General features: G+C 73.5%; 48 protein-coding genes and 1 pseudogene (1 of these 49 running past the window's edge). 30 read left to right on the forward strand and 19 right to left on the reverse strand.

Features of this window, described 5'->3' with window-relative positions:
* Nucleotides 1-153: 153 nt before the first annotated feature.
* The 5 genes from ACFY4B_RS24360 to ACFY4B_RS24380 form a co-directional block, all read right to left on the reverse strand.
* Nucleotides 154-1167, reverse strand: a complete 1014-nt coding sequence (locus ACFY4B_RS24360) for a hypothetical protein (RefSeq protein WP_387970925.1) — start codon at nt 1165-1167, stop codon at nt 154-156.
* Nucleotides 1168-1199: 32 nt separating this feature from the next.
* The gene (locus ACFY4B_RS24365; RefSeq protein WP_387970928.1) at nt 1200-1871 is read right to left on the reverse strand and encodes a hypothetical protein; all 672 of its coding nucleotides are present in this window, start codon (nt 1869-1871) and stop codon (nt 1200-1202) included.
* Between the two features lie 108 nt (nt 1872-1979).
* The gene (locus ACFY4B_RS24370) at nt 1980-3302 is read right to left on the reverse strand and encodes an MFS transporter (RefSeq protein WP_387970931.1); all 1323 of its coding nucleotides are present in this window, start codon (nt 3300-3302) and stop codon (nt 1980-1982) included.
* A 171-nt stretch (nt 3303-3473) separates the two neighbouring features.
* Nucleotides 3474-4556, reverse strand: coding sequence for an inositol-3-phosphate synthase (locus ACFY4B_RS24375; RefSeq protein WP_049651119.1), 1083 nt, complete (start codon nt 4554-4556; stop codon nt 3474-3476).
* A 126-nt stretch (nt 4557-4682) separates the two neighbouring features.
* Nucleotides 4683-5381 carry a PadR family transcriptional regulator gene (locus ACFY4B_RS24380; RefSeq protein ID WP_049651118.1) on the reverse strand — a complete coding sequence of 233 codons (699 nt, stop codon included), beginning with the start codon at nt 5379-5381 and terminating at the stop codon, nt 4683-4685.
* 518 nt (nt 5382-5899) lie between these two features.
* On the opposite strand from ACFY4B_RS24380, the gene ACFY4B_RS24385 reads away from it, so the two are divergent.
* A complete protein-coding gene (locus ACFY4B_RS24385; RefSeq protein WP_387970934.1) occupies nt 5900-8383 on the forward strand; it encodes a transglycosylase domain-containing protein in 2484 nt (827 codons plus the stop codon).
* A 172-nt stretch (nt 8384-8555) separates the two neighbouring features.
* The gene (locus tag ACFY4B_RS24390) at nt 8556-10133 is read left to right on the forward strand and encodes a glycosyltransferase family 87 protein (RefSeq protein WP_387970936.1); all 1578 of its coding nucleotides are present in this window, start codon (nt 8556-8558) and stop codon (nt 10131-10133) included.
* Between the two features lie 22 nt (nt 10134-10155).
* On the opposite strand, the gene ACFY4B_RS24395 is transcribed toward ACFY4B_RS24390, so the two are convergent.
* The 3 genes from ACFY4B_RS24395 to ACFY4B_RS24405 form a co-directional block, all read right to left on the reverse strand.
* Entirely contained in the window at nt 10156-11190 is a 1035-nt protein-coding gene (locus ACFY4B_RS24395; RefSeq protein WP_387970939.1) for an alanine racemase, read from the reverse strand.
* A gap of 13 nt (nt 11191-11203) precedes the next feature.
* Nucleotides 11204-12322 (reverse strand): peptidoglycan bridge formation glycyltransferase FemA/FemB family protein, encoded by a 1119-nt coding sequence (locus ACFY4B_RS24400; protein WP_074001890.1) that lies wholly within the window; start codon nt 12320-12322, stop codon nt 11204-11206.
* Nucleotides 12323-12546: 224 nt separating this feature from the next.
* A complete protein-coding gene (locus ACFY4B_RS24405; RefSeq protein ID WP_074001889.1) occupies nt 12547-12846 on the reverse strand; it encodes a hypothetical protein in 300 nt (99 codons plus the stop codon).
* A gap of 321 nt (nt 12847-13167) precedes the next feature.
* Here ACFY4B_RS24405 and rpsF point away from each other — a divergent pair, with 321 nt between their 5' ends.
* From rpsF to rplI, 4 genes are all read left to right on the forward strand, one after another.
* Nucleotides 13168-13458, forward strand: a complete 291-nt coding sequence (gene rpsF, locus ACFY4B_RS24410; RefSeq protein WP_049651111.1) for a 30S ribosomal protein S6 — start codon at nt 13168-13170, stop codon at nt 13456-13458.
* Between the two features lie 96 nt (nt 13459-13554).
* Nucleotides 13555-14172, forward strand: coding sequence for a single-stranded DNA-binding protein (locus ACFY4B_RS24415; protein WP_049651110.1), 618 nt, complete (start codon nt 13555-13557; stop codon nt 14170-14172).
* A 79-nt stretch (nt 14173-14251) separates the two neighbouring features.
* Nucleotides 14252-14488: a 30S ribosomal protein S18 gene (gene rpsR, locus ACFY4B_RS24420; protein ID WP_030059640.1), complete on the forward strand. Its 237-nt coding sequence runs from the start codon at nt 14252-14254 to the stop codon at nt 14486-14488.
* Between the two features lie 17 nt (nt 14489-14505).
* Nucleotides 14506-14952, forward strand: a complete 447-nt coding sequence (gene rplI / locus ACFY4B_RS24425) for a 50S ribosomal protein L9 (RefSeq protein ID WP_049651109.1) — start codon at nt 14506-14508, stop codon at nt 14950-14952.
* A gap of 88 nt (nt 14953-15040) precedes the next feature.
* On the opposite strand, the gene ACFY4B_RS24430 is transcribed toward rplI, so the two are convergent.
* The gene (locus ACFY4B_RS24430) at nt 15041-16387 is read right to left on the reverse strand and encodes an MATE family efflux transporter (protein ID WP_049651108.1); all 1347 of its coding nucleotides are present in this window, start codon (nt 16385-16387) and stop codon (nt 15041-15043) included.
* A gap of 451 nt (nt 16388-16838) precedes the next feature.
* On the opposite strand from ACFY4B_RS24430, the gene dnaB reads away from it, so the two are divergent.
* A complete protein-coding gene (gene dnaB, locus ACFY4B_RS24435) occupies nt 16839-18443 on the forward strand; it encodes a replicative DNA helicase (RefSeq protein ID WP_079271991.1) in 1605 nt (534 codons plus the stop codon).
* A 22-nt stretch (nt 18444-18465) separates the two neighbouring features.
* Here the strand turns inward: dnaB and manA are convergent, their stop codons facing one another.
* The gene (manA, locus tag ACFY4B_RS24440; protein WP_387970943.1) at nt 18466-19644 is read right to left on the reverse strand and encodes a mannose-6-phosphate isomerase, class I; all 1179 of its coding nucleotides are present in this window, start codon (nt 19642-19644) and stop codon (nt 18466-18468) included.
* 336 nt (nt 19645-19980) lie between these two features.
* Between manA and ACFY4B_RS24445 the strand changes: the two genes are divergently transcribed.
* The gene (locus ACFY4B_RS24445) at nt 19981-20748 is read left to right on the forward strand and encodes a polyprenol monophosphomannose synthase (RefSeq protein WP_074001887.1); all 768 of its coding nucleotides are present in this window, start codon (nt 19981-19983) and stop codon (nt 20746-20748) included.
* Between the two features lie 96 nt (nt 20749-20844).
* On the opposite strand, the gene ACFY4B_RS24450 is transcribed toward ACFY4B_RS24445, so the two are convergent.
* Nucleotides 20845-21252, reverse strand: coding sequence for a helix-turn-helix domain-containing protein (locus ACFY4B_RS24450; RefSeq protein ID WP_117488718.1), 408 nt, complete (start codon nt 21250-21252; stop codon nt 20845-20847).
* 107 nt (nt 21253-21359) lie between these two features.
* Between ACFY4B_RS24450 and ACFY4B_RS24455 the strand changes: the two genes are divergently transcribed.
* The 10 genes and pseudogenes from ACFY4B_RS24455 (at nt 21360) to ACFY4B_RS24500 (ending at nt 32873) form a co-directional block, all read left to right on the forward strand.
* Nucleotides 21360-22007: an FMN-dependent NADH-azoreductase gene (locus ACFY4B_RS24455; RefSeq protein WP_387970946.1), complete on the forward strand. Its 648-nt coding sequence runs from the start codon at nt 21360-21362 to the stop codon at nt 22005-22007.
* 109 nt (nt 22008-22116) lie between these two features.
* Entirely contained in the window at nt 22117-23091 is a 975-nt protein-coding gene (locus tag ACFY4B_RS24460; protein WP_387970949.1) for an MBL fold metallo-hydrolase, read from the forward strand.
* A 16-nt stretch (nt 23092-23107) separates the two neighbouring features.
* Nucleotides 23108-24049: pseudogene (locus ACFY4B_RS24465) on the forward strand (NTP transferase domain-containing protein).
* The gene (locus tag ACFY4B_RS24470) at nt 24046-25254 is read left to right on the forward strand and encodes a molybdopterin molybdotransferase MoeA (RefSeq protein WP_387970952.1); all 1209 of its coding nucleotides are present in this window, start codon (nt 24046-24048) and stop codon (nt 25252-25254) included. Before ACFY4B_RS24465 ends, ACFY4B_RS24470 begins: the two are co-directional and overlap by 4 nt.
* Before the next feature lie 55 nt (nt 25255-25309).
* Nucleotides 25310-26371, forward strand: coding sequence for a TrkA family potassium uptake protein (locus tag ACFY4B_RS24475; protein WP_117488713.1), 1062 nt, complete (start codon nt 25310-25312; stop codon nt 26369-26371).
* A 100-nt stretch (nt 26372-26471) separates the two neighbouring features.
* On the forward strand, nt 26472-27449 hold the full coding sequence (locus ACFY4B_RS24480; RefSeq protein ID WP_387970955.1) for an NAD(P)H-quinone oxidoreductase: 978 nt from the start codon (nt 26472-26474) through the stop codon (nt 27447-27449).
* A 149-nt stretch (nt 27450-27598) separates the two neighbouring features.
* Nucleotides 27599-28387: a hypothetical protein gene (locus tag ACFY4B_RS24485; RefSeq protein ID WP_387970958.1), complete on the forward strand. Its 789-nt coding sequence runs from the start codon at nt 27599-27601 to the stop codon at nt 28385-28387.
* A gap of 292 nt (nt 28388-28679) precedes the next feature.
* Nucleotides 28680-29294: a bacterial proteasome activator family protein gene (locus ACFY4B_RS24490; RefSeq protein ID WP_198959330.1), complete on the forward strand. Its 615-nt coding sequence runs from the start codon at nt 28680-28682 to the stop codon at nt 29292-29294.
* Between the two features lie 302 nt (nt 29295-29596).
* Nucleotides 29597-31042 (forward strand): protein kinase, encoded by a 1446-nt coding sequence (locus tag ACFY4B_RS24495; protein ID WP_074001882.1) that lies wholly within the window; start codon nt 29597-29599, stop codon nt 31040-31042.
* A gap of 112 nt (nt 31043-31154) precedes the next feature.
* Nucleotides 31155-32873 carry a protein kinase gene (locus tag ACFY4B_RS24500; protein ID WP_387970961.1) on the forward strand — a complete coding sequence of 573 codons (1719 nt, stop codon included), beginning with the start codon at nt 31155-31157 and terminating at the stop codon, nt 32871-32873.
* A gap of 16 nt (nt 32874-32889) precedes the next feature.
* Here the strand turns inward: ACFY4B_RS24500 and ACFY4B_RS24505 are convergent, their stop codons facing one another.
* Together ACFY4B_RS24505 and ACFY4B_RS24510 are read right to left on the reverse strand one after the other, a co-directional pair.
* On the reverse strand, nt 32890-33990 hold the full coding sequence (locus ACFY4B_RS24505) for a phosphotransferase (protein ID WP_234348650.1): 1101 nt from the start codon (nt 33988-33990) through the stop codon (nt 32890-32892).
* A 64-nt stretch (nt 33991-34054) separates the two neighbouring features.
* Nucleotides 34055-34714 (reverse strand): response regulator transcription factor, encoded by a 660-nt coding sequence (locus ACFY4B_RS24510; protein ID WP_074001879.1) that lies wholly within the window; start codon nt 34712-34714, stop codon nt 34055-34057.
* A gap of 426 nt (nt 34715-35140) precedes the next feature.
* Between ACFY4B_RS24510 and pdhA the strand changes: the two genes are divergently transcribed.
* The 3 genes from pdhA to ACFY4B_RS24525 are packed head-to-tail and all read left to right on the forward strand — an operon-like array spanning nt 35141 to nt 38712.
* Nucleotides 35141-36295 (forward strand): pyruvate dehydrogenase (acetyl-transferring) E1 component subunit alpha, encoded by a 1155-nt coding sequence (gene pdhA, locus ACFY4B_RS24515; RefSeq protein WP_049658931.1) that lies wholly within the window; start codon nt 35141-35143, stop codon nt 36293-36295.
* Nucleotides 36295-37269 carry an alpha-ketoacid dehydrogenase subunit beta gene (locus tag ACFY4B_RS24520; RefSeq protein ID WP_049658928.1) on the forward strand — a complete coding sequence of 325 codons (975 nt, stop codon included), beginning with the start codon at nt 36295-36297 and terminating at the stop codon, nt 37267-37269. The genes pdhA and ACFY4B_RS24520 overlap by 1 nt, the downstream gene beginning before the upstream one ends.
* A 15-nt stretch (nt 37270-37284) precedes the next feature.
* Nucleotides 37285-38712: a dihydrolipoamide acetyltransferase family protein gene (locus ACFY4B_RS24525; RefSeq protein ID WP_387970964.1), complete on the forward strand. Its 1428-nt coding sequence runs from the start codon at nt 37285-37287 to the stop codon at nt 38710-38712.
* Between the two features lie 81 nt (nt 38713-38793).
* Here the strand turns inward: ACFY4B_RS24525 and ACFY4B_RS24530 are convergent, their stop codons facing one another.
* Complete coding sequence (locus ACFY4B_RS24530; protein WP_387970966.1) at nt 38794-39747, reverse strand: LAETG motif-containing sortase-dependent surface protein; 954 nt, start codon at nt 39745-39747, stop codon at nt 38794-38796.
* A gap of 213 nt (nt 39748-39960) precedes the next feature.
* Nucleotides 39961-40881: an LAETG motif-containing sortase-dependent surface protein gene (locus tag ACFY4B_RS24535; RefSeq protein ID WP_387970969.1), complete on the reverse strand. Its 921-nt coding sequence runs from the start codon at nt 40879-40881 to the stop codon at nt 39961-39963.
* A 365-nt stretch (nt 40882-41246) separates the two neighbouring features.
* Between ACFY4B_RS24535 and ACFY4B_RS24540 the strand changes: the two genes are divergently transcribed.
* Both ACFY4B_RS24540 and ACFY4B_RS24545 read left to right on the forward strand, forming a co-directional pair.
* On the forward strand, nt 41247-42479 hold the full coding sequence (locus ACFY4B_RS24540; protein WP_387829754.1) for a M64 family metallopeptidase: 1233 nt from the start codon (nt 41247-41249) through the stop codon (nt 42477-42479).
* A gap of 60 nt (nt 42480-42539) precedes the next feature.
* Entirely contained in the window at nt 42540-43958 is a 1419-nt protein-coding gene (locus ACFY4B_RS24545) for a nitrate/nitrite transporter (RefSeq protein ID WP_387970972.1), read from the forward strand.
* Between the two features lie 39 nt (nt 43959-43997).
* Here ACFY4B_RS24545 and ACFY4B_RS24550 read toward each other — a convergent pair whose 3' ends face one another.
* On the reverse strand, nt 43998-44819 hold the full coding sequence (locus ACFY4B_RS24550) for a maleylpyruvate isomerase family mycothiol-dependent enzyme (protein WP_375875054.1): 822 nt from the start codon (nt 44817-44819) through the stop codon (nt 43998-44000).
* A gap of 174 nt (nt 44820-44993) precedes the next feature.
* On the opposite strand from ACFY4B_RS24550, the gene ACFY4B_RS24555 reads away from it, so the two are divergent.
* The 3 genes from ACFY4B_RS24555 (at nt 44994) to ACFY4B_RS24565 (ending at nt 47782) form a co-directional block, all read left to right on the forward strand.
* Nucleotides 44994-45791 (forward strand): carbon-nitrogen family hydrolase, encoded by a 798-nt coding sequence (locus ACFY4B_RS24555; RefSeq protein WP_049656341.1) that lies wholly within the window; start codon nt 44994-44996, stop codon nt 45789-45791.
* 209 nt (nt 45792-46000) lie between these two features.
* The gene (locus tag ACFY4B_RS24560) at nt 46001-47017 is read left to right on the forward strand and encodes a GntR family transcriptional regulator (RefSeq protein WP_074001873.1); all 1017 of its coding nucleotides are present in this window, start codon (nt 46001-46003) and stop codon (nt 47015-47017) included.
* A gap of 117 nt (nt 47018-47134) precedes the next feature.
* Entirely contained in the window at nt 47135-47782 is a 648-nt protein-coding gene (locus tag ACFY4B_RS24565) for a hypothetical protein (RefSeq protein ID WP_049659440.1), read from the forward strand.
* A gap of 70 nt (nt 47783-47852) precedes the next feature.
* Here the strand turns inward: ACFY4B_RS24565 and ACFY4B_RS24570 are convergent, their stop codons facing one another.
* Complete coding sequence (locus ACFY4B_RS24570; RefSeq protein WP_082346216.1) at nt 47853-48638, reverse strand: SLATT domain-containing protein; 786 nt, start codon at nt 48636-48638, stop codon at nt 47853-47855.
* A 367-nt stretch (nt 48639-49005) separates the two neighbouring features.
* Between ACFY4B_RS24570 and purD the strand changes: the two genes are divergently transcribed.
* The 4 genes from purD to ACFY4B_RS24590 all read left to right on the forward strand — a co-directional run bounded on the left by purD (nt 49006) and on the right by ACFY4B_RS24590 (nt 55309).
* Nucleotides 49006-50253, forward strand: coding sequence for a phosphoribosylamine--glycine ligase (gene purD, locus ACFY4B_RS24575; protein ID WP_049659445.1), 1248 nt, complete (start codon nt 49006-49008; stop codon nt 50251-50253).
* A 681-nt stretch (nt 50254-50934) separates the two neighbouring features.
* Complete coding sequence (locus ACFY4B_RS24580; protein WP_387970977.1) at nt 50935-52518, forward strand: hypothetical protein; 1584 nt, start codon at nt 50935-50937, stop codon at nt 52516-52518.
* Between the two features lie 227 nt (nt 52519-52745).
* A complete protein-coding gene (locus ACFY4B_RS24585; RefSeq protein WP_049654022.1) occupies nt 52746-54284 on the forward strand; it encodes a N,N-dimethylformamidase beta subunit family domain-containing protein in 1539 nt (512 codons plus the stop codon).
* Nucleotides 54285-54409: 125 nt separating this feature from the next.
* Entirely contained in the window at nt 54410-55309 is a 900-nt protein-coding gene (locus tag ACFY4B_RS24590; RefSeq protein WP_049654021.1) for a phosphoribosylaminoimidazolesuccinocarboxamide synthase, read from the forward strand.
* A gap of 33 nt (nt 55310-55342) precedes the next feature.
* Here ACFY4B_RS24590 and ACFY4B_RS24595 read toward each other — a convergent pair whose 3' ends face one another.
* Nucleotides 55343-55966 (reverse strand): response regulator transcription factor, encoded by a 624-nt coding sequence (locus ACFY4B_RS24595; RefSeq protein WP_049654019.1) that lies wholly within the window; start codon nt 55964-55966, stop codon nt 55343-55345.
* A gap of 17 nt (nt 55967-55983) precedes the next feature.
* A protein-coding gene (locus ACFY4B_RS24600) for a sensor histidine kinase (protein WP_387970981.1) crosses the window boundary here: on the reverse strand, nt 55984-57142 show its 3' portion. 71 nt of this gene lie beyond the right edge of the window; only the last 1159 of its 1230 coding nucleotides appear in the window; its start codon lies beyond the right edge, outside the window; the stop codon is at nt 55984-55986.

Genomic DNA, 57142 nt, shown 5'->3' on the forward strand with positions numbered 1-57142 from the left:
GGGGGGGGGGGGGGGGGGGGGGGGGGGGGGGGCGGGCCCGGCCGGGGGGCCCCCCCGGGGCCCGGGGGGGGCCGCCGCCCCCGGGGCGGGCGGGCGCCGCCGGGGGGGGGGCCCCCCCCCCCCGCCCGCCCCCCACCCCTCCTCCGTACCGGGCTACTTGATCTGCTTCATGCAGAGCACGTAGTCCAGGGCCGGGAAGCTCGGGTGCTTGCTGGTGTACCAGCTGTCCGACTTCGGCTGCTTCTCGCAGGACTTCTCGTCGGAGGTGGCGAGGTACTTGTAGACGACCTTGTACTGCGCCTTGGCGTCGGTGCAGGGCACCACGGTGATCTTCGGGTGGGTGTCGTTGGTCTGGTTGGTGCCGTTCGCGTTGTACAGGCAGTCGCCGACCCCGGCCGCGTCCACCTTGCTGTCCGAGTCGGTCGGGGTGCTGACCGGCGGGAGGGTGAGCGTCGGCGCCGGCAGCGTGTAGGTCGGCGAGGGGATGACCGGCGGCGGCGTGGGCGAGAGGGTCAGCCGGGTGGGGGTCGGCGTCGGGTCGGCGGCCGGGTCGGTCTTCCCGGGGCCGAGCACGCCGGTGGCGGCCAGGGTCACCGCGGCCACCAGCGAGACCGGCACCAGCAGCATCGCGATGTGCGGCCGGCTGGTCAGCGGGACGCCCGGGTTCAGCTGCGGGCCGTGGCTGCCCGGGACGGGCGGCTGCAGCCGCTTGAACTTGTTGTGCGGGCCGAGGTTCAGCAGCAGCGTGATCGGGGTCAGCAGCCAGGACACCAGGCTCCACCAGCCCTGGACCAGCGTCCGGGCCGACATGTCGCGCACCGTCGCCGTTCCGCAGGTGCGGCAGAACGGGCCGGTCATCCGCAGCATCCGGTAGGCGATGATCAGGCCCTGGTGGCCGCGGACGGTGGCGTTGACCGCGGGGTAGCCGCCGCAGAACCGGCAGGTGGTCCCGTCCATCGGGGGCGGCGGCGGGTACCCGTAGCCGTAGCCGCCGGGCGGGGGCTGGACGCCGTACGGCTGCTCGGGCGGCGGCGCGCTCGGGTAGCCGTACCCGGGCGGCGGCGGCGGGGGCGGCGGCGGGGCGCCGTAGGAACCGCCGGAGGCGTACGGGTTGCCGTCGCCCGGTGGCGGGCCGTACGGCATCTGGGGCGGAGGCGGAACGGACAAGGGGTCCCCCGGGAAAGGAAGGGCGGAAGAGTTCAGGACTTCTTCACCGGCGGGACGCCGGTGGTGGCGGGCGCCAGCGGGCCGAGGCAGAGCACGTACCGCTTCTTGTTCCAGCGGCGGCCGCTCTTGCCCGAGACGGCGGTCGTGGTCTGCGGCGTCTGCTGGCAGCGGGTCACGTCCGTGGTGCCTTCGAACTTCGACAGCACCCGGTAATTCGCTTTGGTGTCAGTGCACTTGACGATCTCGACGTCTCGGGAGCCGCTGGCGTGCACACAGTCGCCGGCCTTGGCGCTGCTGACGCTCGGCCCGGCCACGAAGTAGCCCACCGCCAGCGCCAGGCAGCCGCCGACCACCCCGACGATCCGCAGCTTGGAGCGGATGCCGCGCTTGGCGGCCGGCGCGGGCTGCACCGGCGGCGCGGGCTGCGGGTAGCCGTACGGCCCGGGGGGCGGCTGCTGCCCGTACGGCCCGGGGGCCGGCTGCCCGTACGGCTGCTGCCCGTACGGCGGTTGGCCGTTCGGCTGCTGTCCGTAGGCGGGCGGCGGGCCGAAGCCGGGCGGGGGCGGCGGCGTGGGCTGTCCGTAGGCCGGCGGCGGCCCGTACGGCGCGGCCGGCGGGGGGACGGGTGCCCCGTACGGCGGTGCTGCGGGCCGGCCCACCGGGGCCGACGAGGGCGGCCCGTACGGATTGGGCGGTGTGCTCATCAGTTCGTCCCCCGAGACAGAGTTCTGTCGCTACGACAGGTTCGAGTACCTTAGCGAGTCGGTCGGACGCCGTCGGCCCCGAGCCCCGCGGGTTTCCAGGAGGCCTGGTCAGCGGGGGAGGGGACTCCGGCGGGCGGAGCGCAGGTAGAGGACCGCCGTCAGCGCGTATACCCCGGCGACCCCGAGCACCACCGCGACCGAGCGGCCGGACAGCGGCAGCACCACCGCGGTGACCAGGGCGGCAGCCACGAAGGCGACGTTGAACAGCACGTCGTAGATGGCGAAGACCCGGCCGCGGTACTCGTCCTCGACCGACTCCTGGACCGCCGTGTCGGCGCAGATCTTGGTGCCCTGGGTGACCACCCCGAGCAGCAGGGCGGCGAGCAGGCAGGGCACCAGGGTGAAGCTCAGGCCCAGCGCCGGGACGAAGACCACCGGGGCGACCAGGCAGGCCGTCATCCACCCGGCCAGGCCCAGCCGGCGGGTGCACCAGGGGCTGACCAGCGCGGCGACGAAGAACCCGGCGGCGGACAGGCCGACCGCCTGGCCGAGGGTGACCAGCCCGGCCGCGCTGTCGGTCGGGTCGTTGAAGGTGTACCGGGCGAGCATCACCACCACCACGATCAGCACGCCGTAGCAGAACCGGGCCGCGGTGACGGCGGCCAGCGCGTGCACGGCGGGCCGGCAGTCCCGGACCAGGTGGCGCACCGCGGCGCCGAGTTCGACGGCGGCCCGGACCAGTGCCTGGCCGAGCCCCGGGCGGTCCCGGTGCTGCTCCGGGCCGAGCAGGTCGCGGTCCATCCGCCGGGCGGCCAGCGCGGCCGACAGGTAGAGCAGCGCGGCCACCGTGACCAGGGCGGCGTCGGCCCTCGGCCCGGGGGCCATCAGCTGGTGCAGCGCGAAGCCGATGCCCCCGCCGGAGGCGGCGGCGACCGTCCCGAGGGTGGGGGAGAGGGCGTTGGCGGTGACCAGCTGGTCCTGCTCCACCACCCGGGGCAGGGCGGCGGACAGGCCGGCCAGGATGAACCGGTTGAGCGCGGTGACCAGCAGGGCCGAGGCGAAGAACAGCCAGGTCGGGGCCTGTGCCAGCAGCAGCGCGCCGGTGCCCAGGCCCAGTCCGAAGCGGGCCAGGTTGCCGAAGTAGAGCACCTGGCGGCGGCGCCAGCGGTCCAGCAGCACACCGGCGAACGGGCCGATCACCGAGAACGGCAGCAGCATCACGGCCAGCACCGAGGCGATGTCGGCCGGGGAGGACTGCTTCTCGGGGGAGAAGACCACGTACGCGGCGAGCGAGACCTGGAAGACGCCGTCCGAGAGCTGGGAGAGCACCCGGGCGGTCAGCAGCCGCCGGAAGTCGCGGCCCTTCATCAGGTCGAGGAGCGTGGCGCGGTGCGCGGACTGGTGGGTGCTGCCGTTCTCGGTGATCGCCACCCGCCCAGAGTGCCATGGAACCGGCCGCTGTTTCACGTGAAACATTGGCCGCGAGAACGTGAAGGGCCCGCGATCCGGAGACCACGGGCCCTTCCTGCGAGCTGGCGGCGCTCAGAGCTCAGAGCCCAAGGCTCAGCGCTCGGCGTCCGACAGTCGCGAACCTCGCTGCGCTCAGCGCTCGACCTCGCCGCGGATGAACTTCTCGACGTTCTCGCGGGCCTCGTCGTCGAAGTACTGCACCGGCGGGGACTTCATGAAGTACGAGGAGGCCGACAGGATCGGGCCGCCGATGCCGCGGTCCTTGGCGATCTTCGCGGCGCGCACGGCGTCGATGATGACACCGGCGGAGTTCGGGGAGTCCCAGACCTCGAGCTTGTACTCCAGGTTCAGCGGGACGTCGCCGAACGCGCGACCCTCGAGGCGGACGTACGCCCACTTGCGGTCGTCCAGCCAGGCCACGTAGTCCGAGGGACCGATGTGGACGTTCTTGGCGCCCAGCTCGCGGTCGCGGATCTGCGAGGTGACGGCCTGGGTCTTGGAGATCTTCTTGGACTCCAGGCGCTCGCGCTCGAGCATGTTCTTGAAGTCCATGTTGCCGCCGACGTTCAGCTGCATGGTGCGCTCGAGGATGACACCGCGGTCCTCGAACAGCTTGGCCATCACGCGGTGCGTGATGGTCGCGCCGACCTGGGACTTGATGTCGTCACCGACGATCGGCACGCCGGCCTCGGTGAACTTGTCCGCCCACTCCTTGGTGCCCGCGATGAACACCGGCAGGGCGTTCACGAAGGCGACCTTGGCGTCGATGGCGCACTGGGCGTAGAACTTGGCCGCGTCCTCGGAACCGACGGGCAGGTAGCAGACGAGGACGTCGACCTGCTGGTCCTTGAGGACCTGGACGACGTCGACCGGCGCCTCGTCCGACTCCTCGATGGTCTCCAGGTAGTACTTGCCCAGGCCGTCGAGGGTGTGGCCGCGCTGGACGGTCACGCCGGTCGGCGGCACGTCGCAGATCTTGATGGTGTTGTTCTCGCTGTTGCCGATGGCGTCGGCCAGGTCGAAGCCGACCTTCTTGGCGTCGACGTCGAAGGCGGCGACGAACTCCACGTCGCGGACGTGGTACTCACCGAACTGGACGTGCATCAGCCCGGGGACCTTGCCGGCCGGGTCGGCGTCCTTGTAGTACTCGACACCCTGCACCAGCGACGCGGCGCAGTTGCCCACGCCCACGATGGCTACGCGAACCGAACCCATTCCGGTTGCTCCCTGTGATCTCATGAGGCCCGCCGGGGTAGGCGGAACTCGTCCTGCTTCTTCGATGACTGCGTGCACGGGCGCGAGGCGCCCATTCCTGCCGCGCGGCACAGGGCTGGCGCGGTGTCAGCGCTCCTGGGCGGAGCGCCCCGGGCGGTCGTACGGTGGCCCGGACGGGTCCGGGGACCCGGTCTCCTGGCCACGGCCGTCCGAAGTCTTGCGGGGTCCGGCGGCGCTGCCGCCGGCGTCGGGGCCGGTCTTTCCGGTGCGGTTGGACCGCTCGGTCTCGATCAGCTCGTTGAGCCAGCGGACCTCGCGCTCCACCGACTCCAGTCCGTGCCGCTGGAGTTCGACGGTGTAGTCGTCGAACCGCTCGCGGGCGCGGGCCAGCGAGTTGCGCATCCGCTCCAGCCGCTCCTCCAGCCGGCTGCGGCGCCCCTCCAGGACGCGCATCCGCACGGCCCGGTCGGTCTGGCCGAAGAAGGCGAAGTGCACGCCGAAGTGCTCGTCCTCCCAGGCGTCCGGGCCGGAGTCGGCGAGCAGCTCCTCGAAGCGCTGCTTCCCCTCGGCGGAGAGCCGGTAGACGATCTTGGACCGCTTGCCGTTGAGCGCGGTGGCCGGGACGTACTCGACGTCGGGGTTGTCCTCGACCAGGAAGCCCTGGGCGACCAGGCTCTTCAGGCAGGGGTAGAGCGTCCCGTAGGAGAGCGCCCGGAACGTCCCGAGCAGGATGTTCAGCCGCTTGCGCAGCTCGTAGCCGTGCATCGGGGCGTCGTGGAGCAGCCCGAGGACGGCGAACTCCAGCACTCCTGAGCGCCTGCCCACTGTCGCCGCCCTCCTCCCGCTCGGTGTCCGATCGGCCGCTGCATCCGGCGGTATACCGCTTCGATGTATCGGCTCGATATATCGAGAACAGTAAACCCGACCCCCGGAACGGGCAAGAGGGGCGCGCGTGAATGTGATCACAAGCCGACGCGCGGCTGGTGTTGGCAACGGGCTTGTAATGATCTGTTGCCGTTTTGCGGGCATTGGCAACTGATGTCCGATTAGTTGTATATCCGTGCTGCGTACGCTGTCGCGTGTGCACGAGGACCACCTCCGGGATCAGGGCGGTTGGCGGGCATCGGACGTGAACCCTGCCTTCAGGCTGGAAACGCCTGGCGAGGAGTGGCTGGAAGATGAGCGAGCGACGGCGAAGGACGCCCAACCCGGGCGGTGAGGGGCAGCAGCCCCCGGGAGGCGGTGGCCGTCAGGGCGAGGGGCCGGGACCCGACGAGCTGCGCTCGGACGGCGCCGGTCGGCGACGACCCTCGGGGGTCAGGGAGACCGCACAGCAGCCCCGGATGACCCGTGCGGAGATGCGCAAGGCCGCCCAGAAGAAGGGCGCCAAGGGGGGTGGCCGGCGCGGTGACGCCGCGGCCGCCTCCGCCGCCGCGGCCGCCGGCCCCGGCAAGAAGCGCTTCATCGACTACCCGCGGTTCGGCAAGACCGGCGTCCGGCGCTGGCTGCCGTCCTGGAAGCAGTGGCTGAGCGCCTTCGTGCTGGTCTTCGGCTGCTTCGTGGGCCTGGTGTTCTACCTGTACCAGACCACCAAGGTCCCGGAGTTGAACGAGCTGGTCAAGGACCAGAACACGATCTACTACTGGGCCGACAACACGGAGATGACCCGCAAGGGGCAGACCAACCGTCAGATCGTCGAGCTCAAGGACATCAGTCCGCACCTCCAGGACGCCGTCATCGCCGCGGAGAACAAGAGCTTCAAGACCGACAGCGGCATCGACCCCAAGGGCATGCTCCGCGCGGTCTGGAACATGGCGAAGGGCGGTGAGACCCAGGGCGCCTCGACGATCACCCAGCAGTACGTGAAGAACGCCTACCTGAGCCAGGAGCAGACCCTCAGCCGCAAGGTGAGGGAGTTCTTCATCACGCTGAAGATCAACCAGGAGAAGGAGAAGCCGGAGATCCTCACCGGCTACCTGAACACCAGCTGGTTCGGCCGCGGTGCGAACGGTGCCCAGGCGGCCGCCCAGGCGTACTACGGGGTGGACGCCAAGGACCTCAACGTCTGTCAGAGCGCCATGCTGGCCGGTCTGCTCAAGGGTGCGGCGTACTACGACCCCACCAACCCGGCCAACAAGGACCGGGCCCAGGGCCGGTGGAACTGGATCCTGGACCAGATGGTGGACACCAAGGCCATCACCCCGGAGGAGCGCGCCAAGTGCACCGCGTTCCCGGACCCGATCGCGCAGAAGCCCAACTCCAACATGAACGGTGAGATCAGCTACCTGGTCGACACCGCCAACAAGTACGTGATGGCCACCGACAAGACGATCACCCAGCAGATGATCGACCGGGGCGGCCTGAAGATCTACACCACCTTCGAGAAGGACAAGGTCGACGCGCTGAAGAGCGCCGTCGACGCCGTCAAGGCGGAGAACCTCAACCCGCAGAAGCGGCCGGACAACGACACCAACATCCAGTTCGGCTCCGCCAGCATCCGCCCCGGCGACGGCGCGATCGTCGCCCTCTACGGCGGCGACGGCGTGGAGAACGGCCACTTCGACAACAACGCCGACGCCACCGGCGTCCAGGTCGGCTCGACCTTCAAGCCCTTCGTGCTGGCCACCGCGATGCAGACCGGCGTGCAGACCGCGAAGGACGACAAGGGCAAGCCGAAGCGGATCAACGCCGACAGCCGCTACCTGGCCGACGACATGTCCGAGATCCGCAAGGCGGACGGCTCGCTGGTGATCGGCGACGACGGCAAGCCCTACCGGCAGAAGAACGAGGACGCCGGCAAGCGCGGCTACGTCTCGCTGCGGATGGCCATGCAGTACTCGTACAACGTGCCCTTCGTCCAGCTGAACCAGGACGTCGGCGGCCAGAACGTGGCCGACATCGCGGTGCAGATGGGCATCAAGAAGGAGAGCCTCGCCGACCCGAAGACGGCGACCTTCCCGCTCGGCACCTCCACCATCAGCCCGATCCGGATGGCCACCGCCTACGGCACCCTGGCGGCCAGCGGCAAGGAGGCCGAGCCGTACTCGGTCACCAAGGTCGAGGTGAGCGGCGTGGAGCGGCCGGGCTTCGGCAAGAAGGAGCCCAAGGTCGCGCTGGAGCCGGCCGTCGCCGACAACGTCACCGACACGCTGGTGAACGTGGCGGTGAACGGTACCGGTAAGAAGACGAAGGACCTGGGCCGCCCGGTGGCCGGCAAGACCGGTACCACCGACCAGAACAAGTCGGCCTGGTGGGTCGGCTACACCCCGCAGCTGGCGACCAGCGTCGCGATGTGGCGCGAGGACCCGACCAAGCACGAGCGGCAGTCGCTCAACGGCACCGGCGGCAAGGAGTCCATCCACGGTGGTGACATCCCGACCGATGTCTTCACCCGGTACATGAAGGCCGCACTGGCCAACGAGAAGAAGATGGACTTCCCGACCCCGCAGCCGGTCGGCACCGAGGTCGACTCCTCCGGCGCGCCGTCCACGGCCAGCGCGACGACGACCCCGACCACGACCGACAGCCCGACGGCCCCGCCGGCCGCCCAGACGCAGGCGCCGCAGCCGCCCGTGCAGCCGCAGCCCACCCAGACCTGCGTGCCCGGCGTTGACTGCCCCGGCGACCAGCCGACCCCCTCGCACACCAGGCCGAACCCGGGCAACAGCTGCCTGCCGGTGATCGGCTGCCCGACGCAGCCGCCGGGACCGACGGACACCACGCCGCCGGGCGGCGGCAACGGTGGCGGTGGCGGACGCCCGACCGGCGGCGGCAAGCCGACGCCGAGCAGCACGGGCGGTCTCCAGGGCGGCGGGGCGGCCGGGTAGTAGCCCCGGCCGGGCGGAACCCGGAACCCGGAACCACGGCGGTGGCGGTCCTCCTCGGAGGGCCGCCACCGCCGTTTCCGTCGCGGCCACCGCGCCCGCCGGCGGCGCAGAGGTACAGACCGTTGCGGGGTCCTCCTCGTCCCGGCGGGACGGGTGCGGCAGGATGTCCGGCATGACGTCGAGCGATCGTGACGAAACCGCCGGGCCGGACGGGTCCGGCGCCGCCGCAGGGCCCCTCCCGGCAGCCGTCGCCACGGCCGCGCCGCCGGCCAACACCGTGGTCGTGCCGGCCGACGAGGACCCGGTGGCGGCGGCCGGCAGCGAGGTGTTCGGCGGGCCCCCGGGCCGCCGGGCGCTGCTCGGCGTCTCCTGGTGGGTCCCGGCGCGCTTCCTGGCGCTCGCGGTGATCGTGGTGTCGGTGCTCGGGATGGTGCAGAAGCTGCCCTGCTACGAGCAGGCCTGGTTCCAGCCGGGCTCGCCGCAGTACATCCACGCCTGCTACAGCGACATCCCGCACCTGTTCTCCGGACGCGGCTTCGCGGCCGGGCTGCACCCGTACGTGGACCGCGTCCCGGGCTCCTCGGGGGACCTCCAGTACCTGGAGTACCCGGTGCTGACCGGCCTGTTCATGCAGGTCGCGGCCTGGCTGACGCCGGGCGGCGGGGACCAGCAGAGCCAGGAGCAGTGGTTCTGGGCGATCAACGCCGGGATGCTGATGGCCTGCGCGGTGGTCGCCGCGGTGGCGCTCTCCCGCACCCACCGGCGCCGTCCGTGGGACGCGCTGCTGTTCGCGCTCGCCCCCGTCCTGCTGCTCAACGGCACCGTCAACTGGGACCTGCTCGCGGTCGCCCTGGCCGCCGTGGCGATGGCCTGGTGGAGCGGTGCCCGCCCGGGCTGGGCCGGTGTCTTCATCGGCCTGGCCACCGCGGCCAAGCTCTACCCGCTGCTGCTGATCGGCCCGCTGCTGGTGCTCTGCTGGCGGGCCGGCCGGTGGCGCGAGTTCCGGGTGATGCTGGGCGGCGCGGTCGGCTCCTGGCTGGTGGTCAACCTGCCGATCATGCTGGCCAACTGGCGGGGCTGGTCGACCTTCTACGTGTTCAGCAAGCACCGCGGCGAGGACTACGGCTCGTTCTGGCTGATCCTGATGCAGCGCCGGGGCGCCGGGCTGGCCGACCTCGACGTCTACATCGGCGTGCTGATGGTGCTGGGCTGCCTGGCCATAGCGTGGCTCGGCTTCTCGGCCCCGCGCCGGCCGCGCTTCGCCCAGCTGGCCTTCCTGGTGGTCGCGCTGTTCGTGCTGGTCAACAAGGTGTACTCGCCGCAGTACGCGCTCTGGCTGCTGCCGCTCGCGGTGCTGGCCCGGCCGCGCTGGCGGGACTTCCTGGTCTGGCAGGCCTGCGAGGTGCTCTACACCCTGGGCATCTGGTCCCACCTGGGCCTGGTCACCGGCTCCAAGCAGCACGGGATCGGCGAGGGCTGGTACCACTTCGCGATCGGGCTGCACCTGCTGGGCACCCTGTACCTGGTCGCCCTGGTGGTCCGCGACGTCCTCCACCCGGACCGCGACCCGGTCCGCTGGGACGGCAGCGACGACCCCTCCGGCGGGGTGCTGGACCACGCCCCGGACGTGTCCGTGCTGGGCACCGCCCGCCGGCTGCGCGAGGAGGAGAGCTACGCCGGGTACGCGCCGGCCGGCCCCGAGCAGTGGCTCAACGAGCCCGAGCTGTCGGAGCCGGCCGAAAAGGCCTAGCCGGTCGGAAAGGCCTGGCGGGTCAGCGGTCCACCACGCGGTCGAAGTGCGTGGTGGTGTGCCGGACCTGGAGACCGAGCTCCTCGCCGATCGCCGGGGGCTTGGTCTCCCCGTCCAGGAAGAGCAGCGAGACCTGCATGTGCGGCGGCTCGGCGAACCACAGCTGCTTGCCGGCCCAGTGGAACGGCGACTTGGTCTTGTTGACGGTCGCCAGGCCGGCCCGGGCGATGCCCTTGGCCCGCGCCCCCATGCTCTGGAGGTACTTGGGCGCCTCCAGGCCGATGCCGTGCGCGGTGCCGCCGGCGACCACCAGGATGTGGCCGTCGGAGGGCGCCGGGTGCTGGCGGTAGCCGTAGCGGTCGCCCTTCTGCAGCGGGGTGACGTCCAGGACGGTGGCCCGGACCTCCAGCGCGCCGTGGTCGCCGAGCCAGAGCCGGGTGCCGATCCGGGCCCGGAAGACCGTCTCCGGGTAGCGCTGGGCCAGCTGGTCCATGCCGGCCGCGCCGAGGTGGCTGACGAACACGGTGTGCACCGGGATGCCGGCCGCCCGGGCGGTGTCCACCCAGTACGCGACCTCCTCGATCGGGCTGGAGCCGTCCGGCCGGTCCATCGGCAGGTGCAGCGCCAGGCCCTCGAAGGCGACGCCCTCCAGCTCGTTGGCGACGGTGCGCAGGTCGGCCGCGCTCACGCCGTGCCGGCGCATGGTGGTCATGCACTCCAGCACCACCCGGGCACCGTGCAGCGAGCGCAGCGCCTCCACGCTGGCCACCGTCCGGATCACCCGGGCGTGCGGCAGCGGGAGCACCTCCTCGCCGACCCGGTACGGGGTGAGCACCAGCAGCTCGCCGCCGTACCACTCGGCGGCGTCGGCCGCCTCGTACGCGGTACCGACGGCGAGCACCCCGGTGCCCAGCAGCGTCGCCTCCTCGGCCAGCCGGTGGTTGCCCAGGCCGTAGCCGTTCCCCTTGGCGACGGGCACCAGGCCGGGGAACTCGGCGAGGACGGAGCGCTGGTGGGTGCGCCAGCGTTCGGTCTCGAGGTAGAGCGACAGCGTCATCGGGTCAGCCTCCTCAGCGGCGGGACATGTAGAGGTCGAGGGCCTTGTGCAGCAGCTTGTTGAGCGGGAAGTCCCACTCGCCGAGGTACTCGGCCGCCTGGCCGCCGGTGCCGACCTTGAACTGGATCAGGCCGAACAGGTGGTCGTTCTCGTCCAGGGTGTCACTGATGCCGCGCAGGTCGTACACCCCGCCGCCGAGGGCGTAGGAGTCGCGCATCATCCGCCACTGGATGGCGTTGGACGGCTTGACCTCGCGCTTGTGGTTGGCCGAGGCGCCGTAGGAGTACCAGACGTGCTCGCCGACCACCAGCATCGTGGTGGCGGCCAGCGGCTCGCCCTCGTGGTAGGCGATGTAGAGCCGCATGCGGTTCGGGTCCTCGGCCACCAGGGCCTTCCACATCCGCTGGAAGTAGGCCAGCGGGCGCGGGGTGAACTTGTCGCGCTCGGCGGTGACCAGGTAGAGCTGGTGGAAGATCGGCAGGTCGTCGTAGCCGCCCTGGTAGACCTCGACGCCGCTCTTCTCGGCCTTCTTGATGTTGCGGCGCCAGAGCTGGTTGAAGTTCTTGTGGATGTCGTCCAGCGAGCGGTTGGCCAGCGGCACCTGGAAGACGTAGCGGGGCTGGACGTCGCCGAAGCCGGCGCCGCCGTCCTCGCCCTGCAGCCAGCCGGCCTTGCGCAGCCGGTCGGCCACCTCGAAGGCGCGGGCCTCGTACCAGTCGGCCTCGACGTCGCGCAGGCGCTTGGCCTGCTTGCCGGCGATGGCCTCCTTGATGGTGGGGGCGTTCCAGCGGCGGATGACGATCGGCGGGCCCATCTTCACCGAGAACGCGCCCTGCGACTTGAGGTGCGCCAGCATCGGGGAGAGCCAGCGGTCGAGGTCGCGGTCGAACCAGTCGATGACCGGTCCCTCGGGCAGGTAGGCGAGGTAGCGCTTGAGCTTGGGCAGCTGGCGGTAGAGGACCAGGCCGGCGCCGACGAGCTGGTCGGTCTCGTCGAACCAGCCGATCGACTCGGAGCGCCACTCGGCCTTCACGTCGCCCCACGACGGCACCTGCATGTGGCTGGCCGAGGCGCGGCTCCTGATGAAGGCGAGGTGCTCCTCGCGGGTGATCGTCCTCAGGCGCAGGCTCATGTGCTCGGTGCTCCTCGTCGTCGGGCTGCGGTGGCCCAGGTTCTCGGGCTGACCTTATCGTCCGGGGTCCGGGCGCCCGTCGCTGCGGGCACGGCGGCGCCCCCGTCGGGTACCTGTCTCCTCTGCAGATACGCGACGGGGGCGGCGAGGGTTCCGGGCGGGGCCTGTGGGCTCGGTCCCAGCGGTGCGGTCCGGGGGCGTGCGAGGGGGCGCGGGGGCCCGGTTCAGCCCCAGAGACCGCCGCGGGCGATGCCGAGGTAGAAGCCGATCGCGGCGGCGCCGAGTGTGATCATCAGGACGAAGCGCTCGGCGGTGGTGACCGAGACGAACATGCCCCACAGGCCCGTGACGATGCCGAACAGGCCGGTCCACGAGGTCAGCAGGTGCAGGTTGTGGAAGAACGAGGTGGTGAAGGCGATCACGCCCAGCACGGCGGTGACGCCCACCAGGGCGTTCTCGCGGGGGTGCGGGTGGCCGTCGGTGTTCAGGGTGAGGGCGGGCATGCGGTGGACGGACTGTGCCATGGGTCCCACCTCCTGGCGTGGAGACGAACGGGCAGGAATCCCGTTCCGTCCAGATTGCGGCGCTTGGGCCGCTCTCACAACCCCTATGCGTTTTGTTCGGCCGTCCGGGTGCAGGTAGGCTGTGCCGTCTGCACTGGTGTAGTTGTGCCCCCTCTGCACCCTCTACCGGGTGGGATCCGCCTCCGGGCGGAGCGGGGGCCGATTGTCCGACCCGGCCGCTACGGTGGGCCGGAGTCGTCACTGCTCCGGTGCCGACGCTACGCACAACCCTCCTGCCACGGAGAGACCGTGGCCGCTGAGTCCAAAGGAGGTGGGTTACTCATGCGTCACTACGAGCTGATGGTCATCCTCGACCCCTCGGTCGAGGAGCGCGCTGTCTCCCCCCTGATCGAGAACTTCCTCACCGTCGTCCGCAACGCGGGTGGCAAGGTGGAGAAGGTCGACACCTGGGGTCGCCGCCGTCTGGCTTACGAGATCAACAAGCAGTCCGAGGGCATCTACTCGGTCATCGACCTCAAGGCCACGCCTGAGGTCGTCAAGGAGCTCGACCGCCAGCTGGGCCTGAGCGAGTCGGTTCTGCGGACCAAGGTCCTGCGCCCGGACACCCACTGAGCCACCTCTGAGGCCTTCGGGTCTCGGGTAGCTCGCGTCCGCTGTTTCACGTGAAACAGCGGTGAACGGACATCTTCCCGAGAGGTCATCACCACCATGGCAGGCGAGACCGTCATCACCCTCGTCGGCAATCTCGTCGACGACCCCGAGCTGCGCTTCACCCCGTCGGGTGCGGCGGTCGCGAAGTTCCGCATCGCGTCCACCCCCCGCACCTTCGACCGTCAGACGAACGAGTGGAAGGACGGCGAGAGCCTCTTCCTCACGTGCAACGTCTGGCGGCAGCCGGCGGAGAACGTGGCCGAGTCGCTGCAGCGCGGCATGCGCGTCATCGTGCAGGGCCGACTGCGCCAGCGGTCTTACGAGACCAAGGAAGGCGAGAAGCGGACGGTCTTCGAGGTCGAGGTCGACGAGGTCGGTCCGAGCCTGCGCTCGGCGACCGCCAAGGTCACCCGGGCCAACCGGTCCGGCGCCCCCGGTGGCGGCTTCGGCGGCCAGCAGGGTGGCGGCCAGGGCGGCGGCGGCAGCTGGGGTGGGAACTCCGGCGGCGGCGGCCAGCAGGGCGGCGGCAGCTGGGGTGGAAACTCCGGCGGCGGCCAGTCCGGCCCCTCCGACGACCCCTGGGCCTCCAGCGCCCCGTCCGGTGGAAACCAGGGCGGCGGCTGGGGTGCCCCGGCCGGCGGCGGTGGCGGCTACTCGGAAGAGCCCCCGTTCTAAGAGCTGACAGATTTCGTGCGGCCCGGCCGCCGGCGTCCCCGGACGCCCGCCGGGCCGTGAACCCCAAATGGAGCACACAATGGCGAAGCCGCCTGCTCGCAAGCCGAAGAAGAAGGTTTGCGTCTTCTGCAAGGACAAGGTCAACTACGTTGACTACAAGGACACGAACCTGCTGCGGAAGTACATCTCCGACCGCGGCAAGATCCGTGCCCGTCGGGTGACCGGCAACTGCACCCAGCACCAGCGTGACGTCGCCACGGCCGTGAAGAACAGCCGTGAGATGGCGCTGCTGCCCTACACCAGCACCGCGCGCTAAGAGAGGGTGACCAAGTAATGAAGATCATCCTCACTCACGAGGTGCCGGGTCTCGGCTCCGCCGGCGAGGTCGTCGAGGTCAAGGACGGCTACGCCCGCAACTACCTGGTCCCGCGTGGCTTCGCCATCCGCTGGACCAAGGGTGGTCAGAAGGACGTCGACGCCATCCGTCGCGCCCGGAAGATCCACGAGATCCAGACCCTCGAGGCCGCCACCGCGGTCAAGGGTCAGCTCGAGGGCGTCCAGGTCAAGCTGGCCGTCCGCTCGGGCGACGCCGGCCGTCTGTTCGGCTCGGTGACCCAGGCCGACGTCGTCGAGGCCATCAAGGCCGCCGGCGGCCCGGCCGTGGACAAGCGCGCCGTCGCGATCGCCTCGCCGATCAAGACCGTGGGCTCCCACAAGGTCTCGGTCAAGCTGCACTCGGACGTCGTGGCCAACCTCGACGTCGCCGTCGTGGCTGCCTGAGCTCCGTAGAGCACAAGGCCTGAGGGCCGGACTCCTCCGGGAGTCCGGCCCTCGGTCTTTTCCGGCCCGGTTCTCTTCGGGCCATGTCCTAGCCGCGCACCGCTCCGGTGACCAGCCACTTGCCGCCGCGGGCGCGCCAGGCCAGGAAGCCGGCCCGCAGCAGCATGAACAGGTTCATCGCCCACCAGAGCCCGGCCAGTCCGGTGCCGGTGGCCGGCACCGCCAGGGCCACCGGGACGAACACCGCCAGGGTGGCGAGCCCGGCCCAGGCCAGGTAGCGGCCGTCCCCGGCGCCCATCAGCACGCCGTCCAGCACGAAGACCGGGCCGGCCACCGGCTGGGTGAGCGCGAGCAGCAGCAGGGCGGTGTCCAGCTGGGCCCGGACGGCCGGATCGGGTGTGAAGAGCGGGACGTACAGCGGGCGGGCGACCACCACCAGCAGGCCGAGCACCAGTCCGGAGACGACGCCCCACTCGACCATCCGCCGGGTGGCGGCCCTGGCGCCGGGGACGTCCGAGGCGCCCAGGTAGCGGCCGATGATGGCCTGGCCGGCGATCGCGATCGCGTCCAGCGCGAAGGCCAGGAAGTTGAACAGCGCCATGGTGATCTGGTGGGCGGCGACCTGGTCGTCGCCGAGCCGGGCGGCGACCGCGGTGGCGGTCATCAGCACCGCGCGCAGACTGATCGTCCGGACCAGCAGCGGGCCGCCGGCCCGGGCACTGGCCCGGATGCCCGCGGTGTCCGGCCGCAGCGAGGCCCCTTCCCGGCGGGCGCCGCGGACCACCACGACCAGGTAGGCGGCGGCCATCCCGGTCTGGGCGAGCACGGTGCCCCAGGCCGAGCCGGCCACCCCGAGCCCGGCGCCGTACACCAGGCCCGCGTTCAGGCCGATGTTGGCGGCGAAGCCCGCGACGGCCACCACCAGCGGCGTGCGGGTGTCCTGGAGGCCGCGCAGCACCCCGGTGGCGGCCAGCACCATGAGCATCGCCGGGATGCCCAGCGAGCTGATCCGCAGGTACGTCACCGCGTGCGGCGCGGCGGTCGCCGAGGCGCCCAGCGCGTCGGCCGCCCAGGGCGCCAGCACCAGGGTGAGGAGGACCACCGGGACGGCCAGGCCCAGGGCGAGCCAGATGCCGTCGATGCCCTGCTGCACGGCGCCCCGGCGGTCCCCGGCGCCGATCCGGCGGGCGACCGCCGCGGTGGTGGCGTAGGCGAGGAAGACGAACACGCCGGTCGCGGTGGAGAGCGCGGCGGAGGCGACGCCCACCCCGGCCAGCTGGGGGGTGCCGAGGTGGCCGACGATCGCCGAGTCGGCCATCAGGAAGAGCGGTTCGGCGACGAGCGCGCCGAAGGCCGGGACGGCCAGGGCGAGGATCTCCCGGTCGTGCCGGCGTCGCGAGGGCTTCGGGGCCGGGGTCGGGGGCGAGGCGGTCATGGGCTCCAGGCTACTCATCCACAGGTAATGGATGTAAGGGCCTAGTGACTATTACTCGAAATCTTGAGCGGCGCGGTTCGTCCGCTCTGCGCCCACAGCCGTTCGGAGGTGTGTGAAGAATTTCTCATGCACAGGACCGGGAAGAGGTAATCCCAGGTCAACAGGTTGACGGTGGATCGATTGTTCGGTTATCCACAGGGGCGTCCACAGGGGTGTCCACAGCTTTGCGGCAGTTCTCCACAGGACGGGGCCGGTCATCCACACCCCCTGTGGATAACCGCCTTGGCGCAACGGCGTCCGGCGCCTTAGCGTGGGCCCTCCGCCCGACACTCCCGCCGCCCCGGCGTCCGTTTTGTCGGGACCGTGGCGTACAAAGAGGAGCGGCTCCGCTCCACCCAGCCACCGGCAAGCCCGCTCCACCTTCGCACCACTCGCTGATCGGGGAACACGCGTGACCGGCCCCCAGTACGACGACCACGACGCCCCGCCGCCGGAGGAGGACTGGCAGCCCGCCGAGGACCCCTTCCCGGCCGGCGCCTTCGACGACGCCCCCTTCCCGGACGGCCCGGGGGACCGGCTGCCGGTCTCGCGCGGCCGTGGCCAGGGCGGTCAGGGCGGTGGCCGTGACGGCCAGAAGGGCGGCTTCCAGAAGGGCGGCAAGGGCGACCGGAAGGACGGCGGCTGGCAGCGCCGGGACGAGGGCGGCGGCGACGGGGGCGGGGGTGTGGACGGCTTCGAGCGCGTCCCGCCGCAGGACCTGGACGCCGAGAAGTCCGTCCTCGGCGGCATGCTGCTCTCCAAGGACGCCATCGCCGACGTGGTCGAGGTGCTCAAGCCGGTCGACTACTACCGGCCCGCGCACGAGATGGTCCACGGCGCGATCCTCGACCTCTACGCCCGCGGCGAGCCGGCCGACCCGATCACCGTGGCCGGCGAGCTGACCAAGCGCGGCGAGCTCCAGCGCGTCGGCGGCGCCTCCTACCTGCACACCCTGGTCAACTCCGTCCCGACCGCGGCCAACGCCGAGTACTACGCCCAGATCGTGCACGAGCGCGCGGTGCTGCGCCGGCTGGTCGAGGCGGGCACCCGGATCGCCGGCATGGGCTACGCGGCCGAGGGCGACGTGGACGAGATCGTCAACGCCGCCCAGGCGGAGATCTACGCCGTCACCGAGCAGCGCACCAACGAGGACTACGCCCCGCTCTCCGACATCATGGAGGGCGCCCTCGACGAGATCGAGGCGATCGGCTCCCGCAACGGCGAGATGTCCGGCGTCCCCACCGGCTTCGCCGACTTCGACCAGCTCACCAACGGCCTCCACCCCGGCCAGATGATCGTCATCGCGGCCCGTCCCGCGATGGGCAAGTCCACCCTGGCGCTGGACTTCGCCCGGGCCTGCTCGATCCACCACAAGCTGCCGAGCGTGATCTTCTCGCTCGAAATGGGCCGCAACGAGATCGCCATGCGCCTGCTCTCCGCCGAGGCCCGGGTGGCGCTGCACCACATGCGCTCCGGGAACATGACGGACGACGACTGGACGCGGGTGGCCCGCCGGATGCCCGACGTCAGCGAGGCGCCGCTGTTCATCGACGACTCGCCGAACCTGTCGATGATGGAGATCCGGGCCAAGTGCCGCCGGCTGAAGCAGCGCAACGACATCAAGCTGGTCGTCATCGACTACCTCCAGCTGATGCAGTCCGGCGGCTCCCGGCGGGCCGAGAACCGCCAGCAGGAGGTCTCGGACATGTCCCGTAACCTCAAGCTGCTGGCCAAGGAGCTGGAAGTCCCGGTCATCGCGCTGTCCCAGCTGAACCGTGGTCCCGAGCAGCGCACCGACAAGCGGCCGATGGTCTCGGACCTCCGTGAGTCCGGCTCGATCGAGCAGGACGCCGACATGGTCATCCTGCTGCACCGCGAGGACGCCTACGAGAAGGAGTCCCCGCGCGCGGGCGAGGCCGACCTGATCGTCGCCAAGCACCGTAACGGTCCGACCGCGACGATCACGGTGGCCTTCCAGGGCCACTACTCGCGCTTCGTCGACATGACCCGGGACTGAGCCCGGGCCCCGTCCGGAGCGGTCAGACGGTGACGGTGGCGCGGAAGAGCGTGCCGCCGGTGCCGGAGAGGCGGGTCGGGGTGCCGGTGGCGGGGAGGAAGGCGGCCTGGCCGCGGGCCAGGTCCAGGACGGTGCCGTCGGCGGCGGTCAGCCGGGTGGCGCCCTCGGTGCAGAGCAGGATCTGCGGGGTGCGGCCGTCGATCTCGCGCCCGGCGCCGTCCAGGACGAAGCGGGAGAGCCGGAACTCGTCGATCGGGACGGGGTAGAGCTCCTCGCCCGGGGTGCCCTCGACCGGGGCCGGCTCCAGCGGCTCGGGGGCGCCGGCCTCGAAGACCACGACCTTCAGCAGCTCCGGCACGTCGATGTGCTTGGGGGTGAGGCCGGCCCGCAGCACGTTGTCGGAGTTGGCCTGGAGCTCGACGCAGACGCCGGACAGGTAGCCGTGCGGGACACCGGCGCCCAGGTAGAGCGCCTGGCCGGCCCGCAGCCGGACGTGGTTGAGCAGCATGCCGGCGACCACGCCGCGGTCGTCCGGGAAGTCCTCGGCGATCCGGGCGTACGGGGCGTACTCCCCGTCCGGGTCGGTCGCCGCCAGCACCTCGACGGTCCGCCGGACGGTCTCCGGGTCCAGCGCGAGGGCGGCGGTCAGGGCGCCGCGCAGGGCCTCGGAGTCGTTCTCGGCGGCCAGCCGCCCGATCACCGGGGCGAGCCCGGGCACCCCGAGCCCGGTCAGCAGCCGGGCCGCGTCGGCGGGCCGCCGGAAGCCGCACAGGCCGTCGAAGTCGCCCAGCGCGCAGACCATTTCGGGCTTGTGGTTGGCGTCCCGGTAGTTGCGCTCGGGGGCGTCCAGGGGGATCCCGAGGGCGTTCTCGGCGGCGAAGCCGGCCCGGGCCTGGTCGAGCGTGGGGTGGGCCTGGATGGACAGCGGGATGCCCGCGGCCAGGACCTTGAAGAGGAACGGCAGGGTCGGGCCGAACCTGGCCACGCTCGCGGCGCCCAGCTCGCCCTCGGGGTCGGCCGCGATCAGCTCGTCCAGCCGGCGCGGGCCCTCGCCGCGGTCGGCGCGGGACGGGGCGCCGGGGTGGGCGCCCATCCACAGCTCGGCCTGCGGTTCACCGGTCGGCCGCTGCCCGAGCAGCTCGGGCAGGGCGGTGAGCGACCCCCAGGCGTACGGGCGGACGGTGTTGACGAGCCTGTCCATGCGCGCGGTCCTACTCCTTCGCAGTCTGGGCGGCCCCGGATGTCCCGAGTCCGGATCGCCGGGGCGGGCCCGGCGGTGCGGGCGGTCCGGGCACGGGCAAGGGAAACGACCCTAGCCGAACGGTGTCACCCACGGGGAAACGGTGGCCACCGGGTGGGAGTGCCACGGCCGGACCTGCGGTTCCCGGCGCGGTAGTAGGATGCCAGGACGCAGTAGCCTCCGCCCTGCGCGCAGTTCGCCACCGAGGTCCTCCCGGCGGGCTGCCGGCGGAGCCGCGTTCCAGAGTGCGGGCGCCGGTGTTCCGAGACCCCCCGTCATCGGCCGAGAGGTTTGTACGTGACCGTGAACCAGCAGAGTTTTGCTGATCTCGGCAAGGTCCTGGTGATCATCCCGACCTACAACGAGGCGGAGAACGTCGAGCGGATCGTCGGCCGGGTCCGTGCCGCCGTCCCCGAGGCGCACGTCCTGGTCGCCGACGACAACAGCCCCGACGGCACCGGCGAGCTGGCCGACAAGCTGGCCGTCGAGGACGAGCACGTCCACGTCATGCACCGCAAGGGCAAGGAGGGCCTCGGGGCCGCCTACCTCGCGGGCTTCCGCTGGGGCATCGACAACGGCTACGACGTCCTGGTCGAGATGGACGCGGACGGCTCGCACCAGCCCGAGGAGCTGGACCGGCTGCTGGGCGCGCTGCGCGGCGCCGACCTGGTGCTGGGCTCGCGCTGGGTGCCGGGCGGCCGGGTGGTGAACTGGCCGAAGTCCCGGCTGCTGCTCTCGCGCGGCGGCTCGACCTACTCGCGGCTGATGCTGGGCGTGCCGATCCGGGACGTCACCGGCGGCTACCGGGCGTTCCGCAAGGAGACCCTGCTGGGCCTGGGCATGGACGAGGTCGCCTCGGCCGGGTACTGCTTCCAGGTCGACCTGGCCTGGCGCACGGTGAAGGCCGGGTTCAAGGTCGCCGAGGTGCCGATCACCTTCGTCGAGCGCGAGCTGGGGGCGTCCAAGATGAGCCGCGGCATCGTGGTCGAGGCGCTGTGGCGGGTGACCACCTGGGGTGTCACCGACCGGCTGGCCAAGCTGCGCGGGGCCACCGCGAAGCGCTGACCGACCGAACCGTTCTTGGCCGAAGGGCCCGTCCACCGAACCGGTGGACGGGCCCTTCCGCATGTCCGGGGGAGGTGCGCCGGGCGCCCGGGGGGCTCAGCAGCCGCTCCTGAGCACGCCCTCCGGCAGGTAGCGGTCGGCCCAGACGGCCAGTTCGGTGAGCGCGGGCTTGAGCGCGAAGCCGGCCTCGGTGAGCCGGTAGCTGACCCGCAGCGGCGGGCCGGCGTCGACCTCGCGGACGACCAGCCCGGCCTCGGCCAGCTCGGTCAGCCGGTCGGAGAGCATCCGCTCGCTGATGCCCGGGACGGCGCGGCGCAGCTCGGAGAAGTACGCGGGGCCGCCGTTGGTGAGGACGCCCAGCAGCATGCCGGTCCAGCGCTTGCCGAGCAGGGTGAACACCCGGGTGAGGGCCAGGTCGACGTTGCGGCACGGGCCGGGGCCCTCGGCGCCGCACGCGTCGGTGGCGATCGGGACTCCGTCGGTCACTGCCTCGTGCTCGGCCATGGGTCCAGCCTACTCGAACCCCTACTAGTGACTGTAGAAAAGTAAGCTGCTACCGTAATTGCAGTCGCAGCGAAATCAGCAGCTACTTATTATCTGGAGGCACTGCCATGCCCACGCTCCTGCACCTCGACTCCTCCGCGATCGCCGACGGCTCCGTCTCCCGCGAGGTCACCGCCGCCTTCCGCGCCGCCTGGCAGGCCGAGCACCCCGAGGGCACGGTGATCTACCGGGACCTCGCCGCCGACCCCCTCCCGCACCTCGACGTGCACGGCATCAGCGCCGGATTCGCCCCCGCCGAGGCCCACAGCGCCGAGCAGGCCGCCGCCTTCGCGCTGCGCGAGCAGGTGATGGCCGAGCTGGAGCAGGCCGACGCCGTGCTGATCGGCAGCCCGATGTACAACTTCACGATCCCGTCGACCCTCAAGACCTGGCTGGACCACGTGATCCTGGTCGGCCGCACCGCCGGCGAGACGCCCTCCGCCAAGGGCACCCCGGTCACCGTGGTCGCCTCCCGCGGCGGCTCGTACGCGCCCGGCGCCCCGCGCGAGCCGTTCGAGTTCGTCACCACCTACCTGGAGAAGGTGCTGACCGGCATGCTCGGGCTGGAGGTCGACTTCATCGTCCCGGAGTTCACCCTGGCGGCCGCCGTCCCGGCGATGGCCGACTTCGTCCCGAAGGCCGTCGAGTCCAAGGCCCAGGCCCTGGAGCAGGCCGCCCACCGGGCCAAGGAAGCGGCCGCCCGAGCCGCGGTGTGACGTGCACCGGAGGCGCGCCCCACCGGGCGCGCCTTCCGCGCAATCGGCCGTCGGTGCTCCCATGCTGTAGGGCGCAGGGAATCCGACCGCCGACCAGAGGGAGCAGCCCGTGACGACGTCCCCGTCCGAGGAGAGCGCCGGCGCGGAGCGTGCCCAGGCCCGCCCGGCCGCGGGCGCGGTGCCGCCCGAGCCCGGGCAGCCGGCCCGGCCGCTGGAGGTCGCCGTCTTCACTGGCCCCGAGTCGGCCTTCTTCGCCACCTCGACACTGATCCTCGGCGAGCGGACCGCGATCCTGGTGGACGCCCAGCTGACCCGCAGCGCCGGGCGCGAGCTGGCCGAGTGGGTCGCCGGCAAGGGCAGACGCCTGCTCGCCGTCGTCGTCACCCACCAGCACCCGGACCACTACTTCGGCGCCGAGGAGGTGCTGCGGCTCTTCCCCGACGCGCAGCTGCTGGCCGCCCCGGCCGTGGTCGAGGGCATCCGGCGCACCGTCGCCGCCAAGGTCGCGCAGTGGAAGCCGGTGTACGGCGACGACATCCCGGACCACCCGCTGATCCCCGCCCCGCTGCTGCCGCAGCCGCTGATGCTGGACCGCCAGGTGATCCCCGTGCTGCTGCTCGGCCAGGCCGACTGCGGGGACTCCACGGTCGTCCACGTGCCGAGCATCCGCACCGTGATCGCCGGGGACTTCGTCCACAACGGCACCCACGTCTGGACCGCCGACACCACCCCGGCCCAGCGCACCACCTGGGGGCACAACCTCGGCCGGATCGCCGACCTCGGCGCGGACCGGGTGATCGCCGGCCACCGGGCCCCGGACCAGGGCGACGACGCCGCCCGGGTGCTGGCCTTCACCGGTGAGTACCTCCAGGACTTCGACCGGCTGCTGGCCGAGCACCCGGACGACCGTGAGGCGCTGGTCACGGCGATGAACGAGCGCTACGGGGAGCTGACCCTGCCGTCCTTCCTGCAGCTGGGCGCGGCGGCCAACACCGCCCGCGCGGCCGGGACCGCGACCGCGGCGGCCGGGGAGCCCGAGGAGGACCGGGAGTCCGAGGAGGACGGCGGACCCGAGCAGGCGTAGGGCGGATACTGGCCGCATGACGCCGTACGACGTGATCGTCCCGGCGGGCGGGGCCGCCCGGCGCCTCGGCGGGGCCGACAAGCCCGGGCTGACGGTCGGCGGGACCACCCTGCTCGACCGGGTGCTCGCCGCCTGCGCGGGCGCCCGCACCACCGTCGTGGTCGGCCCGGTCCGGCCGACCGCGCGCGGCGGCGTCCACTGGACCAGGGAGCGGCCGCCCGGCGGCGGGCCGGTCGCCGCCGTCGCGGCCGGGCTCGACCTGGTCACCGCGGACACCGTGCTGCTGCTCGCCGCCGACCTGCCCTTCCTGGACCGGCGGACGGTGGACCGGCTGGTCGCCGCCCTCGACCGGGCCGGGGCGCACGGGGACGCCGCCGTGCTGGTCGACGCGGGCGGCCGCGACCAGCCGCTCGCCGCCGCCTACCGCACCGCCCCGCTGCGCGCCGCGCTGGCCGCCCTCGGCGATCCCGCCGACCAGCCGCTGCGCCGCCTGGTCGGCGGACTGCCCCGGCTGCGGGTGGCCGACACCGACAACGTCGCCTACGACTGCGACACCTGGGAGGACCTGGAGCAGGCCCGCGAGCGCGACCGGACCTGAGGCGCACCGCCCCGGCCACCGACGTGTGAGCGAAACGACGCGCCCCGCACACGGGGCGAACACTTCGGGAAACCACCGATCAGGCAGCATGGGCGCATGGAGCGCACGCTGGATGACTGGATCGCCGAGGTCAAGGCCGACCTGGGCATCGACCTGGACGTCGACGTCCACGGTCTGCTCGACACGGCCCGGGTGGTCGCGCACGGGGTGGCCCGGCCGGCCGCGCCGCTGACCGCCTTCCTGATCGGCTACGCGGCCGCCCAGCGGGGCGGCGGGGCGGAGGCCGTCGCCGAGGCGGCCCGGCGGACCGAGGCCCTCGCCGAGGGCTGGGGCCCCGCCGACCGGCCGGGCGAGTCGTGAGCGCGGTCGGACAGCCGACCGTGGCCGCACCGTCCACCGGTCCCGGCGTGCTGAGCTGGCCCGGCGCCCGGGAGACCGCGCGCCGGGCCGGGCTGCGCCCGCTGCCCGGGGTCCCCGTCCCGCTGGCCGAGGCGCTCGGCCGCACCCTCGCCGAGCCGCTCGGCGCGCTGACCGACCTGCCCGCCTTCGACACCTCCGCGATGGACGGCTGGGCGGTCGCCGGTCCCGGCCCGTGGCGGGTCGCCGGCCGGGTGCTGGCCGGACGGGCCGAGCCGGCGCCGCTGGCCGACGGCACCGCCGTGGAGATCGCCACCGGCGCCCAACTGCCGCCCGGGGCCACCGCCGTACTGCGCCGTGAGCACGGGTGGACGGACGCCGCGCTGCTGCACGACCGCGGCCCGCGGCCGCTGACCACCGGCCAGGACGTCCGCCCGCGCGGCCAGGAGTGCCGCCTGGGCGAGGAGTTGCTGCCGGCCGGCACCCCGGTCGGGCCGGCCGTGCTCGGCCTGGCCGCCGCCTGCGGCCACGACCGGCTGCCGGTCCGCCGCCGTCCGGAGGTCCGACTGCTCGTCCTGGGGGACGAGTTGCTCACCTCCGGGGTGCCCGGGTCGGGCCTGGTCCGGGACGCGCTCGGGCCGCTGCTGCCGCCCTGGCTGCGGGCCGCCGGCGCCGGGACGCCCGAGGTCGGGTACGTCCGGGACGACTTCGGGCTGCTCCGGGACGCGCTGCGGCACTCCACCGCCGATCTGGTGGTCACCACCGGCGGAACGGCCGCCGGACCGGTCGACTTCCTGCACCGGGCGCTCGCCGAGGCCGGCGCCCGACTGCTGGTGGACGGCGTCGCCGTCCGGCCGGGGCACCCCATGCTGCTGGCCGAACTCCCCGGCGGCCGCCACCTGGTGGGCCTGCCGGGCAACCCGCTGGCCGCCGTCGCCGGGATGGTCACCCTCGTCCTGCCGCTGCTGCACGCCCGCAGCGGACGGACCGTCGGCCCGCCCGCCCTCGCCCCGGCCGCGGCCCCGCTGGCCGGGCACCGGACGGACACCCGGCTCCAGCCGGTCCGGCGGACCGCCGAGGGCGTCCTGCCGCTGGTCTTCGACGGCCCGGCGATGCTGCGCGGGCTGGCCAGGGCCGAGGCGCTCGCCGTGGTGCCGCCCGGCGGGGCGGCGGCGGGGGAGACGGTCGAACTGCTGGAGGTGCCGTGAACGAGGGAACCGTCAAGAGCCGCGCGTCCGGCGCGGGGGCCGCCGGGGTGGGCGCATGAGCCGGATCCGACGCAACCTCGCGCCCGGCACCGAGCCGTGGGCGGACGCCGGGATCGTGCTGCCCGCCCGACGGGCCGAGCCCGCCGTGCGGCAGGTCGGCTCCCGGCTGCTGCTGGCGCTCGCCGTCCTGGTCGCCACCACGTTCATCGTCTACCTCGACCGGGACGGCTACAACGACAACGCCGGCGGCGGGCTGAGCTTCCTGGACGCGGCGTACTACGCCACCGTGACGCTCTCCACCACCGGGTACGGCGACATCACCCCGTTCAGCGACGGCGCCCGGCTCACCAACATCTTCGTGATCACCCCGCTGCGCGTGGTGTTCCTGATCATCCTGGTCGGCACCACCCTGGAGGTGCTCACCGAACGGACCCGCCTGCAATGGCGGTTGAACCGCTGGAGGTCCACCGTGCGCGAGCACACCGTCGTCATCGGCTACGGGACGAAGGGCCGCAGCGCCGTCGACACCCTGATCGGGCAGGGGGTGAAGAAGGAGGAGATCGTCGTCGTCGACCCGCAGCGCAAGGTGGTCGACGCCGCCGCCCAGCACGGCCTGGTCGGGGTGGTCGGCGACGCCACCCGCACCGACACCCTGGTGCGCGCCGGGCTGCCCACCGCCGCGCGGGTGGTGGTCGCGCCGGAGCGGGACGACACCGCCGTGCTGATCACGCTGACGGCCCGCCAGTTGAACAAGGCCGCCACCGTGGTCGCCGCCGTGCGGGAGGACGAGAACGCGCCGCTGCTGCGGCAGAGCGGCGCCGACGTCGTGGTGACCAGCTCCAGTTCGGCCGGGCGGCTGCTCGGGCTGTCGATGCTCAGCCCGCACGCCGGGGCGGTGATGGAGGACCTGCTGACGTACGGCAACGGGCTGGACGTGGTGGAGCGCCCGGTCACCCGGGCCGAGGCCGGGCACAGCCCGCGCGAGTGCGCGGACCTGGTGGTCGCGGTGGTCCGGGGCCGACGGGTGCTCAACTACACCGAGCCGGAGGCCGCCGTGCTCCAGCTCACCGACCGGGTGATCGTCATCAAGTCCAGCGCGGCCGCGCCGACGGGCTGAGCCGCGCCCACGGGCGGGTCGAGCGTCGCCCACGGGTCGAGCCGCGCCGACCGGTTGAGCCGCGCCGTGGAACCGCCCCCGCCCGCAGTAGGTTCGGGGCATGCATGCGATGACGATTCCCGTACCCGGCGGTCCCGAGGCACTGGTCTGGGCCGAGGTGCCCGACCCGGTCCCGGCCGAGGGCGAGGTCCTGGTCGAGGTGGCGGCCACCGCCGTCAACCGCGCCGACCTGCTCCAGCGGCAGGGCTTCTACAACCCGCCGCCCGGCGCCCCGCCCTACCCGGGGCTGGAGTGCGCCGGGCGGATCGTCGCGATCGGGCCCGGGGTGGCCGGCTGGGCGGTCGGCGACGAGGTGTGCGCGCTGCTGGCCGGCGGCGGCTACGCGCAGCGGGTCGCGGTGCCGACCGGGCAGCTGCTGCCGCTGCCCGCGGGGCTGTCCGCCGAGCAGGCCGCGGCACTGCCCGAGGTCGCCTGCACGGTGTGGTCCAACGTCTTCCTCACCGCGCACCTGCGGCCCGGCGAGACGGTGCTGCTGCACGGCGGCGCGAGCGGGATCGGGACGATGGCGATCCAGCTGGCCAAGGCGGTCGGCGCCCGGGTCGCGGTCACCGCGGGCGGCCCGGAGAAGCTGGCGCGCTGCGCCGAGCTGGGCGCGGACATCCTGATCGACTACCGCGAGCAGGACTTCGTCGAGGTGCTCCGGGAGGCCACCGACGGGGCCGGGGCGGACGTGATCCTGGACATCATGGGCGCCAAGTACCTCCAGCGGAACGTGGACGCGCTGGCGGTCAACGGGCGGCTGGTGATCATCGGACTCCAGGGCGGGGTGAAGGGCGAGCTCGACCTCAACACGCTGCTGCGCAAGCGCGGGGCGGTGATCGCCACCAACCTGCGCGGGCGGCCGCTGGCGGAGAAGGCGGCGATCGTGGCGGCGGTGCGGGAGCACGTGTGGCCGCTGGTCGAGTCCGGGGTGGTGAAGCCGGTGGTGGACCGGGTGCTGCCGCTGGCCGAGGTGGCCGAGGCGCACCGGGTGCTGGAGCGCGGGGAGCAGGTCGGGAAGGTCGTGCTGCGGGCCTGAGCACCGGGGACCCCGATGGCGGGGCGGCGGCCGGACGGGTGTGAATTGCCCGAAATGCCGTAACGGCGGGCGCGTGCGAATCTGGTCCGGAGCAGTCCCGCCGCCGATCCCGCCCCCGGGCGCCGTCGGCCGTCGGAAGGACTCCGACCGTGGCCGCATCTCCGCACGCATCCCTCGGGCCGCTGCCCGTCGCGCCGCACCACCGTCGTCCGTCCCGGCGCTCTCCGGGCCGCGCCCAGCGGCTGTTCGCGGCGGCCGTGCTGGGGCTCACGCTCCCGCTGGCCGCCGCCTCGGCGGCGGTGGCGCTGCCCTCGCCGGGGGCGCTCCCCCTGCCGGCGGCGTATCCCTCGCCGGACGCGGGGACGCGTGCCGAGCCGGGCGGTGGGCCGGCCGCCGAGCAGGACGACGAAGCCGACGACGAACCGGGCGTCCCCGGGACGGTGGCCGCGCCGCCGCGGCGACCGCTGCCGCGTCCGCACCCGGCCGGCAACGCCCCGCAGGCCCACCGGCACCACCTGGCCTCGCTGCCCGAGCGCTCCGACGCCGCCGTGGAGCAGGCCCCCGACCAGGCTCCCGAGCAGCTGCCGGACCAGGCCGCCGACCAGGCCGTCGAGCAGGCCCCGGAGCAGGCTCCCGACCAGGCTGCCGAGCAGACCCCGGAAGAGGCCCCGGACCAGGCCGTCGGGGCCGAGCAGCCGGAGGCCGACGGGGACGCCGCGGAGGCCGAGGCCCCCGGCGCGGCCGCCGTCCCGGACCCGGCCGCGGCGAACACGGCCGAGGCGGTCGCCGGACAGCCGGTCGCGGCCGTGGCCGGGGTGCCCGCGCTCTTCCCCGCCCGCTGGCAGGACGCCTCCACCACCCAGCTCCCGCTGGGAGTCGGCCTGGGCCTGATCGGCTGCGGCCTGGGGCTGGTCGGTCTGCGGCTGCGCAAGGACTGAGCCCCCCAGGGCCGGGGCTGCGGTAGCGCAAGGGCTGGGGGCCCGGCGGGGCGCGGCGCGCCCGGAGCGGCCCGGGGTTTCGGCGGCCACGGAGCGGCGGACCGCCGTGCGCGGGGCCGGGGTGCCGTCGCCGGGCCGCCGGTGGCCGGTCGGCGGACCGGGTGCGGGAACTGAGTATCCGTACGGATTCCCGCAGGGCGTCCGGAGGCGTAGCGTCGTCACGGGTGGCGCAGGACGGCGGGACGACCGGGGGCTTCCGCCCGACCAACCCCAGTGAGAGAGAATGTTGTTCATGACGAATCCGATGAACGAGCGCCCGTCGCAGGAGCCCTTCCGGGCCGGCGGCGGGCAGTCGCAGGACGGCCAGAAGGTGCTGATCGTCGGACCGGACGGGCTGCCCGTGGGCCAGGGGTTCGCCGGTGCGGCTGGGGACGGGGACGACGAGGGCGACGTGCCGCGCGAGCTCCCGGTGACCGAGATGGTCGAGCAGCCCGCCAAGGTCATGCGCATCGGCAGCATGATCAAGCAGCTGTTGGAGGAGGTCCGGGCGGCGCCTCTCGACGAGGCGAGCCGGGTCCGGCTGAAGGACATCCACGCGAGCTCGATCAAGGAGCTCGAACTGGGGCTGGCCCCGGAGCTGGTCGCCGAGCTGGAGCGGCTGTCGCTGCCGTTCACCGACGACACCATCCCGACCGAGGCCGAGCTGCGGATCGCCCAGGCCCAGCTGGTCGGCTGGCTGGAGGGCCTGTTCCACGGCATCCAGACCGCCCTGTTCGCGCAGCAGATGGCGGCGCGGGCGCAGCTGGAGCAGATGCGGCGGGCGCTGCCGCCCGGGCTGCACAGCGGCGAGCCGGACGAGGACGAGCCGGGCCAGGGCCGCGGCATCCGCTCCGGCCCCTACCTGTAGCCGCACCCGGCGGTACCCGCCGGTAGGCGCCTCCGGGCCGCCCGGACCGCCGTCGGACCGGACGTACCACGACGATCCTCCCCGGCCCCGGGCCGCCGGGCCGGGCGGCCCCCGGGCCGGGACCGGCCCCGGCCCTGGACCGATCACCGTCGGCGCGAGCCGATACCCTGGCCCCTGTCGCCGGCCGGTGGAACCGCCGCGGCAGGGGCCCGCCAGGCCAGCGGGCCGGGCCCACCACGCACGGACGAGACCGAACGTCAGGTTGCGGCGAGCACGGCCGCGCCGAGGGGGAGCAGAGGACCATGAGCGAGCACGGCAACGCGGCGGTCGAGGGCTTCTCCCTGGGCAACGGCCGCTATGTGCTGCAGCGGCTGCTGGGCGAGGGCGGCATGGCCTCCGTGCACCTCGCCCACGACCGCGTGCTGGACCGGCAGGTCGCGCTGAAGAGCATGCACAGCGAGCTGGGCCGGGACGACTCGTTCAAGGAGCGGTTCCGCCGCGAGGCCCAGGCGGTGGCCCGGCTGGAGCACCCGAACATCGTCACCGTGTACGACAGCGGCGAGGACATCGCCCCGGACGGCTCCAGCACGCCGTACATCGTGATGCAGCTGATCGACGGCAACGGCCTGCGCGAGGCGATCAACGAGGCGGTCGGCCAGTACGGCGCGATGCCGGCCGAGGAGGCCCTGAAGGTCACCGTCGGCGTGCTGAACGCGCTGGAGGCCTCGCACGACATGGGCCTGGTGCACCGCGACATCAAGCCCGGCAACGTCATGTTCGACCGCAAGGGCAACGTCAAGGTCATGGACTTCGGCATCGCCCGTGCGCTGGAATCCGGCGTCACGTCGATGACGCAGACCGGCATGGTGGTCGGCACCCCGCAGTACCTCTCGCCCGAGCAGGCGCTCGGCAAGCCGGTGGACGCCCGCTCCGACCTCTACTCGGTCGGCGTGATGCTCTTCGAGATGATCACCGGGCAGCTGGTCTTCGACGGGGACTCGGCGTTCTCGATCGCCTACAAGCACGTCCAGGAGGAGCCGCCGGCCCCCTCCACCCTCAACCGCTCGATCACGCCCGAGGTGGACGCCTTCGTCGCCCAGGCGCTGCGCAAGGACCCGGCGCACCGGTTCCAGAGCGCGGCGGCGATGCGGGACGAGGCGGAGCGGCTGATCGCGGCCGCCAAGGGCGGCGACAACGGGCACCGGCTGCAGGCCAGCACCCCGCTGGTGATCAACGAGGGCCCGCGCTCGGTGCACGCCGCTCCGCAGGCCCCGCAGACGCCCCAGCCGCAGTACCTCCAGCAGGGGGCCCAGCAGTACCGGACCCCGCCGCCCGCCTACCAGACGCCGCAGCCGCAGGCCCCGCACACCCCGCACCCGCAGTACCTCCAGCAGGGCGGCCAGCAGTACCAGACGCCGCCGCCCGCGTACCAGACCCCGCGGCCGCAGGCCCCGCACACGCCGCACCCGCAGTACCTCCAGCAGGGGGCGCACACCCCGCCGCCGCAGCCGATGCCGCAGCCGATGCCGCCGTACCAGCAGCCGAAGGCGCCCACCAGCGGCGGCGGCTGCTCGACGGCCGTGGTCGTGATCGGGATCATCGTCGGCGTGCTGGTGCTCGCGGGCATCATCATCGCGATCGTGGTCAACAAGGCGGACGAGAAGACGGGCGGCAAGTTCAGCCACGCGGACCGTCCCGCCGACGTGCTGGTCCTCGACCTCCCGGCCGACCGGAATGGCCTGCTCTGACGGTTTCCGGCAGGTTCGGGGGTACCACGGTCGTCCGCCGGAGGCGGTAGCGTTCGGGGATACGTAAGCGACAGGGCACCGCGATCCGAGCGAACGCCCGGGGCGAGGAGCGATGGCACAGACGCAGCAGCCGGACGACGACGCGGGTGTCCGGGCGGTCGGCCGGACCGGCGGAACCCCGAGGATTCCCGAGCCCGGCGGCGAGGCCCCGACCTCGGCGCTGCCGCCGGTCGCCACGGGCGGCCCGCACACCCCGGGCCGTGGCACCGCCGTGCCGCTGAGCACCGTCGGGGACGGCCGTTACCGGCTGACCTACCGGCTCGGGCGCGGCGGCATGGCCGAGGTGTTCGCCGCCGAGGACGTGCGGCTCGGCCGCACCGTCGCGGTCAAGCTGCTGCGTGGCGAGCTGGCCCAGGACGATGTCGCCCGGCTGCGCTTCACCCGCGAGGCACACGCCGTCGCGGCGCTCAACCACCACTCGATCGTCGCGGTCTACGACACCGGCGAGGAGTACGACGGGGACGAGTCCACGCCGTACATCGTGATGGAGCTGGTCGAGGGCCGCACCGTCCGCGAGCTGCTGGCGGACGAGGAGGCGCCGCCGGTCGACCAGGCGCTGATCATCATCGCCGGGGTGCTGGAGGCGCTCGCCTACAGCCACCGCAGCGGCATCGTCCACCGCGACATCAAGCCCGCCAACGTGAGCATCACCAACGCCGGCGCGGTCAAGGTGATGGACTTCGGCATCGCCCGGGCGCTGACCGGCGGGGCCACCACGATGACCCAGACCGGCATGGTCATGGGCACCCCGCAGTACCTCTCGCCCGAGCAGGCGCTCGGCAAGCCGGTCGACCACCGCTCGGACCTGTACGCGGCCGGCTGCATGCTCTACGAACTGCTCACGGTGCGACCGCCGTTCACCGGCGACACCCCGCTGTCGGTGGTCTACCAGCACGTCCAGGACCCGCCGGTGCCGCCCTCGCAGGCCAACGGCCGGGTGCCGGCCGGCCTCGACGCGCTGGTGCTGCGCTCGCTCGCCAAGAACCCGGACGACCGCTTCCAGGACGCCGACGAGTTCCGCGCCCACGTGCAGCACGCGCTGCGCGAGATGCACGGCGCGGGCGGGGCCGCCTGGGCCGGCGCGGCCGCGGTCGACACCGGCGCGACCCAGGTGCTCCGGCCGGACCAGGCCGCGGCCACCGCGGCCTTCGGCGCGGTGGGCCCGGCCGACCAGACCTCCGTGCTGCCGTACTCGACGGGCGGCCCGCACACCCCCTCCTCGCCCTACCCGGCGGCCGGCGGCCCGTACGGCGGCGGTACCGGCGCGGGCGGGGACGACGAGGGCCCCGGCCGGCGGCGCGGGCCCTGGGCCTGGGTGGCCGGTGTGATCGCCGTGCTGGTCGCGGCCGGTGCGGGCATCGCGTTCGCGCTCAGCGGCAGCGAGCCCACCGGCCACTCGGACATCTCGCCGCAGCCCCCGGCGGCCACCAGCACCGAGACGACCGCGCCCCCGTCCCAGAGCGGCCTGGCGACCCCGCCGGCCTCGGCCTCCGGCAGCAAGAAGCCGCAGCAGCCGACCGACCCCGGCAACAACAACGGGAACAACAACGGGAACAGCGGCAACAACATGTCGCCGTCGCCGAACACGGGCAAGCACACCCCGACCCCGACGCCGACCGGGACGGCCAGCCACACGCCGACCGGGACGGCGCCCGCGACGACGGCGCCGGCCACGACGGCGCCGCCGCAGACCGCGGGCCCCGGCACCGGGTCGCCGAAGCCGCCGACGGACCCGAAGCCGTCCATCCCGGTCGTGCCGCCGACCCCCTGACCCGGTCGGCGGCGGGTCAGTTGGCGAAGGCGTCCAGGACCTGCTCGTACTCCTGGCACCACCACGCCAGCTGGCCCGCGGAGGCGGGGTAGAGCGGGTCGGCCCGGTGGTCGGCCCGCTGGTAGCGCCACTGCAGCATCCAGAAGTCGTTCAGCCGCTCCCACCAGACCCGGTGGACGGCGGCGGCCAGGTGCTCGGCGGTGGCCGCCCCGGAGGCCCGGTAGGCCTGGGAGTAGCGGCGGACCCGGACCAGGTCGAGGGCGCCGGACGAGCGGTCGTTGAAGAGCAGCGTGGCGGCCCGGACCGCCTCCTCGGCGCGTGGCTGGGGGCCGAGCTTGTCCCAGTCCAGGACGGCCGCCACCCGGCCGCCCCGCGGGTCGTCCTCGTACAGCAGGTTGAGGCCGTGGAAGTCGCCGTGGGTCCAGCCGGTGGGCGGCGCGGCCTCCGGGGCGGGGCGGCGGTGGGCGTGCTCGGCGAGCAGTTCCAGCCGTTCCGTGAGCCGTTCCACCACGAGGGCGTCCAACTCCCCGGCCGGCTGGTGCTCCCGGGCGCGGCGCCGCAGGTCGCGGGCGAGTGCGGCGCTGTCGACGGGGTCGGCGCTCCGGTACCCGGCGGGTTGTTCGAGGGGGGCGCAGACGTCGTCGAGCGCGCCGTGCAGCCGGCCGAGCAGCGTGCCGAGCGCGTCGCACTGCGACGGGTCGAGCTCGTCGCCGTGCCGGTGCCGGCCCTCGACCCAGGGGAACAGGGCGAACAGCCGGCCGCCCCAGGCGGCCACCGTGCCGGACCGTTCGGCGCAGGCCAGCGGGGGTGCGACGGGCAGGCCGAGGGTGTTCAGCGCGGCCATCGCGCGGTGGTGGGCGAGGATCTTCGGACGGCTGGCGGTGGCGGAGTCGACGTAGCACTTCAGGAAGTACGGACCGGCCTCGGTGGTGACCAGGTACCCCCGGTTCAACAGGCCCTCGGCGACGGGTTCGGTGGTCAGTGGCCGTCCGACCCGGTAGCGGGCCAGGACCTCGGCGAGCGCACCCCCCGGGACGGGGGGACTGAGGGTCCCCATCGGTGGTGCGGAGAGATCGGGGCGGGCCGGTGCGCAGGCGAGGGTCTGGCTGAAAGTCACGTGCAGAGGTTATGGCCCCCTTGTGGGGGCCCTTGACAAACCGTCAGTTCTGTGAAGGGCCGGATCAGTACTGGTGGTCGGCCTGGTGCCGCGCCACGAAGGCGGCCGCCTGGGTGCGCCGCTCCATGCCCATCTTGGCGAGCAGACTGGAGACGTAGTTCTTCACCGTCTTCTCCGCCAGGTGCAACTCGTTGCCGATCTGACGATTTGTCATACCTTCGCCGATCAGATCGAGGATCCGCCGTTCCTGCTTGGTGAGTTGGGCGAGCCGTTCGTCCTCCTTCTCCCCGCCGTCGCGCAGCCGGGCGAGCACCCTGCTGGTGGCGACCGGGTCGAGCAGCGAGCGGCCGGCCGCGACGTCCCGGACGGCGGTGATCAGGTCGGTGCCGCGGATCGCCTTCAGCACGTAGCCGGAGGCGCCGGCCATGATCGAGTCGAACAGTGCCTCGTCGTCCGAGAACGAGGTGAGCATCAGGCACTTGATCTCCGGCAGCTTGGACCGGATCTCGCGGCAGACCTCGACCCCGTTGCCGTCCGGCAGCCGGACGTCGAGCACCGCCACGTCCGGGTGGACCGCAGGGATCCGGGTGAGCGCCTCGGCGGCCGTGCCGGCCTCGCCGACGACCTCGATGTCGTCCTCGACCGAGAGCAGATCGTGCACGCCCCGCCGGACGACCTCGTGATCGTCGAGCAGGAATACCCTGATTTGTCCGTTATCAGTCACGTCCAAAGCCTCCCATAACACCGTACGAAAGACCTATCGCCCGGACCTCCATACCAACGCGATCCGGCCACAGCCGTCCGAAACCGATACCGAGAACCCCCTTACGTACGGGCGTCTGCCCGGATAACGTGCGCTGGTGTCCTGAAGGCGCTCGAATTGAGAGCTGCGTCACGCCGACCGTCACCCCCACCCTTCCGACGGCGAGCCGAACGCGGCACCCTCGGGGTTGTAGGCCCTGAACAAGTAGGACGTCCTAGCGCAAGCGCGTCGAGGGCGGACGCTGGGTAACGTTCTCGTGAGGGACGCCGTCGGAACAGGATCACCACCTGCCCCGCAGTGGGAGCGCACACCCACGCGCGCCCCGCGAGGCGGTGACCGGACCGGTCACCGGCGACCCCGGGCGGCCGGACAGACCGAGGAGTGAACGTGACCGTCAAAAGCACGGCGAGGGCCCGCAAGAAGGCGGCCCCCGGCGTCCCTGACACCCTCCGCGCCACGGGCAAGGACGCCCAGCCGGAGCTCGTCCAGCTGCTCACGCCGGAAGGCGAGCGGGTCGAGCACCCGGACTACCCCCTCACCACCACTCCCGAGGAGCTGCGCGCCCTCTACCGCGACCTGGTGCTGGTGCGCCGGTTCGACGGCGAGGCCACCGCGCTCCAGCGCCAGGGCGAGCTGGGCCTGTGGGCCTCGCTGCTCGGCCAGGAGGCCGCCCAGGTCGGCTCCGGCCGCGCCATGCGCCCCGGCGACTACGCCTTCCCCACCTACCGCGAGCACGGCGTGGCCTGGTGCCGCGACGTCGACCCGCTGAACCTGCTCGGCATGTTCCGCGGCGTGAACCACGGCGGCTGGGACCCGAACGAGAAGAACTTCCACCTGTACACCATCGTGATCGGCGCGCAGACCCTGCACGCCACCGGGTACGCGATGGGCATCACCAAGGACGGCGCCGACGACGCGGTCATCGCGTACTTCGGCGACGGCGCCTCCAGCCAGGGCGACGTCAACGAGGCCTTCACCTTCGCCTCGGTCTACAACGCGCCGGTGGTCTTCTTCTGCCAGAACAACCAGTGGGCGATCTCCGAGCCCACCACCACCCAGACCAAGATCCCGCTGTACCGCCGCGCCTCCGGCTTCGGCTTCCCCGGCGTGCGGGTCGACGGCAACGACGTGCTGGCCTGCCTCGCGGTCACCCGCTGGGCGCTCGACCACGCCCGCAACGGCAACGGCCCGGTGCTGATCGAGGCGTTCACCTACCGGATGGGCGCCCACACCACCTCCGACGACCCCACCCGCTACCGGCACACCGAGGAGACCGAGGCCTGGAAGGCCAAGGACCCGATCTCCCGGCTCCGCGCCCACCTGGAGAAGGAGGGCCTGGCCGACGAGGAGTTCTTCGCCGCCGTCGACGCCGAGAGCGAGCAGCTGGGGCTGCGGGTGCGCGAGGGCGTGCGCGGCATGCCGGACCCGGACCCGACCCTGATCTTCGACCACGTGTACAGCGAGCCGCACACGCTGGTCGATGAGGAACGGGCCGAGTACGTCGAGTACGCGGCCTCCTTCGAGGCGGGGGAGACCCACTGATGGCCGGTCAGCTGAGCATCGCCAAGGCGCTGAACGGAGCGCTGCGCAAGTCGCTGGAGAACGACCCGAAGACCCTCCTCATGGGCGAGGACATCGGCAAGCTCGGCGGCGTCTTCCGGATCACCGACGGCCTGCAGAAGGACTTCGGCGAGGACCGGGTGATCGACTCCCCGCTGGCCGAGTCCGGCATCGTCGGCACCGCGATCGGCCTGGCGCTGCGCGGCTACCGCCCGGTGGTGGAGATCCAGTTCGACGGCTTCGTCTACCCGGCCTTCGACCAGATCGTCTCCCAGCTGGCGAAGATGCACGCCCGCGCGCTCGGGCACGTCAAGATGCCGGTCACCATCCGCATCCCCTACGCGGGCGGCATCGGCGCGGTCGAGCACCACAGCGAGTCGCACGAGGCGTACTTCGCGCACACCGCCGGTCTGCGCGTGGTCACCCCGTCCAGCGCGCACGACGCGCACTGGATGCTGCGGCAGTCGATCGAGTCCGACGACCCGGTCGTCTTCCTGGAGCCCAAGCGCCGCTACTGGGACAAGGGCGAGGTCGGCGACGCCGCCGACCTGGGCCTGCACGAGGCCCGGGTCGTCCGGCCCGGCACCGACCTGACGCTGATCGCGTACGGGCCGATGGTCAAGGTCTGCCTGGAGGCCGCCGCGGCCGCCGAGGAGGACGGCCGCCGGCTGGAGGTCGTCGACCTGCGCTCGCTCTCCCCGGTGGACTTCGCCGCCCTGGAGGCGTCGGTCAAGCGCACCGGTCGGGCCGTCGTGGTGCACGAGGCACCGGTCTTCCTGGGCATGGGCGCCGAACTGGCCGCCCGGCTCACCGAGAAGTGCTTCTACCACCTGGAGGCACCCGTGCTGCGGGTCGGCGGCTACCACGCGCCGTACCCGCCGTCCCGGGTCGAGGAGGCCTTCCTCCCCGACCTGGACCGCGTGCTCGACGCCGTCGACCGCGCGCTCGCGTACTGACTCCGGGGAGCGAAGATGACCACCGAAGTTCGCTCGCTCCGCGAGTTCAAGATGCCCGATGTGGGCGAGGGCCTCACCGAGGCCGAGATCCTCAGCTGGTACGTCAAGCCCGGTGACACCGTCACCGACGGGCAGGTCGTCTGCGAGGTGGAGACCGCCAAGGCGGCCGTGGAGCTGCCCATCCCGTTCAACGGGGTGGTCGAGACGCTGCACTTCCCCGAGGGCGCGACGGTCGACGTCGGCACCGTGATCATCTCGATCGCGGTCGCCGGGGAGGCGGGTGTCGCGGCTCCGGCCGCCCCCGCCGCGGCGCCGGCCCAGGCGCCGGTTCCGGCTCCCGCCGAGGAGCCCGAGCCCGAGCGGCGCGAGGTGCTGGTCGGGTACGGCCCGCGCACCGGCGGCAGCCAGCGCCGGGCCCGGCGGACGACCACCACCAAGGTCGCCGCGACCAGGCCGGCTCCGGCCGCCGCCCCGGCCCCGGTCGCCGCACCGGCGCCCGCGGCCTCGGCCCCGGTCGCCGAAGTACCCTCCGGGGAGCGGCCGTTGGCCAAGCCGCCGGTGCGCAAGCTGGCCAAGGACCTCGGCGTCGACCTGCGCGCGGTCACCCCGACCGGCCGGGACGGCGTGATCACCCGCGAGGACGTGCACGCCCACGCCGCCGCCCAGGCCGCTCCGGCGGCGCCGGTGGCCGAGACCGCCGTGGCCGAGCCGGCCGCGCCGCAGGCGCCGGTGTCCGGCGCGGGCGACGTCCGGGTGCCGATCAAGGGCGTCCGCAAGGCGACCGCGCAGGCGATGGTGGCCTCGGCCTTCACCGCCCCGCACGTCACCGAGTTCGTGCAGGTCGACGTGACCCGCACGATGAAGTTCGTCCGCCGGCTCAAGGAGAGCGGCGAGCTGGGCCGGGACGTCCGGGTCAGCCCGCTGCTGATCGTCGCCAAGGCGCTGCTCACCGCGATCAAGCGGCACCCCGGGATCAACGCCCAGTGGGACGAGGCGGCCCAGGAGATCGTCCTCAAGGGCCAGGTGAACCTCGGCATCGCCGCGGCCACCCCGCGCGGCCTGATCGTCCCGAACATCAAGGACGCCGGGTCCAGGACCCTCTCGGGGCTGGCCACGTCGCTCGGCGAGCTGGTCGAGACCGCCCGTCAGGGCAAGACCTCGCCGGCCGACATGCAGGGCGGGACGATCACCATCACCAACGTCGGCGTCTTCGGCGTCGACACCGGCACCCCGATCCTCAACCCGGGCGAGGCCGCCATCCTGGCCTTCGGCGCGGTCCGGGAACTGCCGTGGGTGCACAAGGGCAAGGTGGTCCCGCGTCAGGTGACCACGCTCGCGCTCTCCTTCGACCACCGCCTGGTGGACGGGGAGTTGGGCTCCAAGGTGCTGGCCGACGTGGCCGCGCTGCTGGAGCGCCCGAAGCGCCTGATCACCTGGGGCTGACAGCCCGGTAGCACCGAAGAAGGGGCCCTCCTCCGCACCGCCGTGCGGAGGAGGGCCCCTTCGGTGTGACCGCCCGTTCGACTAGCGCTGGGGACGGAGTCGACGGACGGCGATCAGGACGCCCGCTCCGAGGGCGAGGAGGAGGGCGGAGGAGGCGGCGAGGAAGGTGTTGGTGGAGGAGGAGCCGGTCTGGGCGAGTTCGGGGGTGCCGGCGGGTGCGGTGGTGGCCGGGGCGGTGGTGGGGGTGGTCGGCTTCGGGGCCGGGGCCGGGGCGGTGTCCTTGGTCTGCTCGGCGGCGGGCTTGGCCGGGGCCGGCTTGGCGTCCTTGGTGGGGGTGGGCTTGGGCTTGGCCGGGGTGGTCGGCTTGGTGCCGGGGGCGGTGGACCGTGCTACCTGGAAGGTGTGGTTGGCGTCGCCGGTGCCGTCGGCCGGGAACCCGGGGGCCTTGGCGATGGTGCCGACCCCGAGCTCGGTCAGGTCCTTGGGCGCCTTCGCGGAGAGCCCCACCCGGAACATGAAGTTCGCGGCCCGGCCGTCCTCCAGGCGCGGGGTGGTCGTCGCCGGGGACTCGACGGTGAACAGCGTCGAGTCGCCGTAGTGCCGCAGCTTGACCGGCTTCCAGCCTCCCGCGGAGGCGACCTCGACCGTCAGGTCCTCGATCCGCAGGCCGGTGCCGGAGTTCGGGTTGAACAGCGCGAGCATCGCGGAGACGTTCTGGTAGGGAGCGCCGGTGAAGTTGGTGACGGCGACGCCGATCTCGACCTTGGGGCCGCCCGCGATGATGGTCTGGCCGTCCGGGGTCATGTGGAACCCGGCCTTGTACGACCCGTGGTGGTCCGCGGTGGCCTGCCGAGCGGTCGCGGCGGGCGCGCCGGCGGCGGCGGTGCCGCCGTTCCCGGCGGCCCAGGCGGTGTCGGTGGCGAGGAACTGGACGCCGCCGGCGAGGACGACGGTGGCGGCGAGGGTGGCGATGCGGCGGCGGCCGGAGAAGGCGCGGTCGTTCTTCGTGAAACGGGTGATAACGGACGTGCGCATGACGTGACTCCCCAGGGACATCGTGCTGATGGTGTGTGTGTGCGAAGACGACCGGCTCCGCTCCTCACGAGCGGAAGCGCCCCCCGGCTCTGCCGGTCTCGCTCTCCGTGCCTTCATCTGTATGGACGTGCATCCCCGCCGGGGGTTGCAGGCGGGTTCCGAGAATCTTTCGACCGTCGGCGCCGGGGTCCGCTTGGCGCCGACGACCGCAGGTCAGTGCTGGCGGCGGAGGCGGCGGACGGCGATCAGGGCGCCGGCCCCGAGGGCGAGGAGCAGGGCGGAGGAGGCGGCGAGGAAGGTGTTGGTGGAGGAGGAGCCGGTCTGGGCGAGTTCGGGGGTGCCGGCGGGGGCGGTGGTGGCCGGGGCGGCGGAGGGCGTGGTCGGCTTCGGGGCCGGGGCAGCCGCGGCGGTGTCCTTGGTCTGCTCGGCGGCGGGCTTGGCCGGGGCCGGCTTGGTGTCCTTGGTGGGGGTGGGCTTGGCCGGGGTGGTCGGCTGGGTGCCGGCGGTGTCCTGGGGGTGGGTCACCTTGACCGTCTTGAAGCCCGAGTCGCCCGGGCCCTGGGAGCCGGCCATCTCGGTCGAGGCCAGCAGGTCGATCGTGGTCACGCCGGCCGGGGTGCCGGCGGCCAGCGAGTAGCGGAACTTGAAGGTCGCCGAGCTGTTGGCGGCCATCCGCTGGCGCTGGGAGCCGGTGATGTCGACGACGCGGGAGCAGCCGTCGAGCAGCTGGAGGTTCTTCCAGGCGCCGGTGTAGTCCTCGTACTGGATCTTGACGTCCTTGAGGCGGGCCGCGGCGCCCGAGCCCGGGGTGTGGATGCCGAGGAAGGGCTCCATGCCGTGGGCGTCCTCGGCGGCCTTGTTGGTGACCTTGACGGAGACCTCGTTCCAGCTGCCGTCCGCCACCACGGAGGACTTGGCGGAGACGATGGCGGTGTCCGGGGACAGTCCGGGCACGTTGGACGGAGCCTCGTACGCGCCGTTGAGCCGGTGGTCCCCGCAGGCCCAGGCGGTGTCGGTGGCGAGGAGCTGGACGCCGCCGGCGAGGACGACGGTGGCGGCGACGGTGGCGATGCGGCGGCGGCCGGAGAAGGCGCGGTCGTTCTTCGCAAAACGGGTGATAACGGACGTGCGCATGACGTGACTCCCCAGGGTCATGGGTCTGACGGTGTGTGTGGGCGAAGACGACCGGCCCCGCTGCTTCACGAGCGGAAGCGCCCCCCGGCTCCGCCGGTCTCGCTCTCCGTGCCTTCATCCGTATAGACGCGCATCCCCGTCAGGGGTTGCAGGTGGGTTCCGAGAATTTTTCGGAGTTCTTCGGCGGGCCTCGGAGACCGTCCGAGTGATGGTTGGTATGACCTGAATGATCCGGAAAGTACGGATCGTTCGGCCAGGTCGGTGACTTTTTCGCGGCCGGATAGGGGAGTCCCGGCCGCCCGGGTACGTCTCCGCTCCACCACCCGGGCGACGCCGGGTGACCGGAACCCGGAGGACGCACCCGTATGCCGCCTGGCAACCCTGGCCGTCTCGTCCGGAGTCTGGCCGCACTCGTGCTGGTGTCCGCCGCCGCCCTCCCGGGCGCCCTGGAGCTGGTCGGCCCCTCGCCGTTCGGCGTGATCGGGCCGGGGGCCGCCGCCGACCGCGCGGTGCCGCCGCACGCGGCCCTCCAGGCCGACCAGCGGATACCCGCGGCCGCCCCCACCGTCGACATACGCCGCACCGGGGACCCGGCCAACCGGATCACCCTGGTGCTGCTCGGCGACGGCTACACGGCCGGCGAGCAGGAGCTCTTCCGGCAGCAGGCCGACAAGGCCTGGCACGCGCTGATGGACATCGAGCCCTTCCGCACCTACCAGGGCTTCTTCAACATCAGACGGGTCGAGGTGGTCTCCCCGGTCTCCGGGATAGCGGAGTCCGAGAGCCGCGGCCGCAAGACCGCCACCCCGCTCGGCATGCACTTCTGGTGCGAGGGCACCGCCCGGCTGCTCTGCGCCGACGAGGCCGCCACCGCCCGGTACGCGGGGGGCGGCGCCGGGCCGCAGTACCTGATAGCCCTGGCCAACTCCACCGAGTACGGCGGCGCCGGCGGCACCGGGGTGACCACCCTGGCGGGCGGCAGCCCGGACGCCGGGCGGATCATCCAGCACGAGATCGGGCACACCGTGGGGGACCTCGGCGACGAGTACGACAGCGCCCCGGAGGACGCCGACTACCCGAACCTCGCCACCCTCAACGCCGACGACATGCGCAGGAAGCAGACCAAGTGGTGGCGCTGGCTGGGCGCCGAGTCCCCGGACGGGGCCGGGGTGGTCGGGGCGTACCGCAGTGCCAACGGCCTCTACCGGCCCACCCCGGACTCGGTGATGCGCACCCTCGGCAGTGCGTACAACCTGCCCTCGCGCGAGGCGATCATCGAGGAGCTGTACCGCAGGGTCCGGCCGACCGACGCCCCGGTGCCGGCCCCCGGCGAGGTGTCCGGGCGGCCGCGGCTCGACGTCCGGCCGCTGCCGCTGACCGGCCCGCGGCAGCTGAAGGTGGAGTGGAAGGTGAACGGCGTCCCGGTGACGCCTCAGTCCCCCGACGGCTCCTGGCTGGACACCGCCCCGCTGGAGCTGGCCCCGGGCCGGCCGGCCACCGTGACGGCGACCGTCAAGGACACCACCGACTGGGTGCGGGACGAGGCCTTCCGGGAGCGCCACATGACCCGCTCGGTGTCCTGGACGCTGACCGGCTGAGGTGCGGTGCGCGCCCCGCATCTGGGCGTCCAATCATGGGATGACTAATCTGGTCGGACTATGACCGTGGAGCCCGCCCGTCCAGCCCCGTCCCCGTCCGTCCCCGCTCCCCGACCCGCCGCCGGGCCCCCGGCCGGACCCGCGCCGGCGTCAGCGCCGGTGCCCGGACCCGCGTTCGAGCCGCCCGGCGGCCGCGCGGCCTGGCTGGCCTGGTCCGTCGGCGTCAGCGTCTACATCCTGGCCGTCATCCACCGCACCAGCCTCGGCGTGGCCGGACTGGACGCCGCCGACCGCTTCGGCATCGGCGCCTCGGCGCTCTCCACCTTCTCGATCCTCCAGGTGCTGGTCTACGCGGCCATGCAGATCCCGGTCGGCCTGCTGGTCGACCGGTTCGGGCCGCGCCGGGTGCTGCTGCTGGGCGTCCTGCTGCTGAGCGCCGGCCAGCTGGCCTTCGCGTTCAGCTCCTCCTTCGGCCCCGCGCTGGCCTCCCGCGCGGTGCTCGGCTGCGGCGACGCGATGACCTTCATCAGCGTGCTGCGGATCGCCGCCCGGTGGTTCCCGGCGGCCCGGAACCCGTTCGTCGCCCAGCTGACCGGCCTGGCCGGGATGGGCGGCAACCTGGTCACCACCGTGGTGCTCGCCCAGGCGCTGCACAGCGAGGGCTGGACGCCCACCTTCACCGCGATCGCGCTGCTGGGCGTGGCGGTGTTCGCGCTGGTCGCGCTCTTCCTCAAGGACACGCCCCCGCAGGAGGCCGCCGCCGCCCGGCCCGGGGAGGCCGGGAGGGGCGGGGCCCCCGGGGCGACCGGGGCGCGGCCGAAGGTCGGCCAGCAGGTCCTCGCCTGCTGGCGGGAGCCGGGCACCCGGCTCGGGCTCTGGATCCACTTCACCACCCAGTTCCCCGGCAACGCCTTCGGCCTGCTCTGGGGCCTGCCCTACCTGGTGCAGGCGCAGGGCATGTCCCGGGCGGGGGCCGGCGGGCTGCTGACCCTGCTGGTGCTCAGCAACATGAGCTTCGGCTTCCTCTTCGGCCGGCTGCTCTCCGCCTCGGCGCGGGCCCGGATGCCGATCGTGCTGACCGTCGTCGTGACCACCGCGCTCGGCTGGGCGCTGGTGCTGGCCTGGCCCGGCGGCCACCCGCCGACCTGGCTGCTGGTCGGGATCATCCTGGTGATGGGAAGCAACGGCCCGGCCTCGCTGGTCGGCCTCGACTACGCGCGCGCCCGCAACCCCGCGGAGCGGCTCGGCACCGCCTCCGGGATCGTCAACATGGGCGGCTTCATCGGCACGATGATCACCCTGTTCGGCATCGGCGTGCTGCTGGACGCGCTCTCCCCGGACGGGGCCGTCGGGTACTCGGCCGACGCCTTCCGCTGGGCGTTCTGCTGGCAGTACGTCCCGCTGGCGGTGGGCACGGCGATGATCCTGCGGCTGCGCCGGAAGGTCGCGGCGCAGGCGGTCGCGGCGCCGGCGGGCTGAGCCCGGGGCCGTCCGGCCCCGGGCCCCGGGCGGCCCGCCTCAGATGGTGACCGAGAAGTTGGCCAGCACCCGCTCGGCCAGCTCCTGGTCGCCCTCGACGGAGACCGGGCCGGGCCGGCCGCGGCCGCAGGCGAGCCGCAGGTAGGTCTCCCAGTCCATGGTGAGCTGGACGTCGGGCGCCAGGCTGATCGACTCGTCCACGGTGCAGTGGCCGGTGGCGTCCACCCGGACGGTGCGCAGGAACTCCACCGGGCCGGTGACGTCCAGCACCAGCGCCGTTCCGGCCGGGGCCCCGGCCTTGGTGGCGACGGCCTGGGGCAGCAGCTCCAGCAGCACGTCCCGGGTGATCAGCGCGGCCGGGGCGTCCAGGTTGCCCGGGGCCTCCAGGGCCCGGCGCAGGTCCTGCTCGTGCACCCAGACGTCGAAGGCCCGCCTCCGCAGCAGCTCGTGGTACGGGACGTCCCTGGCCAGCGGCCCGGCCGGCCAGCGCACTGGCTCCTCGGGCGTCTGCTTGGCGTTCCGCAGCGCCCGGGAGCGCCGGATGATCGTGTACTCCAGCTCGCTGGTCATCTCCAGCGCGGTGTGGCAGCGGCGCTTGTCGACCGGGAGTTCGACGTAGCGGGCGAACTCGGAGGTCACGTGACGGAGGTCACGCGGCAGCGAGTGGATCGGGCGGGGGTCGCCGAGCAGGTCGGACTCGACCGCGATCACGTGCGAGACGACGTCCCGGACGGACCAGCCCGGACACTCGGTGGCCCGGTTCCAGGAGCCCTCGGGAAGGGGGGCGACCAGCTCCGATATGGACTCGATGGTCTGGGTCCACGCCTCGGTGTAAGCCTGCACGGTCTGGTTGTCCGTCACGGGAATCTCCGGCCCTCCGTCAGCTTCCTTGCCGCCTGTGCCCCGCCGTCACGGCCGACCGGGATGGTCCGGCTTTCCCGGCGCACACGCTAACCGCACGTTACGCTGCCGGGAGACAGCTGGGCAGCGCTTTCGGGTGACGATCGTAGGTCTCTTGCCGTGGACGGTGGTACTGTGCGCGCTTCATTGATCCAACTCGCGGTCTCCGACGCGGAGCCGCCCGCCGAGCGGAGGGCTCGGGCGGCCGCCCTGGTGCGGGCGCAACAGGGTGCCGACCTGGTGGTCCTCCCGGAGCTGTGGCCGCTCGGCGGCTTCGCCTACGACCTCTGGTCGGACGGCGCGGAGACGCTGGACGGGCCCACCTCGGACGTGATGTCGGCCGCCGCCCGGGCCGCCGGGGTCTGGCTGCACGCCGGTTCGATCGTCGAACGCGATCCGGACGGTCCGATCTACAACACCTCGCTGCTGTTCTCCCCGGACGGCGAGCTGGTGCACACGTACCGCAAGATCCACCGCTTCGGCTTCGACAGCGGCGAGGCGGTGGTGATGGGCGCCGGGCAGGAGATCGTCACCGCGCCCACCGACTTCGCCACGCTGGGCCTGGCCACCTGCTACGACCTGCGCTTCCCGGAGCTGTTCCGGGCGCTGCTGGACGCCGGCGCGCAGCTGCTGGTGGTCCCGGCGGCCTGGCCGGCCCGGCGGCGCGAGCACTGGACGCTGCTGGCCCGGGCCCGGGCGGTGGAGGAGCAGGCCTTCGTGCTGGCCTGCAACACCGCCGGGACGCACGCCGGGGTCGAGCAGGCCGGGCACAGCATCGTGGTGGACCCGTGGGGCCGGGTGCTGGCCGAGGCGGGGGCGGACGAGGAGGTCCTGACGGTCGAGTTCGACCCGGCCGAGGTGGCCAAGGCGCGCGAGGAGTTCCCGGTGCTGCGGGACCGCCTGCTGGGGATCCCGGCGCCGGTCCAGCGCTGAGCCGGAGCGGCGCCCGGAGCGGGGGCCGGCACGGCGGCGGGAGCGGGGGACGGGGCGCGGTCGGGACGGCGCCGGGGCGCCGCGGACGGCGTTCCGGAGGGTTGGTTCGTACCTGGGTCGATCGGGTTTGAGAAGATGAGCACTCGTCGTGTTCCCCGCCGGCCCGTACGAGGGCCTGCCCGGTCGGCCCGCCCGAGGAGGTCGCGCCCATGCCTGACAACGGCGCAGGCGACACCCCCCGTCCCGTCATCCACCGCAACAGCCTGCGCGAGCAGATCGCCGGCGCGCTGCGCGAGGAGATGATGGCCGGCCGACTCGCGGCCGGCCGCAACTTCACCGTCAAGGAGATCGCCGAGCTGTACGGCGTCTCCGCGACCCCGGCCCGCGAGGCCCTGGTCGACCTCGGCGCGCAGGGCCTGCTGCGGGCCGAGCACCACCGCGGCTTCACCGTGCCCGAGCTCGGCTGGGACGACTTCCTGGAGATCTTCGAGTCCCGGGTCCTGATCACCGACAGCTTCCACCGCCAGTACACCGCCCGCCGGGCGCTGCCCGACCTCAGCCGGCTGTCCTCGCTGCACCGCCGGGCCGACGCGGCGGTGCGGGCCGCCCGGGCCGGGAACCTGGACGTGATGGTGGGCTGCGACCGCCGGTTCTGGCAGGAGGTCGGCGCGCTGCTCGGCAACCGCCGGATCGCCGACTACCTGGACTGGCTGCGGGTGCAGTCCTGGATGTTCGCCGCCCGCTACCTGCGGGAGCTGCCCGCGCTGGGCGGGGTCTGCTGGGAGCGCCACCCGGACCTGGTCGAGGCGATCGAGGCCCGCGACCCGCTCGCCGCGCACCGGATCATCTGCGAGTACAACCTGTACACCGTCCGGCTGCTGGCCGGGCTGGCCGGACAGCCGCTGGAGTCGGTGACGGTCCTCGGGCTGCTCACCGAGTTCGCCGGGGAGGAGCCGCCGGCGGTGCCGGTCGAGCCGCCGCCCGCGCCGCCGGCCCCGCCGGAGCCGGCCGCCGAGTCCGCCGCCGGGCCCGGCGCGGCCCGCGCCGAGCGGAGCCGCCGCAGCGACGAGGTCGGCCGGGAGCTCGGCCGTGAACTGGGCCTGGGCCTCGGCCTGGTGCCGCAGCCGCGCGCGACGCCGTACGGCCGGTTCGGCCGGCGGCTGCCCGAGCCGCCCCCGGAGGCCCCGCGGGGGCGGTCCGACCCGCACGCCGCGCCGGGCCGGTAGGGTGGGCGGGCGTCGGACCGGGCGCCCCGCCAACGGGCCGTCCGGGTACCGACCCAAGCCCCCGTCGTCGCCCCGTCTCCGCGGGCGATCCCCGCCTCCGGAGAGGAACTGCCGGCCATGGCCTGCGACCTCTGGCTCGTCCCGCTGGTGGACGTGCTGAGCCACAGTCCCGACAACCCCTTCCGGGACGACCTCGCGCTCTACAACGCGGTGCTGGCCTCGCGCGGGCTGCCCGAGGTGCCGGTCTACCAGTTCGTCCCGGGCATCAGCGGTGCGGTCGAGCCGATAGCCGCCTTCGACTACGACTCGCTGCACTTCCTGCGCCGCGCCTATCTGTTGGGCCTCACCGGACTGGACATCACCCCGGTCGACACGCTCGGCGGCGACTACGAGCAGCTGCTGGAGATGTTCGAGAGCGGCGCCGAACAGTCGCACCTGGTCTGGCACTTCGACCACGCCGGCGCGTACGTGCCGGTCGAGTTCGCGGTGCCGCTGGTGGACGAGACGCTGCTCGCCTCCGGTGGTCCGCTCGGCTCCAGCCACGGGCTGCTGCGCGAACTCCAGGCCGTCGCACCGGCGCTGGGCATCGACCCGCTCAACCCGCCGGACCCGACCCGGCCGCTCGGCCCGACCGGCCTGGAGCAGCCGTTCGGGCCGCCGATCGACGACGTCCACCCCTTCGCCCGGGAGCGGCACGCCTGGTCGGGCCTGTACGCGGCGGCGACCAGGAGCGTCGCCCAGGGCTCGATGATCGTCTTCGCCTGAGCCCCGAGCCCCGAGCCCCGAGCCCTGAGCCCTGAGCCCCGAGTCGCGATCCGGCTCCCGGCCCCGACCGCTAGCGCAGCGGCCCCTCCGGCGGCCGCTGACGCGGCATGGTGGGCCGGGTGCCCGGCGGCGGCAGCACCCGCACCTGGGCGCCCACCCCGGGCTCGCTGCGCCCGCCCCAGGCTCCGCCGGACTGGGTGGGCAGCTGGGTCATCGAGGCGCGGAACTCCAGCATCCACTCCGAGGTCTCGGAGCGGACCATGTCGGAGACGTCCTCGCAGAACCGGCGCAGCACGCCCAGGCAGCGCTCGGCGGCCTCGCCCGCGGTGCCCTCGGTCGGGCCGAGCACCTCGCGCACGCACTCCGACGCCCAGTCGAACTGGAAGGCCTCCAGGCGGCGTTGCAGCGCCTGTCCGGTGGAGACGTCCCGCATCCAGCCGGAGGTGAGGCCGAAGACCCGGTCGGCGGCCAGGCAGCCGGCGGAGAGCGCGAAGCCGACGTAGCCCCAGCCGGTGCCGTTCGCGAAGGCGCCGGCCAGGTCGACCAGCGGGGCGGTCACCCCGCCCACCGCGAAGCCGGCCGCGCCGAACCGCAGCAGGCGCGCCCAGCGGCGCTTCCAGATCCGGTCCCGGCGGTACCACTCGATGGCCTCGACCGCCCGCTCCTCGGACCAGCGGTAGAGCTCCTCCAGCCGTTCGGCGGGCTCGCCCCAGTCCCCGAGCGGGAACTGTCGGGTGCTCAGATCGTCCCGGCGTCGGGTGGAGGCCCGTCGGACGACGGCGGCGGCGGGCGGGTCCTCCTCGCCGATCTCCTTGCCCCAGGCACTCTCCTCGGGCTGCATTTCCGGCTGGCTCACCTGTGGGGCTCCCTGTGGCGGGCGGACTGCTGGGTCTGTCGGCGCAACGGCTGACGTGGTGTCCGCCGGTGGTTCTCCAACAGCACTTCTTACCGCCAAATGGCTGACCGTGGGGGCGCTTCTCCGCTGATCGTTACCGGTTTCGGCCAACGGAACCCGAGGTGGGCGGGTTGCGGGGGTCGGCGAGATTTCACCCGTCCGAGCGAGGGTCCGGTGACCCGCCGTCGTGACCCGGGCACCCGTCGCCGAATCGGCCCGGTCGGGCTTGGACGATCCTCCAGTGTGCTCGGCGTACGGAGCGTTCCACCTGGAGGATCCGACGGGACCGGAGAGCGGCCGGAACAGGCCACCGACTACGCTGCCAGGCGTGAAGGTCCTCGTCATCGGCGGCGGCGCCCGCGAACACGCCCTGTGCCGCTCTCTGTCCCAAGATCCCGCTGTGTCCGAACTGCACTGTGCCCCGGGCAACGCCGGGATCGCGCAGGTCGCGACGGTCCACCCGGTCGACCAGCTGGACGGTGCGCAGGTCGCCGCGCTGGCCGGCCGGCTCGGCGCCGCCCTGGTGGTGGTCGGGCCGGAGGCCCCGCTGGTGGCCGGCGTCGCGGACGCCGTGCGCGCGGCCGGCGTCCCGGTGTTCGGCCCGTCCGCGGCGGCCGCCCGACTGGAGGGCTCGAAGGCCTTCGCCAAGGACGTGATGGCCGCGGCCGGCGTGCCCACCGCCCGCTCCTACGTCTGCACCACCGCCGCCGAGGCGGCCGAGGCGCTGGACGCCTTCGGCGCCCCGTACGTGGTGAAGGACGACGGCCTGGCCGCCGGCAAGGGCGTCGTGGTCACCTCTGACCGCGCGGAGGCGCTGGCGCACGCCGCGGCCTGCGAGCGCGTGGTCATCGAGGAGTACCTGGACGGCCCCGAGGTCTCGCTGTTCGCGATCACCGACGGCACCACCGTCGTCCCGCTCCAGCCCGCCCAGGACTTCAAGCGCGCGCTGGACGGCGACGAGGGCCCCAACACCGGCGGCATGGGCGCCTACTCGCCGCTGCCGTGGGCGCCCGCCGGGCTGGTCGAGGAGGTCCTGGAGACCGTCCTCCAGCCGACCGTGGACGAGCTGCGCCGCCGCGGCACCGAGTTCTCCGGCCTGCTGTACGCGGGCCTGGCGCTCACCTCGCGCGGCACCCGGGTGATCGAGTTCAACGCCCGCTTCGGCGACCCGGAGACCCAGGTCGTGCTGGCCCGGCTGCGCACCCCGCTGGCCGGCGTGCTGCTGGCCTCCGCCAACGGCACCCTGGACCAGCTGGAGCCGCTGCGCTGGGACGAGGGCGCGGCCGTCACCGTGGTCGTCGCCTCCGAGGGCTACCCGGCCGCCCCGCGCACCGGCGACCCGATCGACGGCCTGGCCGAGGCCGAGGCGGACGGCACCGCGTTCGTGCTGCACGCCGGGACGACGGCGGGCGAGGACGGCCAGGTGCTGAGCGCCGGCGGCCGCGTGCTGTCGGTCACCGCGACCGGCGCCGACCTGGCCGAGGCGCGCGAGCGCGCGTACGCCGCGGTGGACCGGATCTCCCTCAAGGGCGGCCAGCACCGCACCGACATCGCGCTGAAGGCGGCCACCGCCTGAGGCCACCCGTGCCCGTGCCGACCGCGGCCCCCGTGCGAACCGTTCGCACGGGGGCCGCGGCGTGTGACGGCCCCGCTCGGGCCCGCGGCGTGTGACGGCCCCGCTCGGGCCCGCGGCGTGTGACGGCCCCGCTCGGGCCCGTGGCGGGGGACCGCCGGCAGGGGCGAGCGAAGCTCGAACAACCGAGCTGGCCGGTCAACCCCCATGGGCGCAGTGCCCCGGGCGTTTCGGGGCTGGAGGGGCCACCGGGGCGGACTCACCGTTCGGCCGACGGATTCCAGCCCATCGGGTGACAGCACCCGCATCCGGCTGACGCAACCGGCTGCGCGGCCTTATGGTGCGCTGGATCGCGGTGCGCGGGGCCCGTGCGCCGGGGTCGCCGCCGGGTAGCGGTGCTCCCACGGGGGGATGCTGGACGGCGTCCGGCCGGGCGGTCGTCGGGTGCTTCGCACCGGACCGGCCGCCGGCGTCCGGAATCCGGGCAGTGTCACCGGGACGAGTGGAAACCGGGGTGATCCGGAACGCCCACCCGGACCGGGGCGTCGAAAATGTCAGTAGCGCCACGCAGCATGCACTACCGGGGATCGGACGCCTCCGCTTCCCGGTCGGAACTGATCATTTCGAGTCGGCTCAGGGCCCGAAGCCGGGCGCCCGAGGGCTCCGAAGGGGGTGCCGCACCGTATGGCAGCAGTCGACATCGCGCGCGCTCACGCCCAGGCGGTCCTGCGGGTCCGAGGCCTCGCCCGGGCCGCCGCCGCCCTGCCCACCGCCGTCGCGGTGGTCCTGCTCGCGGGCCGGTTCACCGGCCGGATCGGCGCGCCCGGGGCCGCCGACGCGGCCGGCTGGGACGCCGCCCGCTGGGCGGTCTGCGCGGTCTCCGCGCTGACCCTGCTGGTGGCCGGGCTGACCGCCCGGGCCCTGCGCCGGGCCGTCCCGCCGTCCACCCCGGCCGTCCCGCTGGACCGCGCCGAGGCACCCGAGCTGTACCGGCTGATCGACGAACTGGCGGACCGGCTGGACGTGCCCGCGCCCTCCGCCGTCGCCCTCACCCCGGACTGCGACAGCTGGCTGGAGGACGTCCCGCCCGCCGGGCCGACAGCCACGCCGCAGCCGGACCCGGCCGAGCCCGCCCCCGTCCTGGTGATCGGCTCGCCCTTCCTCTGGTGGATGCGGGCCGGCGAGCTGCGGGCCCTGCTCGCCCCCGTGGTGGCCGGCACCGCCGCGTCCGCCGACCCGGAGATCGCCGCCGCCCGGCGCTTCCTGCGCCGCCTGGACGCCTGCCTGGACTCCGGCGGCGGCACGGCCCCCGGCCTCGGCGGCGGCATCCTGGCCGCCCCGCCCCGGCCGCCCCGGCGCGGTCCGGCCGCACTCGCCGACCGGGTCGTCCGCCGGGTCGTCCGCCGACTGCTCGGCGCCTGCCGGGGCCACTCCGCCGAGCTGGAGCGCTCGGTCGCGGGCTGGGCCTCCGAGCAGGCCAGGGCGGTCGACTACGGCCTGCGGATCGCCGCCCAGGAGCAGGTCGGCCTGGCCTACGCGGGCTGGGACCGGCTGCTCACCCGGGTCGCGCTGCCCGCCTGGCGGCTCGGCCGCCACCCGGCCCACCTCAACGCCGGCGTGGTCTCCGCGCTCACCGAGCTGTCCCGGCGCGACCGGCTGGCCGACGGCTACGGCAGCCGGCTCGGCGACCGCCCCGCCTGCGACCTGCTGGAGGAGCCCGGCACCGTCGACCGGGCGGTCTCCCGGCTCGCCGCCGACCTGTTCTTCGGCCGCCCGGCGGTCGGCGGCTGGCACGAGCTGGAGTGGGCCGACTACCCGGCCGAGGTGGTGGACGCCGGCTGGCGGGCGGGCGCCGCCGCCCTGCAGACCGCCCTGGACCGGCTCGCCCCGCAGTCCCGCCCGGGCGCTCCGACCCTCACCCGGCTGCTGGGCCGGCTCGCCGAGGGCGACGGCGAGCTGCTGGCCGCCGCGCTCGCCGCCCAGCTGGCCCGCACCACCGCCCCGGCCCCGCTGCTCGAACCGGACCGCAGCGGCCGCGACCTGCTGGTCGACCACGTCACCGCGATGGTCTGCTGCGCCGCCGTGGACACCGCCGGCGGCGCCCCCGGCCTGGACTGGCTGGACGGCCCGGTGCTGCTGCTCGGCGGGGTGCGCCGCACCGACCTGGCCGGCCCGGTCGCCCAGGCCGTCGAACAGGGCCAGGACGGCCCGCTGCGCGCCTGGCTGGACGCGGCCGACGTCCGTCTCGAGAAACCCGTCCGCCTCTGACGTCCCAGGCGTTCCAAGAGGGCGCTCGGTGCCCCGGTGCGCGCCCCCAAATCGGTTGGCCGCCCGGCGTCTTCGCAGGCCGGAGGCCCTGCCCGGGAGGCGCGCGAGATTCCCTGCACCAATTGCTACCGGAGGGTGACGTTACGGCAGCACTCTGTGGTGTATTAGACCGCACGCACATCCGGGGGGCACGTGCCACCGGGCGGAAGTGCACCTGGGAGGGGCGCGTGGGGACCGAACTCAACCGCCGCTGGGAGTCGGGGACGCACGCCTACAGCGTCTCCGACCCCTTCGGTCAGGGGCCGCTGCCCTGGCTGCGCAGCCCGGACCAGTACCTGGCGGGGGCGGAGGGCGCCGTCCCCTGGTACGTCTCGGTGGACGCGCCCGGCCAGCAGCCGCTGGCCGCGGGCACCCGGCCCAAGCCGTCGGTCGGCAGCCCGCAGGGCGCCAACGACGTGGACCAGCAGATCAAGGGCTTCGCCTCGGCCGGGGTGATCCGCCCCGGCGGCTCGGTGGACTTCCGGGTCACCGTCAACCCGCCCCGCGAGTTCACCGTGGACGTCTTCCGGATCGGCCACTACGGCGGCGACGGCGCCCGCCACATGACCTCCAGCCCGCTGATCTCCGGCCTCGCCCAGCCCGCCCCGCTGGTGGTCGACCGGACGGTCTCCTGCCACCACTGGTGGCACTCCTGGCGGCTCCAGATCCCGGCGCACTGGAAGCCCGGCTCGTACGTCGCCGTGCTGACCACCGCGGACATGCTGCACCGCAGCCACATCCCCTTCACCGTCCGGGACTTCGACGAGCGGGCGCGCACCGCCGAGCTGCTCCTGGTGCTCCCCGACGTGACCTGGCAGGCGTACAACCTGTTCCCCGAGGACGGCCGCACCGGCGCCAGCCTCTACCACGCCTGGGACGGCCTGGGCGGTCTGGTCGGCGAGCCGGAGGCGGCCGTCACCGTCTCCTTCGACCGCCCGCACGCCACCGCCGGACTGCCGCTGCACGTCGGCCACGCGTACGACTTCATCCGCTGGGCCGAGCGCTTCGGCTACGACCTCTCCTACGCCACCGCCACCGACCTGCACGCCGGCCTGGTGGACCCGTCCCGGCACCGGGCGCTGGTCTTCCCCGGCCACGACGAGTACTGGTCCGAGCCGATGCGCCGGGCCGCCGAGCGGGCCCGGGACGGCGGCACCTCGCTGGTGTTCCTCTCCGCCAACACTATGTACTGGCGGGTCGAGCTGAGCGCCGCCGCCTCCGGCGAGCCCAACCGGCTGCTCAACTGCCGCAAGCGGCAGAAGGTCCGCCCCGGCAGCCCGGCCGCCGGGGCGCCCGGCGCGGCCAGCGCGCTGTGGCGGGACGCCGGGGAGCCCGAGCAGCAGCTGCTCGGGGTGCAGTACTCGGGGCGGGTCGCCGCGCCCGTCCCGCTGGTCGCCCGGCACACCGCGCACTGGCTCTGGGACGGCACCGGCCTCCAGGAGGGCGACGAGCTGCCCGGGCTGGTCGCCGGCGAGGCCGACCGCTACTACCCCAAGGTGGCGCTGCCCGAGCACATCGAGCGGGTGCTGCTGGCGCACTCGCCGTACCAGGACCTGGGCGGTCGCACCCGCTACCAGGAGACCTCGCTGTACCGGGCGCCCAGCGGCGCGTACGTCTTCGCGGCGGGCACCTTCGCCTGGTCGCCCGCACTGGGCCGCCCGGGCCTGACCGACGAGCGGATCCAGCGGGCCACCGCCAACCTGCTGGACCGACTGTGCAAGAACTAGGCGCTCCGTCCCCCGAGGCCGGGGACGGGTCGGGGCGGGCGAACCCGGTCGTGAAAGACTGCGGGGGCAGTGACCTCCCCTTTCGCGGTGCCCCACCCGCGAACGACCCCTGAGGACTGAACACCTTGAGCGGATTTGTCACCAAGCCCGAGCCGGTCCAGGTACCCGGCCTGGTCCACCTGCACACCGGCAAGGTGCGCGACCTCTACCGCACCGGATCGGGCGAGCTGGTCATGGTGGCCAGCGACCGGACGTCCGCCCACGACTGGGTGCTGCCGAACGAGATCCCGGACAAGGGCCGTATCCTCACCCAGCTGTCGCTGTGGTGGTTCGAGCGGATCGCGGACATCGTCCCCAACCACGTGATCTCCACCGAGGTCCCGGCCGGCGCCCCGGCCGACTGGAAGGGCCGCACGCTGGTCTGCCGCAGCCTGGAGATGGTCCCGGTCGAGGCGGTCGCCCGCGGCTACCTGGCCGGCTCCGGCCTGGCCGAGTACCAGGAGAGCCGCACGGTCTGCGGCATCGCGCTGCCCGAGGGCCTGGAGAACAGCTCCGAGCTGCCCGCCCCGATCTACACCCCGGCGCTCAAGGCCGAGGTCGGCGAGCACGACGAGAACGTCTCCTACGAGGAGACCGCCCGCCGGATCGGCGCCGAGCTCGCCGCCCAGCTGCGCCGCACCACCCTGGACGTCTACGCCCGGGCCCGGGACATCGCCCGCGAGCGCGGCATCATCCTGGCCGACACCAAGTTCGAGTTCGGCCTGCTGGACGGCGAGCTGCTGATCGGCGACGAGGTGCTCACCCCGGACTCCTCCCGCTACTGGCCCGCCGACCAGTGGCAGCCGGGCCGCTCGCAGCCGTCCTTCGACAAGCAGCTGATCCGCGACTGGCTGGTCTCCCCGGCCTCCGGCTGGGACCGCCACGGCGAGCAGCCGCCGCCGGCGCTGCCGACCGAGATCGTCGAGCAGACCCGGGCCCGGTACATCGAGGTGTACGAGCGGCTGACCGGCACCACCTGGGCCTGAGCCCGGAACGATCGCCCGCGGGCGCCGGATCCCTCAGATCCAGCCGTGCTCGCGGGCGATCCGCACCGCCGCGTGCCGGTTCTCCGCGCCCAGCTTGGTGGCCGCCGAGGACAGGTAGTTGCGCACGGTGCCCTGGGAGAGCGAGGCGCGCTCGGCGATCTCGGCGATCGGGGTGCCGTCCGCGGCCAGCTCCAGGACGTCCGTCTCGCGCGGGGTCAGCGGGGTCTCGCCGGCGCTGATCGCGTCCGCCGCCAGCTCCGGGTCCACGTACCGGCCGCCGGAGCGCACGGTCCGGATGATGCCCGCCAGGTCGGCCGCCGAGACGGTCTTCGGCAGGAAGCCGCGCACCCCGACCTCCAGTGCCCGCTTCAGGTAGCCGGGGCGGCCGTGGCCGGTGACGATCATGCAGCGGCAGTCCGGCAGCAGCAGCCGCAGCGCGGCGGCCACCTCGATGCCGTCCTTGCCGGGCATCTGGAGGTCCAGCACCGCGACGTCCGGGCGGTGCGCCTGGGCCATCGCCAGCGCCTCCGTCCCGGAGCCGGCCTGGGCGACCACCTCGATGTCGTCCTCCAGCGAGAGCAGCGCGGCCAGCGCGCCCCGGATCAGGTGCTCGTCGTCGGCGAGCAGGACGCGGACGGGCGCGGCGTTCTCGGTCATCGGGCGGTCTTTCTTCCTCAGCTCGGCAGCGGGACGGTGGCGAGCATCCGGAAGACGCCCTCCCCGGCGGTCGGCACGGCCAGCTCGCCGCCGTGGGCGGCGAGCCGTTCGCGCAGTCCGCGCAGCCCGGTGCCGCTGCCCTGGGAGGGGAACGGGACGTCGGGCACCCCGTCATTCTCCAGCTCCAGCACGGCCCGTCCGTCCTCGGTCCGCAGCCGGATCAGGCAGCGGTCGGCCTCGCTGTGCCGCAGCACGTTGGTGGTGGCCTCGCGGATGACCCAGCCGAACACCGATTGGACCGGGGCCGGCAGCTCGTCCGCGTGCTCGCCGAGGTCGATCTCGCAGACGACGTCGGCCGAGCGCAGCACCGCGCGGGCGCCGATCGCCTCGGCGTGCAGGTCGGCGGTGCGGTAGCCGCGGATGACGTCCCGGACCTCGCGCTGCGACTCCTGGGCGATCTTCTGCACCTCGGCCATCTGGTCGGCGGCCTCGGTGCGGCCCCGGCGGGCGAGCTGCACGGCGAGCTCGCTCTTCAGCGCGATGGTGGTGAGGTTGCGGCCCATCACGTCGTGCAGGTCGCGGGAGAAGCGCAGCCGCTCCTCGGCGACGGCCAGCCGGGACTGCGCCTCGCGGGCGGTGTCCAGTTCCCAGACGATCGAGGTCAGCCAGGCGAAGCTGCGGCAGCTGAAGCCGATGAAGGCCATGCCGATGGTCAGTCCGGTCAGGTACCCGGCGACGCCGGCGGGGTCGCCCCCGGACAGCACCCCGGCCGGGAAGACGGCCGCCAGCATGCCCACCCCGGTGACGGCGGCCCAGCGCGGGGTCAGCGCCACGCACACCGGCCCGAAGGAGGCGATCAGCAGGACGCTGGCGACGAACGGGGTGAAGGGCGCGCCTCCCGGGTTCCGCGTCCCGCCGTCGGCGGGCCCGAACAGCAGGACCGTCCAGGAGCCGGCCACCGCGAGGCCGGCCGAGAGGGCGGTCCAGAGCCGGTGGTCGGCGGGGCGGCCCAGGTAGTGGTCGAGCGCGGTGCGGTAGGCCCGCAGCAGCACCAGGGTGACGGCGAGTCCGATCAGCAGGGAGATCCGGATCACCGGGATGTTCTCGGCCTGGTCGGCGACGCTCCCGACGGTGAGCAGGATGCCGGGCAGGATGAACAGCGCCATCAGGTAGAGC

This window comes from Kitasatospora sp. NPDC001261 (genome assembly GCF_042896795.1).
In the GTDB taxonomy this organism is placed as follows: domain Bacteria; phylum Actinomycetota; class Actinomycetes; order Streptomycetales; family Streptomycetaceae; genus Kitasatospora.

Coding starts and splice junctions, on each gene's coding strand:
- ACFY4B_RS24365 (WP_387970928.1), bottom strand. CDS start 1,871: ATGAGCACACCGCCCAATCCGTACGGGCCGCCCTCGTCGGCCCCGGTG.
- ACFY4B_RS24375 (WP_049651119.1), bottom strand. CDS start 4,556: ATGGGTTCGGTTCGCGTAGCCATCGTGGGCGTGGGCAACTGCGCCGCG.
- ACFY4B_RS24385 (WP_387970934.1), top strand. CDS start 5,900: ATGACCCGTGCGGAGATGCGCAAGGCCGCCCAGAAGAAGGGCGCCAAG.
- ACFY4B_RS24390 (WP_387970936.1), top strand. CDS start 8,556: ATGACGTCGAGCGATCGTGACGAAACCGCCGGGCCGGACGGGTCCGGC.
- ACFY4B_RS24395 (WP_387970939.1), bottom strand. CDS start 11,190: ATGACGCTGTCGCTCTACCTCGAGACCGAACGCTGGCGCACCCACCAG.
- ACFY4B_RS24400 (WP_074001890.1), bottom strand. CDS start 12,322: ATGAGCCTGCGCCTGAGGACGATCACCCGCGAGGAGCACCTCGCCTTC.
- ACFY4B_RS24405 (WP_074001889.1), bottom strand. CDS start 12,846: ATGGCACAGTCCGTCCACCGCATGCCCGCCCTCACCCTGAACACCGAC.
- rpsF (WP_049651111.1), top strand. CDS start 13,168: ATGCGTCACTACGAGCTGATGGTCATCCTCGACCCCTCGGTCGAGGAG.
- ACFY4B_RS24415 (WP_049651110.1), top strand. CDS start 13,555: ATGGCAGGCGAGACCGTCATCACCCTCGTCGGCAATCTCGTCGACGAC.
- rpsR (WP_030059640.1), top strand. CDS start 14,252: ATGGCGAAGCCGCCTGCTCGCAAGCCGAAGAAGAAGGTTTGCGTCTTC.
- rplI (WP_049651109.1), top strand. CDS start 14,506: ATGAAGATCATCCTCACTCACGAGGTGCCGGGTCTCGGCTCCGCCGGC.
- ACFY4B_RS24430 (WP_049651108.1), bottom strand. CDS start 16,387: ATGACCGCCTCGCCCCCGACCCCGGCCCCGAAGCCCTCGCGACGCCGG.
- manA (WP_387970943.1), bottom strand. CDS start 19,644: ATGGACAGGCTCGTCAACACCGTCCGCCCGTACGCCTGGGGGTCGCTC.
- ACFY4B_RS24450 (WP_117488718.1), bottom strand. CDS start 21,252: ATGGCCGAGCACGAGGCAGTGACCGACGGAGTCCCGATCGCCACCGAC.
- ACFY4B_RS24455 (WP_387970946.1), top strand. CDS start 21,360: ATGCCCACGCTCCTGCACCTCGACTCCTCCGCGATCGCCGACGGCTCC.
- ACFY4B_RS24475 (WP_117488713.1), top strand. CDS start 25,310: ATGAGCCGGATCCGACGCAACCTCGCGCCCGGCACCGAGCCGTGGGCG.
- ACFY4B_RS24480 (WP_387970955.1), top strand. CDS start 26,472: ATGCATGCGATGACGATTCCCGTACCCGGCGGTCCCGAGGCACTGGTC.
- ACFY4B_RS24490 (WP_198959330.1), top strand. CDS start 28,680: ATGACGAATCCGATGAACGAGCGCCCGTCGCAGGAGCCCTTCCGGGCC.
- ACFY4B_RS24495 (WP_074001882.1), top strand. CDS start 29,597: ATGAGCGAGCACGGCAACGCGGCGGTCGAGGGCTTCTCCCTGGGCAAC.
- ACFY4B_RS24500 (WP_387970961.1), top strand. CDS start 31,155: ATGGCACAGACGCAGCAGCCGGACGACGACGCGGGTGTCCGGGCGGTC.
- ACFY4B_RS24520 (WP_049658928.1), top strand. CDS start 36,295: ATGGCCGGTCAGCTGAGCATCGCCAAGGCGCTGAACGGAGCGCTGCGC.
- ACFY4B_RS24525 (WP_387970964.1), top strand. CDS start 37,285: ATGACCACCGAAGTTCGCTCGCTCCGCGAGTTCAAGATGCCCGATGTG.
- ACFY4B_RS24530 (WP_387970966.1), bottom strand. CDS start 39,747: ATGCGCACGTCCGTTATCACCCGTTTCACGAAGAACGACCGCGCCTTC.
- ACFY4B_RS24535 (WP_387970969.1), bottom strand. CDS start 40,881: ATGCGCACGTCCGTTATCACCCGTTTTGCGAAGAACGACCGCGCCTTC.
- ACFY4B_RS24540 (WP_387829754.1), top strand. CDS start 41,247: ATGCCGCCTGGCAACCCTGGCCGTCTCGTCCGGAGTCTGGCCGCACTC.
- ACFY4B_RS24545 (WP_387970972.1), top strand. CDS start 42,540: ATGACCGTGGAGCCCGCCCGTCCAGCCCCGTCCCCGTCCGTCCCCGCT.
- ACFY4B_RS24560 (WP_074001873.1), top strand. CDS start 46,001: ATGCCTGACAACGGCGCAGGCGACACCCCCCGTCCCGTCATCCACCGC.
- ACFY4B_RS24565 (WP_049659440.1), top strand. CDS start 47,135: ATGGCCTGCGACCTCTGGCTCGTCCCGCTGGTGGACGTGCTGAGCCAC.
- ACFY4B_RS24580 (WP_387970977.1), top strand. CDS start 50,935: ATGGCAGCAGTCGACATCGCGCGCGCTCACGCCCAGGCGGTCCTGCGG.
- ACFY4B_RS24595 (WP_049654019.1), bottom strand. CDS start 55,966: ATGACCGAGAACGCCGCGCCCGTCCGCGTCCTGCTCGCCGACGACGAG.